Source organism: Plesiomonas sp. ZOR0011 (genome assembly GCF_000800945.1).
Classification (GTDB): domain Bacteria; phylum Pseudomonadota; class Gammaproteobacteria; order Enterobacterales; family CAMTGL01; genus Plesiomonas; species Plesiomonas shigelloides.
Genome location: NZ_JRKB01000061.1, coordinates 1 through 57,671, shown reverse-complemented (window position 1 = coordinate 57,671; position 57,671 = coordinate 1). Strand labels below are relative to the sequence as shown.

General features: G+C 51.0%; 54 protein-coding genes and 1 pseudogene. 31 read left to right on the top strand and 24 right to left on the bottom strand.

All coding sequences use genetic code 11. The features are described 5' to 3' along the window. Positions 1–98: 98 nt before the first annotated feature. On the bottom strand, positions 99–1,706 hold the full coding sequence (locus L975_RS10270) for a BCCT family transporter (RefSeq protein WP_218185591.1): 1,608 nt from the start codon (positions 1,704–1,706) through the stop codon (positions 99–101). 12 nt (positions 1,707–1,718) lie between these two features. Then, the gene (locus L975_RS10265; protein WP_047708508.1) at positions 1,719–2,240 is read right to left on the bottom strand and encodes a hypothetical protein; all 522 of its coding nucleotides are present in this window, start codon (positions 2,238–2,240) and stop codon (positions 1,719–1,721) included. A 132-nt stretch (positions 2,241–2,372) separates the two neighbouring features. On the opposite strand from L975_RS10265, the gene L975_RS10260 reads away from it, so the two are divergent. From L975_RS10260 to L975_RS10215, 10 genes and pseudogenes are all read left to right on the top strand, one after another. Then, entirely contained in the window at positions 2,373–2,861 is a 489-nt protein-coding gene (locus tag L975_RS10260) for a MarR family winged helix-turn-helix transcriptional regulator (protein WP_010863643.1), read from the top strand. A 124-nt stretch (positions 2,862–2,985) separates the two neighbouring features. Next, entirely contained in the window at positions 2,986–3,528 is a 543-nt protein-coding gene (locus L975_RS10255; RefSeq protein ID WP_047708507.1) for a YniB family protein, read from the top strand. 227 nt (positions 3,529–3,755) lie between these two features. Beyond that, on the top strand, positions 3,756–4,661 hold the full coding sequence (locus L975_RS10250; protein ID WP_010863645.1) for a DMT family transporter: 906 nt from the start codon (positions 3,756–3,758) through the stop codon (positions 4,659–4,661). Between the two features lie 464 nt (positions 4,662–5,125). Continuing rightward, positions 5,126–6,541 carry an ammonia-forming nitrite reductase cytochrome c552 subunit gene (nrfA, locus tag L975_RS10245; RefSeq protein ID WP_047708506.1) on the top strand — a complete coding sequence of 472 codons (1,416 nt, stop codon included), beginning with the start codon at positions 5,126–5,128 and terminating at the stop codon, positions 6,539–6,541. A gap of 53 nt (positions 6,542–6,594) precedes the next feature. Continuing rightward, on the top strand, positions 6,595–7,182 hold the full coding sequence (nrfB, locus tag L975_RS10240) for a cytochrome c nitrite reductase pentaheme subunit (protein WP_047708641.1): 588 nt from the start codon (positions 6,595–6,597) through the stop codon (positions 7,180–7,182). After that, positions 7,179–7,826, top strand: a pseudogene (locus L975_RS10235) (4Fe-4S dicluster domain-containing protein); the annotation flags it as partial. The gene nrfB and the pseudogene L975_RS10235, both read left to right, overlap by 4 nt. A gap of 89 nt (positions 7,827–7,915) precedes the next feature. Beyond that, positions 7,916–8,875 carry a cytochrome c nitrite reductase subunit NrfD gene (nrfD, locus tag L975_RS10230; protein ID WP_047708502.1) on the top strand — a complete coding sequence of 320 codons (960 nt, stop codon included), beginning with the start codon at positions 7,916–7,918 and terminating at the stop codon, positions 8,873–8,875. A gap of 107 nt (positions 8,876–8,982) precedes the next feature. Then, entirely contained in the window at positions 8,983–10,881 is a 1,899-nt protein-coding gene (locus L975_RS10225; protein ID WP_047708500.1) for a heme lyase CcmF/NrfE family subunit, read from the top strand. Continuing rightward, positions 10,869–11,402, top strand: a complete 534-nt coding sequence (locus L975_RS10220; protein ID WP_047708498.1) for a DsbE family thiol:disulfide interchange protein — start codon at positions 10,869–10,871, stop codon at positions 11,400–11,402. Before L975_RS10225 ends, L975_RS10220 begins: the two co-directional genes overlap by 13 nt. After that, positions 11,399–12,565, top strand: coding sequence for a cytochrome c-type biogenesis protein CcmH (locus tag L975_RS10215; protein ID WP_072033061.1), 1,167 nt, complete (start codon positions 11,399–11,401; stop codon positions 12,563–12,565). The genes L975_RS10220 and L975_RS10215 overlap by 4 nt, the downstream gene beginning before the upstream one ends. 127 nt (positions 12,566–12,692) lie before the next feature. Here the strand turns inward: L975_RS10215 and L975_RS18170 are convergent, their stop codons facing one another. Further along, positions 12,693–12,782, bottom strand: a complete 90-nt coding sequence (locus L975_RS18170) for a YnhF family membrane protein (protein ID WP_106910750.1) — start codon at positions 12,780–12,782, stop codon at positions 12,693–12,695. A gap of 378 nt (positions 12,783–13,160) precedes the next feature. On the opposite strand from L975_RS18170, the gene L975_RS10210 reads away from it, so the two are divergent. From L975_RS10210 to L975_RS10155, 12 genes are all read left to right on the top strand, one after another. Beyond that, on the top strand, positions 13,161–13,691 hold the full coding sequence (locus L975_RS10210) for a hypothetical protein (RefSeq protein ID WP_047708638.1): 531 nt from the start codon (positions 13,161–13,163) through the stop codon (positions 13,689–13,691). 386 nt (positions 13,692–14,077) lie between these two features. Then, positions 14,078–15,094 (top strand): HTH-type transcriptional repressor PurR, encoded by a 1,017-nt coding sequence (gene purR / locus L975_RS10205; protein WP_010863654.1) that lies wholly within the window; start codon positions 14,078–14,080, stop codon positions 15,092–15,094. A gap of 176 nt (positions 15,095–15,270) precedes the next feature. After that, a complete protein-coding gene (locus L975_RS10200; protein ID WP_010863655.1) occupies positions 15,271–15,504 on the top strand; it encodes a DinI-like family protein in 234 nt (77 codons plus the stop codon). A gap of 79 nt (positions 15,505–15,583) precedes the next feature. Then, positions 15,584–16,279, top strand: a complete 696-nt coding sequence (locus tag L975_RS10195) for a thermostable hemolysin (protein ID WP_052181400.1) — start codon at positions 15,584–15,586, stop codon at positions 16,277–16,279. Then, entirely contained in the window at positions 16,279–17,910 is a 1,632-nt protein-coding gene (locus tag L975_RS10190) for an AMP-binding protein (protein WP_230400803.1), read from the top strand. The genes L975_RS10195 and L975_RS10190 overlap by 1 nt, the downstream gene beginning before the upstream one ends. Further along, positions 17,907–18,587 (top strand): TenA family transcriptional regulator, encoded by a 681-nt coding sequence (locus L975_RS10185; RefSeq protein ID WP_047708495.1) that lies wholly within the window; start codon positions 17,907–17,909, stop codon positions 18,585–18,587. Before L975_RS10190 ends, L975_RS10185 begins: the two co-directional genes overlap by 4 nt. After that, on the top strand, positions 18,584–19,444 hold the full coding sequence (locus L975_RS10180) for an SDR family oxidoreductase (protein WP_072033060.1): 861 nt from the start codon (positions 18,584–18,586) through the stop codon (positions 19,442–19,444). Before L975_RS10185 ends, L975_RS10180 begins: the two co-directional genes overlap by 4 nt. A 1-nt stretch (position 19,445) precedes the next feature. Then, entirely contained in the window at positions 19,446–20,096 is a 651-nt protein-coding gene (locus tag L975_RS10175) for a tetratricopeptide repeat protein (protein WP_081995665.1), read from the top strand. Positions 20,097–20,140: 44 nt separating this feature from the next. Continuing rightward, positions 20,141–20,836: a response regulator gene (locus tag L975_RS10170; RefSeq protein ID WP_047708493.1), complete on the top strand. Its 696-nt coding sequence runs from the start codon at positions 20,141–20,143 to the stop codon at positions 20,834–20,836. A gap of 7 nt (positions 20,837–20,843) precedes the next feature. Then, positions 20,844–22,457, top strand: coding sequence for an ATP-binding protein (locus L975_RS10165; RefSeq protein ID WP_052181399.1), 1,614 nt, complete (start codon positions 20,844–20,846; stop codon positions 22,455–22,457). A gap of 181 nt (positions 22,458–22,638) precedes the next feature. Next, the gene (locus L975_RS10160) at positions 22,639–23,127 is read left to right on the top strand and encodes a hypothetical protein (protein ID WP_010863663.1); all 489 of its coding nucleotides are present in this window, start codon (positions 22,639–22,641) and stop codon (positions 23,125–23,127) included. Positions 23,128–23,448: 321 nt separating this feature from the next. After that, a complete protein-coding gene (locus L975_RS10155; RefSeq protein WP_010863664.1) occupies positions 23,449–24,642 on the top strand; it encodes an ABC transporter substrate-binding protein in 1,194 nt (397 codons plus the stop codon). A 125-nt stretch (positions 24,643–24,767) separates the two neighbouring features. Here the strand turns inward: L975_RS10155 and punR are convergent, their stop codons facing one another. Next, positions 24,768–25,679, bottom strand: coding sequence for a DNA-binding transcriptional activator PunR (gene punR / locus L975_RS10150; protein ID WP_010863665.1), 912 nt, complete (start codon positions 25,677–25,679; stop codon positions 24,768–24,770). Positions 25,680–25,806: 127 nt separating this feature from the next. Here punR and punC point away from each other — a divergent pair, with 127 nt between their 5' ends. Then, positions 25,807–26,994, top strand: a complete 1,188-nt coding sequence (punC, locus tag L975_RS10145; protein WP_010863666.1) for a purine nucleoside transporter PunC — start codon at positions 25,807–25,809, stop codon at positions 26,992–26,994. 219 nt (positions 26,995–27,213) lie between these two features. Here the strand turns inward: punC and L975_RS10140 are convergent, their stop codons facing one another. Further along, entirely contained in the window at positions 27,214–28,032 is an 819-nt protein-coding gene (locus tag L975_RS10140) for a DUF3658 domain-containing protein (protein WP_047708491.1), read from the bottom strand. A gap of 147 nt (positions 28,033–28,179) precedes the next feature. Next, a complete protein-coding gene (gene htpX, locus L975_RS10135) occupies positions 28,180–29,055 on the bottom strand; it encodes a protease HtpX (protein ID WP_010863668.1) in 876 nt (291 codons plus the stop codon). Positions 29,056–29,453: 398 nt separating this feature from the next. On the opposite strand from htpX, the gene L975_RS18345 reads away from it, so the two are divergent. Then, positions 29,454–29,621 (top strand): hypothetical protein, encoded by a 168-nt coding sequence (locus tag L975_RS18345; RefSeq protein ID WP_165807605.1) that lies wholly within the window; start codon positions 29,454–29,456, stop codon positions 29,619–29,621. Between the two features lie 145 nt (positions 29,622–29,766). Here the strand turns inward: L975_RS18345 and bioD are convergent, their stop codons facing one another. The 4 genes from bioD to bioB are packed head-to-tail and all read right to left on the bottom strand — an operon-like array spanning position 29,767 to position 33,637. Beyond that, a complete protein-coding gene (bioD, locus tag L975_RS10125) occupies positions 29,767–30,447 on the bottom strand; it encodes a dethiobiotin synthase (protein ID WP_047708490.1) in 681 nt (226 codons plus the stop codon). Next, on the bottom strand, positions 30,440–31,273 hold the full coding sequence (gene bioC / locus L975_RS10120) for a malonyl-ACP O-methyltransferase BioC (protein WP_052181398.1): 834 nt from the start codon (positions 31,271–31,273) through the stop codon (positions 30,440–30,442). The genes bioD and bioC overlap by 8 nt, the downstream gene beginning before the upstream one ends. After that, the gene (gene bioF, locus L975_RS10115) at positions 31,266–32,546 is read right to left on the bottom strand and encodes an 8-amino-7-oxononanoate synthase (RefSeq protein ID WP_081995664.1); all 1,281 of its coding nucleotides are present in this window, start codon (positions 32,544–32,546) and stop codon (positions 31,266–31,268) included. Before bioF ends, bioC begins: the two co-directional genes overlap by 8 nt. A 29-nt stretch (positions 32,547–32,575) precedes the next feature. Further along, the gene (gene bioB, locus L975_RS10110) at positions 32,576–33,637 is read right to left on the bottom strand and encodes a biotin synthase BioB (protein ID WP_047708488.1); all 1,062 of its coding nucleotides are present in this window, start codon (positions 33,635–33,637) and stop codon (positions 32,576–32,578) included. A gap of 107 nt (positions 33,638–33,744) precedes the next feature. On the opposite strand from bioB, the gene bioA reads away from it, so the two are divergent. The 4 genes from bioA (at position 33,745) to L975_RS17270 (ending at position 39,170) form a co-directional block, all read left to right on the top strand. After that, on the top strand, positions 33,745–35,064 hold the full coding sequence (bioA, locus tag L975_RS10105) for an adenosylmethionine--8-amino-7-oxononanoate transaminase (RefSeq protein ID WP_047708486.1): 1,320 nt from the start codon (positions 33,745–33,747) through the stop codon (positions 35,062–35,064). An 862-nt stretch (positions 35,065–35,926) separates the two neighbouring features. Further along, entirely contained in the window at positions 35,927–37,909 is a 1,983-nt protein-coding gene (locus L975_RS10100) for an SDR family oxidoreductase (protein WP_047708484.1), read from the top strand. 77 nt (positions 37,910–37,986) lie between these two features. Continuing rightward, complete coding sequence (locus L975_RS10095; RefSeq protein ID WP_047708482.1) at positions 37,987–38,487, top strand: DUF2505 domain-containing protein; 501 nt, start codon at positions 37,987–37,989, stop codon at positions 38,485–38,487. A gap of 2 nt (positions 38,488–38,489) precedes the next feature. Continuing rightward, the gene (locus L975_RS17270; RefSeq protein ID WP_052181397.1) at positions 38,490–39,170 is read left to right on the top strand and encodes a TetR/AcrR family transcriptional regulator; all 681 of its coding nucleotides are present in this window, start codon (positions 38,490–38,492) and stop codon (positions 39,168–39,170) included. On the opposite strand, the gene L975_RS10085 is transcribed toward L975_RS17270, so the two are convergent. The 5 genes from L975_RS10085 to L975_RS10065 all read right to left on the bottom strand — a co-directional run bounded on the left by L975_RS10085 (position 39,122) and on the right by L975_RS10065 (position 43,309). After that, the gene (locus tag L975_RS10085; RefSeq protein WP_064977764.1) at positions 39,122–40,069 is read right to left on the bottom strand and encodes an alpha/beta hydrolase; all 948 of its coding nucleotides are present in this window, start codon (positions 40,067–40,069) and stop codon (positions 39,122–39,124) included. The genes L975_RS17270 and L975_RS10085 overlap by 49 nt on opposite strands. Before the next feature lie 24 nt (positions 40,070–40,093). After that, a complete protein-coding gene (locus L975_RS10080) occupies positions 40,094–41,524 on the bottom strand; it encodes a wax ester/triacylglycerol synthase family O-acyltransferase (RefSeq protein ID WP_010863679.1) in 1,431 nt (476 codons plus the stop codon). 300 nt (positions 41,525–41,824) lie between these two features. Then, entirely contained in the window at positions 41,825–42,184 is a 360-nt protein-coding gene (locus L975_RS10075) for a phasin family protein (RefSeq protein ID WP_010863680.1), read from the bottom strand. Between the two features lie 52 nt (positions 42,185–42,236). Further along, positions 42,237–42,752: a phasin family protein gene (locus L975_RS10070; RefSeq protein ID WP_052181396.1), complete on the bottom strand. Its 516-nt coding sequence runs from the start codon at positions 42,750–42,752 to the stop codon at positions 42,237–42,239. A 275-nt stretch (positions 42,753–43,027) separates the two neighbouring features. Beyond that, entirely contained in the window at positions 43,028–43,309 is a 282-nt protein-coding gene (locus L975_RS10065) for a polyhydroxyalkanoic acid system family protein (protein WP_036769771.1), read from the bottom strand. Between the two features lie 195 nt (positions 43,310–43,504). On the opposite strand from L975_RS10065, the gene L975_RS10060 reads away from it, so the two are divergent. Beyond that, entirely contained in the window at positions 43,505–44,317 is an 813-nt protein-coding gene (locus L975_RS10060) for an SDR family oxidoreductase (protein ID WP_047708480.1), read from the top strand. Between the two features lie 89 nt (positions 44,318–44,406). Here L975_RS10060 and L975_RS10055 read toward each other — a convergent pair whose 3' ends face one another. The 5 genes from L975_RS10055 to L975_RS10035 form a co-directional block, all read right to left on the bottom strand. Continuing rightward, a complete protein-coding gene (locus tag L975_RS10055) occupies positions 44,407–44,829 on the bottom strand; it encodes a Myosin-1 (RefSeq protein WP_010863684.1) in 423 nt (140 codons plus the stop codon). A 516-nt stretch (positions 44,830–45,345) separates the two neighbouring features. Next, the gene (gene nrdG, locus L975_RS10050) at positions 45,346–45,813 is read right to left on the bottom strand and encodes an anaerobic ribonucleoside-triphosphate reductase-activating protein (protein WP_010863685.1); all 468 of its coding nucleotides are present in this window, start codon (positions 45,811–45,813) and stop codon (positions 45,346–45,348) included. Between the two features lie 220 nt (positions 45,814–46,033). Beyond that, positions 46,034–48,154 (bottom strand): anaerobic ribonucleoside-triphosphate reductase, encoded by a 2,121-nt coding sequence (gene nrdD, locus L975_RS10045; RefSeq protein ID WP_047708478.1) that lies wholly within the window; start codon positions 48,152–48,154, stop codon positions 46,034–46,036. A gap of 740 nt (positions 48,155–48,894) precedes the next feature. Further along, positions 48,895–50,568, bottom strand: a complete 1,674-nt coding sequence (locus L975_RS10040; protein ID WP_156121194.1) for a methyl-accepting chemotaxis protein — start codon at positions 50,566–50,568, stop codon at positions 48,895–48,897. Positions 50,569–50,727: 159 nt separating this feature from the next. Beyond that, entirely contained in the window at positions 50,728–51,354 is a 627-nt protein-coding gene (locus L975_RS10035) for a rhomboid family intramembrane serine protease (RefSeq protein WP_052181395.1), read from the bottom strand. 216 nt (positions 51,355–51,570) lie between these two features. On the opposite strand from L975_RS10035, the gene L975_RS17265 reads away from it, so the two are divergent. Together L975_RS17265 and tatA are read left to right on the top strand one after the other, a co-directional pair. Beyond that, a complete protein-coding gene (locus L975_RS17265) occupies positions 51,571–53,484 on the top strand; it encodes a methyl-accepting chemotaxis protein (RefSeq protein ID WP_177326635.1) in 1,914 nt (637 codons plus the stop codon). A 189-nt stretch (positions 53,485–53,673) separates the two neighbouring features. Then, a complete protein-coding gene (gene tatA, locus L975_RS10025; RefSeq protein ID WP_039044757.1) occupies positions 53,674–53,898 on the top strand; it encodes a twin-arginine translocase TatA/TatE family subunit in 225 nt (74 codons plus the stop codon). Between the two features lie 437 nt (positions 53,899–54,335). Here the strand turns inward: tatA and hypE are convergent, their stop codons facing one another. The 4 genes from hypE to hypB all read right to left on the bottom strand — a co-directional run. Next, positions 54,336–55,361, bottom strand: a complete 1,026-nt coding sequence (gene hypE, locus L975_RS10020; RefSeq protein ID WP_047708474.1) for a hydrogenase expression/formation protein HypE — start codon at positions 55,359–55,361, stop codon at positions 54,336–54,338. A gap of 45 nt (positions 55,362–55,406) precedes the next feature. Then, positions 55,407–56,519 carry a hydrogenase formation protein HypD gene (hypD, locus tag L975_RS10015; RefSeq protein WP_047708622.1) on the bottom strand — a complete coding sequence of 371 codons (1,113 nt, stop codon included), beginning with the start codon at positions 56,517–56,519 and terminating at the stop codon, positions 55,407–55,409. Between the two features lie 5 nt (positions 56,520–56,524). Further along, entirely contained in the window at positions 56,525–56,827 is a 303-nt protein-coding gene (gene hybG / locus L975_RS10010; RefSeq protein WP_047708473.1) for a hydrogenase maturation factor HybG, read from the bottom strand. Then, the coding region (hypB, locus tag L975_RS10005; RefSeq protein ID WP_081995674.1) for a hydrogenase nickel incorporation protein HypB at positions 56,818–57,671 on the bottom strand (854 nt) is incomplete at its 5' end. The genes hypB and hybG, both read right to left, overlap by 10 nt.

Below are 57,671 nucleotides of genomic sequence, written 5' to 3'. Positions count from 1 at the left end.
TGGCGCACCGCTTTGCTTTAGTTTGTTCGAGTCAGAGAACACAGCTAATTAAGTGTTCTCTCGTAAGGTTCTTTCTCTTTTAACGTGCTTGTACCCGTTCAATTCCCCGGACCAATACGCTCCATGAGGTTGAGATGTGGCGAGCAATCTTGCGCTTGCAAGCGTAGGCGATCGTGTTTGAGATGATGACGCTCTTCTCGTAAGCCCTTAAGTAACGCCGCACACATAAAGAGCATGATCACCGAGAACGGTAACGCCGCTAAAATAGACGCCGCTTGCAACGCTTCTAACCCACCAGACAGCAGTAAGATGGCCGCGACCAATCCCCCACCCATGCCCCAGATGGCGCGATGGATTTTAGGTGGCTCCTGATCGCCAACGGACAATAAGGTGGTCACCACCAAGGTGCCGCTATCTGACGATGTAATAAAGTAGGTGGCGATCAGCAATGTCATGGCCAGTTTAGCAACGGTGGCCAACGCTGGGATGTGCACGCCTAAATCAATGGTGCGATACAACGCCGAGGTAATATCCTGATTCGCCGCGCCAATCAAATCGCCGCCTTCAAAGAGCTGAATATGCAAGGCGGTGCTGCCAAATACACACATCCAAAACAGCCCCAATAATGTCGGAACCAGCAAGACGCCCAACACGAACTCCCGTACGGTACGGCCTTTGGAGATGCGCGCAATAAAGATCCCAACAAACGGAGCCCAAGCAATCCACCATCCCCAGTAGAAGGCGGTCCATGAACTTTGCCAGTTCGAAGCGCCATTGGCTTCGGCGTTTGTCCAGAAACTCAGGCGAATGATATTTTGCAGATAATCCCCGATTCCCTGCACAAACGAATTCATGATGTAGATTGTTGGGCCGGCAAACAAAAAGAAGATTAACATCAGCGCACTCAGGCCAAGGTTAAACTCACTCAGTAGTTTGACCCCTTTACCTACCCCTGATACCGCAGAAAGCGTTGCGATGGCCGATATCACACCAATCAAAATCAACTGATTTTGCAGTGAGACACTCATGCCGAAGACTTCGTTAAGACCGGTGTTCATCTGCGCTACGCCCAGTCCCAACGACGTGGCGACGCCAAATACGGTGCCAAATACGGCCAGCACATCAACCAGATGTCCCCAGAAGCCATAAATTTTGTCGCCCAACAGCGGATACAATACCGAGCGAATAGCCAACGGCAGTTTTTTGCGGTAACAGAAAAAGCTCAACGACAAACCAACGATGGAATAGATCGCCCACGGGTGTAATCCCCAATGGAACCACGTAATACGCATGGCGACCTTAGCCGCTTCCGGCGTACCACCTTCGGTGATAAATGGGTTACCTTGCAGATGAAATACCGGCTCGGCAATGCTCCAGAAGATCAGGCCAATCCCCATCCCTGCACTAAACAGCATGGCAAACCATGCCATGTAGCTGAACTCAGGCTTTTGGTCATCATCGCCGAGGCGTAAATCACCATAACGGCAAAACATCAAATACAGTGCAAAGCACAGAAACAGCGATACAACCAGAATGTAGTACCACTTAAAGCTGCTGATAATGTTATTTTTTGCGCCCTGAAACCACTGGGCGGATAAGTCCGGCGCAAACACGCCAAACAATAAGAAGACTGACAGCACGGTAAGTGCAGTAACAGCCATGGTTGGATTAAGTCCACGAAATAGACCGGATTTAGCTCTCAGCATCTCAGCCCTCCCTTAGACAAAAAACTCTTCACCAACATGCTCACCCGCGCCGCGGATAGCACGCCATGCCACCTGCCCGGCCGGATTCTCGCGATGATCCACCAGCGTCACCGATGGCTGGCCATTCACCGCATTACGCTGACCATAAAACACCACAACCGGAACACCGAGATTACTGAGCCCGCTGGTGAGCCAGAAGCGATGATTGTCGAAACTGCCACCAATAAAGTCTAACTGCGACAATCCAGTATCAAATCCGGCGACAAAATAGTTCATACTGTCGGTATCCGGAAAAATGTGAACCAGCAGATAGGCAAAGTTCAGTTCGTTGACCAACTCAGCCAGTTTGAAAATGCCGGCAGGTTCACAACTTTCATGCGGCAGCATCATTCCGCTTTGTACGGAAATATTGGTGTTATCGCAGGAAAGCTCAGGTTGATAACGGATATACGCTGACGTATCCGGCAGCTGGTAACGCATGCGTGCAATTTGCAGGTTTTCGGTGATCTCTTTGATAGTAAATGTCTGTTGCATGTGACCTCTCTACATGTACAAGGTGGCAAAACCCTACACATAAAATACTTTGAGGTCAAAGTTGTTTTTAATGAATGCAACAGAGAATCACTATAGAAACCAAGTACAATACTATGATCTGGAAAGAATAAATTGGAAAAACATGACGAGGTGATGGTTTCAATCCGGCAAATCATTCGCGCTATTGATTTGAAGTCAAAGCAATTAAATAAAGCCGTCGGACTGACAACGCCCCAGCTAATGCTGATGCAAGCCATTGACCGGCATGGGGATGTGTCGCTGAAAGTGCTGGCTGAACAAACCAATATCAGCCAAGCCACGGCGAGCACGATTTTAGACCGGTTAGAATCACGGCAATTGGTGATCCGAGTGCGCAGCCTGCTGGATAAGCGTCGCCAACATGCCGAATTAACCGAGGCCGGAAAATCCTTACTGCTCAAAGCACCTACAGCCCTGCAGGAGAATTTTGTGGCGCGCTTTCAGGCTCTGCCGGAGTGGGAACAAAACATGCTGCTCGCCAGTGTGCAGCGGATCTCTGCCTTGATGAACGCTGAACATCTCGATGTCGCACCAGTACTAGAAACCGGTACACTGACCAAAGAAGATGGGCACCCTAAATAAGCAAAGATAAACCTGTTTCAGGCTCAGATATTTTGGATATGCGTGGTCTCTGCTACGCTATATCAAGACGTAAAAATTTAGATGTACGAATACAGTTACACACTATCTCCGGGAGAATTTGCGCGTGAATTATAAGAATGCGGTCGTTCTGGCTGTCTGCAAGCGTTTGATTGGTTGGGTTTTGCTCATCACCGGTATGTTGAGCACATTGGTTTCAATCCTGAAATTTTTGAGTCTGCATATTGATAATGGCAGCATGGCCGCTGCTTTTTTGGCCGACCCGTACAAGCAGCTTTATATCTTTGTTTACGGCAAAACCGATTTTCTAAGCTTTTTCTGGAACAACTCGCCGGTACCGGATCTGGGCTCACTCACCAGCACGAATTCACTCTATTTCTTCGCTGTCTACATCATGATTTTTATCGGTAGCGCGGTGAAAAACTCTGGGGCTAAACTGTCTTCTCGTCTGTTCAAAACCGGCGAACAAATTGAAGATCAGTTGATGGAAGATCAGATCAAAGGTGTAACCTCACGCTCACGAGCAGAAATTCGCAGTACGTTGTCGATTCCGGATTACTCGATTTTTCGCCAACTGCTGTGGGAAATCATCCCATTCGTCATCACCAGTGGCTTGATGTTCGGCTTCTATAAGATGTTTGGTTTCTAGTTTCTACTAACAGTGCCTAGCTTCTACTAATACTCGCTGATTCAAATAGTTATCACTGTATAAAGATCTCCATACAAACAGGGCGTTATGCCCTGTTTTTTTATCTCTGCCGCATTCCAATATTTCCCAAAAATGACTCCCCCAATATTTTGTGATGCGAATCGCAAATGAGACGCAAAACGAGTACACTGACACCTCATTCCTTTTCGTGTGCTAATGATGGTTTTATGTACTACCTTCTGCCCCTGCTAACTGTGCTGATCTGGGCCGGCAACGCTATTGTCAATAAGATGGCCGCCACCGCCATTGACCCCGCCGCTATTGCTTTCTACCGCTGGCTCGTTGCCGGTTTGGTGCTCACGCCATTTATGGCAATGACGGTGTGGCGTAACCGCCGCAGTTACCGCCCTTACTTAGTAAAGTTTGCGATATTGGCACTGCTCGGTATGGCAATTAACCAAACTCTCGGTTACTACGCAGGCTTAACGGTCAGTGCCATGAACATTGGCATCATTACTTCCCTGATTCCGTTGATGACCGTGCTGATCAGTATCTTCCTGCTGGGCGAAACGCCAACTGCCGGCATCATCGTAGGTACTCTGCTCTCCTTAGGCGGGATTTTATATCTGGTCAGCGCCGGCGATATCGCCAGCTTGCTGCATCAGGGAATTGGTGATGGTGAATTGCTGCTGCTAGCCGGTTCATTTGCTTACGCGCTGTATGGCGTGCTACTGAAAAAGTGGCAACTGCCCTTTTCCACTTGGCAATCGGTCTACGTGCAGATTTTGTTCGGTATCGTCATGCTGCTACCTAACTTTCTGTCGGCGACCAATGCACCAATCAATTCGGCAACACTGCCACTGATTTTGTACGCGGGGATCCCGGCATCAGTACTGGCCCCCTACCTGTGGCTGCAATCAGTACGCTTTTTGGGTGCGAGTAAGACCGCTATTTTTATGAACTTCTTGCCGGTCTTTACGGCCATGATCGCGATGAGTCTGCTCGGAGAAAAGCTGGAGCATTACCATGTCGTGGGCGGATTAATTACCTTATGCGGCGTTATTTTGTCACAAACCTTGCGCAAACCGGTTGGTCGCTTACGTCCTTCACCGCGCGTCACGGATAGCAAATAAGTCAGGCGTATTTATCCATGATATTGCCTTAGCCGCCATTATTGCAGCTAAGAATGGCTGTTATATCTAACCGGAGCTTAGCTCCGGTTTTTTTATCCCTCGGACACCTGCTCGTAATTCTTTTCCCCCAAGCGACCAATCTATCTATATAGCCACATAGCCACATAGCCACGTAAAAATTAACCACGTGAAAAGCATGTTGCTGAATTGATGTCCGTCACAATTATGTCTGTTCTCTAACCTCATGAAAAAATTGTATTAATGTTAGCCGCATCTCAATCACGTAACCTGACAGTTCGGCCAATTGATCGAGAACAAACAAGACGTAAACAATTATTACAGTTACAAAACCGATCTCTATCATTCAACACTGAAGCATTAGGTCTGTTTTTTTGAGCCTATCAACAGCCCACCCAGAACAATGACGAGGTCCTGTTACGACGTTGGACTTACTTCAGGGAGTGATGATCGTGAAACTAAATACAACATCAATAACAACGGGCCTCGCCCTTTTTCTTACCGGAACTCTCCTTTGTAGCTCGGCCTTGGCACAAGTCGAAGCCCGCAATGACAAGTTTGCCGACGCACATCAGCCACAGTATCAAAGCTGGAGCCAAACCCAACAAAGCAGCGAACGCGCAGATGCGTTAGCAGAAGATCCCAATATGGTGATTTTGTGGGCCGGTTACCCTTTTGCCAAAGATTACAACAAACCACGTGGCCACTATTACGCATTAACCGATGTGCGTGACACACTGCGTACCGGTGCGCCAAAAACCGCAGAAGATGGCCCATTACCGATGGCATGCTGGAGCTGTAAAAGCCCTGATGTTGCTCGGATGATTGAAAGCGAAGGCGAAGATGCCTACTTCAAGGGAATGTGGGCCAAAGGCGGCCCTGAAATCGTTAATAGCATTGGCTGTGCCGATTGCCACGCGACAGACAGCCAAGAATTCAAAGACGGCAAACCGGCACTGCACCTTTCCCGCCCTTATGCTAGCCGCGCGATGGATGCCATCCACATGCCGTTTGCCAAGCAAGGTCGCTTCGATCAGCAAGCTCAAGTGTGCGGACAATGCCACGTAGAATATTATTTCTCCGGCGATAACAAAGCAGTCAAATTCCCTTGGGATAACGGCACATCAGCCGATGCCATGGCGGAATACTACGATGAGCTCGGTTTTAAAGATTGGGTTCATGGCTTATCAAAAACACCGATGCTAAAAGCCCAGCATCCTGAATATGAAACTTGGCAAGCCGGTATTCACGGTAAAAACAACGTCGGTTGTGTAGATTGCCACATGCCTAAAGTTCAAGGCCAAGACGGCAAACTGTATACCGATCATAAAGTGGGTAACCCATTTGACCGCTTCGATCAGACCTGCGCCAACTGCCACACCCAAAGCAAAGAGATGCTGCAAGGTGTAGTGAAAGAACGTAAAGAAGCTATCAATACTCTGAAACTGAAAGTCGAGCAGCAACTGGTGCATGCACACTTTGAAGCCAAAGCCGCTTGGGATGCCGGTGCCACCGAAGAGCAAATGCAGCCAATTTTGCAAGACATCCGTCAAGCACAGTGGCGCTGGGATTACGCCATAGCCTCACACGGCGTACACATGCATGCGCCTGATATTGCACTGAAAACTCTAGGCGATGCGCTGAACTTGGCGGCAGATGCGCGCACTAAACTGGCACGCTTACTGGCCACTAAAGGCATTACCGGTGAAATTCCGTTACCTGACATCAGCACCAAAGAGAAAGCACAAGCCGCGCTGGGCATGGATATGAAGCAATTCATCAGTGACAAACAGCAATTCCTGAAAACGACCGTTCCGGCTTGGGAAAAAGAGGCCAAAGACGCTGGCCGTCTGAGTCAATAAGTCAGGAATGATGGGCTCTGCTACGCAGAGCCCACAAGGATGAGGAGATCATGATGAAACTGCTAAAGCCCTGTCTATTAGTGCTTTCCCTGCTTACGGGCGTGCTGCTGTCCTACGTGCCCGTCTCTTTTGTGCAGGCGCAAGACGTTGCCATGCCAAACATAACCGCCACAACACCCGCACCAACACCCGCATTAGTGCAGCCCCAACGCGATCCGAACTATGCCTGTACGCAGTGCCATAAAAAAGAGAGTGAACAGATGCATGGTAAACATGCGTCTGTGGTTAATCCCAACAATCTAGGGCCGGTGACTTGCACCAACTGTCATGGCAATCCATCAGCTCGCCATCGCGAAGGCGTTAACGATGTGATGGTGTTTACCGATGAAAACATGCCACTGGATCAACGCAACGGTGTCTGCCTGAGCTGCCACGAGCCTGACAATCTGCGTAAAACCTTCTGGGCGCACGATGTGCATGTCACCAAAACGGCCTGCACTAACTGTCATCAGTTGCATACGGCAACCGAGCCGATGATGGGGATCAGCGATAAGGCCCGTATCGGGCTGTGTGTCGACTGCCACAGCCAGCAGCATGCAGAAAAAGCGGCGTCAGTATCTGGCGTTAAGGAGTCACCATGAGCTGCTCCCGCCGCCGTTTTTTAACCGGAGTCGGTACGGGTGCGGTGATCATGATGACTAGCCCGGCCTACACACTGACCACCACGGTCGCTGACGATGGGCGTCGGTTGGGGATGTTGCATGACGAAACGGCCTGTATCGGCTGCACCGCCTGTATGGACGCCTGTCGTGAAACCAACCATGTCCCCGAGGGCGTTTCGCGCTTACAGATTGTCCGCAAAGGTCCGATTGGGGAGTTTCCCGACGCGCGTTATCACTTTTACCGTCACTCATGTCAGCACTGTGATAACGCACCTTGCGTGTTGGTCTGCCCGACTGGCGCATCCCATGTAGATCTGAAAACTGGCATTGTTGATGTCAATGCCGATCTGTGTGTCGGCTGTCAGTACTGTATCGCAGCCTGTCCGTATCGCGTGCGCTTTATCAACCCGCAAACGAAAGTGGCCGACAAGTGTGATTTTTGTCGTCATACCAATCTGGCGCGAGGTCAGCTGCCCGCTTGTGTACAAAGCTGCCCAACGCACGCCCTCACCTTCGGTGATTTGGACGATCCGAAAAGCGCTATTAACCAAAAATTACAGCAACTACCGACTTACCGTTCGAAAGCGCATCTGGGTACTGAACCCAAGATGTACCGCGTTCCTGCGCCGGGTAGCGGCGAGGAGCTAAATATCGGACGTGATGGTATACCGGCCGGTTTTGTAAACGGCAAACACAACGGGGAGATTCAGTCATGACGCTACCTGTAGATCCGTTTCACTTTCCTTCACTGGTGTGGGACTGGCCAATTGCCATTTATCTGTTCTTGCTGGGGATCTCTGCAGGAAGCGTGACCTTCGCCGTCTTGCTCAAGCGTAAATCACTGGGTGAGCAAGCATCCACACATGGCATCATCAAAGCAGCAGCTCTGCTCGGGCCCGGCGCGGTAATTTTAGGCTTGCTGATCCTGATATTTCACCTGACACGTCCGTGGACGTTCTGGAAACTGATGTTCAACTATCAGTTCAACTCGGTGATGTCGATGGGGGTAATGCTGTTTCAGATTTATATGGGCGTGTTGTTCGTCTGGCTTGGCGGTGTTTTTGCGCGCGAACTGATCACCCTGCGCCAACATTGGCTCGGCGAGCGATTGAACATACTCGATACGCTTTTGCGTGCACTACCGCGTACCGAGAAAGTCACTGAACCATTACTCCTGTTACTGGCAGTTTTGCTCGGTGCTTACACTGGCTTTTTACTCTCGGCGCTGAAAAGTTACCCCATGCTGAATAATCCGGTTCTGCCAGTGCTCTTTCTGGTCTCCGGTTTAAGCTCGGGAATCGCCAGCTGCATTGTGCTCGCCACTAGCTTATTTAAAACCCCTGCAGATGATCATGGGATTCATTTCCTACACCGCTTTGAAACGCCACTTATCTTGACTGAAGCATTGCTCCTGCTCTGCTTTTTCACCGGTCTGTGGTTCGGTGACGGACAAAAAGTGATTGCCATGACCAGTGCCATCGGCGGCGGTTTTTGGTCTAACGTGTTCTGGTTCGGCGTAGTCGGTCTAGGCTTACTCACCCCACTCATATTGGGGCGATTACTTCCGGGGAAAGGGCTGACAAAACTGCTGCTGATCGGCTGCTGTAGCCTGACCGGTATTTTGCTTCTGCGCTACTTCATTTTGTACGCCGGACAAATGACTGTCGCCTAACAAACCGTAGCCGAACAAAATGCATCTGTTACCTCATTGGTGGATCTGTATTCGGGAGTGCGCAGCACTCCCGTCCTGCTTGAATATCTCTATTGCGGAGCCGCTAAATGCTGCCTGAATTGGCTCTCATCTGTTTGCTGTTAATCCCGATTTTAGCGCTCTGGAGTGGGCTATTACCTTGGCTACCCGCCCGAAGCGGCGCAGTACGCCTCGCCCCAGCACTGAGTCTGCTGCTGGTACTATTGACCGCTACTAGCCTTCTACTGCTGGCATACAGTTTTCTCAACGATGATTTTACGTTGCGCTATGTGGCACAACACAGCAATAGCCGCTTGCCTTGGCCGTTCAAGTTGGCGGCAGTCTGGGGTGGGCATGAAGGCTCATTGCTGTTCTTCTTATTTGCACTAACACTGTGGAATCTGCGATTGTGGTTTATTGCGCAGCCGGTGGTCACGAAAATGCGTGCGCAAAGCATTATGGGCTGGCTGATTATGCTGATTAGCCTGTTTTTGCTGGCTGAAAGCAACCCTTTCACGCGCGTGTTTCCGCCCCCTTTTGAAGGTCGCGATCTCAACCCGATGTTGCAAGATATCGCGCTCATTTTACACCCGCCGCTGCTCTATCTTGGTTATGTGGGATTTGCGGCCAGCTTCGCTCTGGGGATCACCGCGCTGTGGGAACAACGCTTAGATACACAGTTAGTTAAAGAATGGCGACCACTGACACGCACCGCGTGGGGCTGGCTCACCGCGGGGATCGCTTTAGGTGCGTGGTGGGCATACCACGAGCTCGGCTGGGGCGGCTGGTGGTTCTGGGACCCCGTAGAAAACGCCTCATTACTGCCGTGGCTACTCGGTACCGCTTTACTGCATGCACAACTGGCCTTTATGCGTAATGGAAGCTTGCGCCACACGTTGATCTTATTGGCGCTGGTGACTTTTCTCATGAGCCTGCTGGGAACCTTTATTGTACGTGCGGGAATTATGGGCTCAGTACACGCCTTCAGTGCAGAAAGTGGCCGCAATAATGCACTGCTGCTGATTCTAGGCCTGAGCACTCTCGCTGCACTGCTAATCTATGGCTGGCGTAGCCCATTTTTGTCCACCAGTGACCCCATCACGCCTCAGCTATCACATCCACACTCATCCGGACGTGAAAACGGGCTACGTATCGCTGTGCTTTTGCCCGTTATCGCTGCGGTAGTAGTGATGCTCGGTACCTTTTATCCGCTTTTTTATGCGTTAAGTGGTTCAGGTGCGCTCTCTGTCGGTGCACCTTACTTTAATTTGCTGTTTGTGCCGTTAGTATTTTTATGTTTGTTAGCCCTCATCGTTTTTCCGGCCATTCGCAACGCTTCCGGCTTACCGCCAATTCGGGCTTGGCTGTGGTTATTACTCGCTTTGCCGCTAGTGTTTTGGATCAACGGCACACCTCATTGGCACACGCTTACGGCGTTTATTGGCTCACTAATGGCGGTCTGGTTAATACTGACTACCCTACAAGCACTCTGGTTCGACAAATTAAAGCGCGGACATTTAGCGCATCTGGCCTTAGCCATTACCGTCTTAGGCGCCAGCCAATTGGCCGGATATAGCCATGAGCGCGGTGCGCTGCTGAGTATTGGGCAAAGCGTATCAGTCGGCCAATATGAGCTGCGTTTAGATGCCATTACGCCCGAGCTCGGCCCTAATTTCACTGCGGAACGCTACCATCTCACTGCACTGCAAAACGGCAAAGTATTAGGGAATCTCTATCCTGAACGGCGCCATTACAGCGTGCGTGCAATGCAAATGAATGAAACCGGTATTTTGCCGCTTGGCAGCGGGGATTTATATGCCGTGCCTGGGGAAAAGCGCGCACAGCAAATCGCCTTACGGGTGGCGCACAAACCGGGAAGTCGTTGGTTATGGCTGGGTGGAATATTGCTGACTATCGCAGGGCTACTCCCCCTGCGTCGTCGTAAAACAACCGACGAATGCAATGAGGAGGCCGTATGTCCGGAATAAAACGTTGGCTTCCTCTACTGGCCGGCGGTCTGTTTTTACTGTTACTGCTATGGGCGCTTTACCCTGCGAGTTCACCAGTGACCAAGCAGACCTCAATCGGCATTCTACCCCCGTTGACGTTAACCACACTCAACGGCGAATCGCTCACAACCGATACCCTGCTCGGACAACCTTTTTTGCTCAATGTCTGGGCCAGTTGGTGCACCAATTGCCGTAAAGAGCATGCACTGCTGCAAACACTCAGCGGTCAGCTCCCCATTATCGGATTAAACTACCGTGACACGCCTGACGCTGCAAAAGGATGGCTACACAGCGTAGGCGACCCCTATTCTCGTGTTATTGATGACCAACAAGGTCAAGCTGCGTTAGCGCTTGGCGTTATCGGCACGCCGGAAAGCTGGCTGATCGGCCCACATGGTGAGGTATTAGCACGCTATGTGGGACCACTCACATCTGATATCTGGCAAACACAATTTTTGCCGCACTTATCCGCAAACCGAACAAAGGAGACTGCGCAGTGAAGCCACGCCAGCTACTTCTTATCGTTCTCTTTGCTAACGCTTTCGTTAACAACAGCTTCAGTGTTAACAGTGCACTGGCAGCCCCAAGCAAATACGTGACAACGTCACCTAATCGGATAATTTCGGAAATACCGGCAACGTCAACATCGGTAGAAAAACCTCAATCATCAGAACTCTCTCACACTCCCAAAGAGCTCGAAATTCGCTTTGCCTCACCGGAGCAAGCTGAACGCGCCAATCAGTTGGCCGCCAGTTTGCGCTGCCCATCATGTCAAAATCAAAATTTGCTGGAATCCAATTCGGTGCTAGCACGCGATCTGCAGCTCGAAGTTTTTCGGCGCGTGGCAGCCGGTGACAGTGATGATGAGATCCGCCGTAGCCTTATTGCCCGCTATGGCGATTTCGTGACTTATCGTACGCCCCTGAAAACCAGCACCTTACTGTTATGGGGCACCCCACCGCTGTTGCTACTGATCGCCGCTATACGGCTCTTTTATCGCCGCAAGCGCAAATCGCTACCGGCATTGGCTACGCATTTGTCTCAACAAACGGCAAAGACACCCGCAACATCAAGCAGCGCATCATCACTTTCCGTGCTGTTAGTCATCGTGTTGGTCGCATCGGCTATGCTCGGTGTTGGCTCCGGCTATCAGCGATTGGGGCATTGGGACGCGTGGCGTAACTGGCAAGCCAATCCCGATCCGTTACAGCATCTTGATGGCGCAGCACTGCGCAGTGCTGCGGGAGTGCGATTACATGAGCGCATCAATCAAGACCCGCGCGATAAAGAGGCATGGGCCGAACTGGCGCAGTGGCTGCTGTATCAAAACCGCTTCGACGAATCGTTGTGGGCCTACGAGCGCTTAGCTCAACTTGAGGGAGAAACTAGTGCAGCAACCTTAGCGGCGCGGGCTACCGTGATGTATTACCGCGATGGACAGCAAATGAGCGCCGCCGTTAAGCGAGAGCTCGCACAGGCGCTGACGCAAGACCCTGGTGAAGTCACGGCACTAATGCTGTTCGCCTCAGATCACTTCCTCAACGGACGCTATCGAGAAGCCACAGCACTGTGGCAGCAACTGTTAGATGAAGGCCGCCCACGACTTAATCGCGAAGCAGTAACTCAAGCATTGCAGACGGCGCGCGCACTCGGTGGACGCTAATTATCGCTATGTGTCTGAGAGCTTAGCACTATCCGCATTTTTGCCATGCCAATCAGCCAAAAACAAAGAGGGAGCCTAGCTCCCTCTCTTTGTATAAACCGGTATCACGCATCACTGCAATAATGGCTTACGCCAAAATAGCGATCAGCCCATAGGTGATGATCATCGCCAATGAACCCACAGTGGTGATCAGCGCCCAGCGTAAATTGGTATCCATATCCCTACTCCTTCTTGCTCGTGTCGTCTTGCGACAGTGTTCTTGCAACTGTGCTCTTACCGCGTTGTTAGTTCTTATAGCTCTATTAGCTATTGCTCGCTGATAGAGCTGTCCGGCTGGCTATTTGTGCTTATACATCGTCCTGACAAAGCACGAACACCACCTCACTGAGTTGTAGTTTAGCGCCTTAATCACCTTGTGTCTTTTTTGTTAATGTGCGTTTCATCACCAATAAAGAATGATACAATCACGCAACCTTATGACCAGTTTATCATCGAGAATAAATCGCCATAAATGCCATAACTAAAGAGAATGGATAATCCGGTCTTAGAACCTATCCCTGTAGGCGCTTAACACTGAATAAGAATGGACAACGGTATGCGACGGATCATTTCACTGATTACCCTCACACTGGCTTCTGCCACCAGCTTCACCGCACAAGCAGCACTGGATCAGACGTGTTTGACTGAGAAATATGCAGCATTTGTCAAAGCATCAGACAGCTGGTACGCCTCACTGCTGGGTAAAGTTACCGAACAACATCCAGATCTGGCCGAGGCCGGCAAACAGTTTCTGGCCGAACGTACCCATTACTTTGAGCGCAACTTTACTGCAGTGCGTTGGTACTTGAATCATGAGCCGGGGAAATTGGCTTTAGATAAACCGGTCAACGAATGGCTCACTCTGGATACTGCCAGTGCTGATTTACTCAGCACACAAAGCAAGGAATTTGCCGCTCAAAATGAGCAAGTTTTTAATGATCGGGTATTGAAACCCAATCCACAGAATTATGCCTTACGCGCAGCCTTTGCCGACTTGCTCACTCATCCGGAAAATGTGAAGGCCAGTCTGGAAGCATACAATAACGCGATGGAAAAAATTGAAAGTCAGGTTTGTCGCAAAGAATAAAGAGAAAAGCGTGACGATTTCATTAACCGCGATAGCGAATAACGCTGAATAAAACCCTCCTGAACCGCTATAAACATGCATCGACATGCATGCAAATAGCGGTTTTTCGCATCACATAGGTAAAAATCACACAAATTTTCTCTTTTCCGCTTCCAGAATAGATCATTCTAAGAGAAAATGATCTTTTGGATGTTCGACATCGGGCAACGTTCTGTGCAGTGGTTGGCTAAATCAGCATTTATTGTTGCGCAAATCAGCAACGGTATGCGATAAAACAGCAAACGCTTTCGTTATCATAATTGATAATTACACCAACATCGAAGACAGACAACGGTTCACCTCTGCCCGTGTCTTGATGCTCGCTCAATCAGGAGTTTCTTTTATTCATGGCAACGATCAAAGATGTCGCCAAGCTTGCGGATGTTTCTACCACCACCGTATCGCACGTGATTAATAAAACACGTTTTGTGGCGGAAGAAACACGAAACCGTGTATGGGAAGCGGTAAAAGAACTGCATTATTCACCCAGTGCGGTTGCCCGAAGCCTAAAAGTTAATCATACCAAGTCTATCGGTATGATTGTGACTACCAGTGACACCCCCTATTTTGCCGAAATTGTGCAATCGGTGGAGGAGCACTGCTACCGTAAGGGCTATACCCTGTTCCTGTGTAACTCACAGAATAACGTGGAAAAACAGCGTGCTTATCTGGCGATGCTGGCACAAAAACGTGTCGATGGCTTGCTGGTAATGTGCTCTGAGTACAACTCTCAGCTGCTGGAGCTGCTGGAAAACTATCGCACTATCCCGATGGTGGTAATGGATTGGGGCCCAACTGACAGCGCTTATACTGATCGTATTCAGGATAACAGCTTCGATGGCGGCTATCTGGCAACCAAATACCTGATTGATCGCGGCCACCGTGATATCGGTGTGATCACTGGTCAGATGAACAAAACCACCACCAAAACGCGCTATGATGGCTTCTTAAAAGCCATGAACGATGCGGGTTTGAGTGTGCGTGATGAGTGGGTTGCAGAAGGTAACTTTGAACCAGAATCCGGCCATATTGCGATGAGCCATATTCTGCAAAATGCTCAGCATCCAACCGCAGTATTCTGTTTTAACGATACAATGGCCATGGGCGCAATTTGCGCTGCCGGTGAACAAGGTCTGCGTATTCCGCAGGATATCTCGATCATCGGTTATGACAACATTCGTGATGCGCGTTTCTTCTCGCCACCATTGACTACGATTCACCAGCCAAAAGCGCGTCTGGGCGCGATGGCGTTTGATATGCTGATTGACCGCATTATCAATAAGCGTGAAGGTGGACAAGTGATTGAACTGCATCCTGAGCTGGTCGCTCGCGGCTCGGTGATTGACGGTCCACACAAAGGCTAAATAAGCAGCCACATCAATGCTGCTTAATACGTAAACAGCAAGCTTATATGAGCTTGCTGTTTTATTATCTCTCGCCCCTCTCTCGCTTCCTTTTCCTAAAAAAATCCCCACGTCCCCCTCTGGACAGATAATTACAACAACTGTATATATATACATATATTACAGGAGGTATTCTCATGCGTGTTGAAGTCTCAATTGATCGGAATCTGTCTTTACCGGCACATTTTGAACAGCGGCTCCACTCCGTTCTCAGCGAGCAGTTGAACCGTTATTTTGATGAACCTAGCGTATTGATTAAACGCGGTGCTAACGGCCTTTCCGTTTCTCGCGCCACGAAAGAAGAACGGGAAAGAGTCGAAGAGATCTTACAAGAAGTTTGGGAAAGTGCCGATGAATGGCTCGAAGAATAAATAGCATAAATTTCTGAACACTTAATTTTGTCTTAAGTATCGTTTTTTATTCTTGCTCATAACACCACATGGAGGCGTTATGAGCATATCAGGTTATTTTCCTTATTCGCTGCAGATTGCACGCAGCCGCCAACAGCAAGAGCCGCTGAAACAGTTTATTCAAGCGGCCTATACCCGTGAATTCTCTGCCTCTATCCCCCACTTTTTGCCCTTGCTGCTCGGGTTGTATGACGAGCACGATTTGCTGATTGGCGCTTGTGGCGTCAATCCTGCTGCCAGCGGCCCGCTCTATCTGGAGCACTACCTAAACGCGCCCGTTGAAGAGATCATCTCCAAGCGATTGGCCGAATCCAGTGAGCAGTCTCAATCTACCACTGACTTGCCGCACATCACACGATCACAAATTGCTGAAATCGGTAATCTGGCGGTTAGTAGCCCAGGTGATGGTCGATTACTGTTTGCCGCAATATGCCGTTTTTTACTGGCCGATGGTTACCCATGGGTGACATTTACCGGTACCCAGAAGCTGCGTAACAGTTTGCATCGCTTGCATCTGAATCCGCTGGTGTTAGCGGAAGCGCATGCCGAACAAGTGGGCAGCGATGCTGGCGCATGGGGGAATTATTACCACTGCGCACCGCAAGTGATGGCGGGGAATATCCATGATGGGCTGGAAGTATTAACTCGCATTTCGCCGTCTGTGCGCCTGATGCCTTCGCCAACCATTTCCTCGCTGATCATGCCCGGCTTTCCTCTGGTATGGGGGGCATGCTAATGGAGATGCTCCTGTTCACTACCATCCGTCAGCATGCGCAGCACTCTCCTGAGCGCATTGCACTGCAAGATGCACAGCATTCGCTGACTTACGCCCAGCTCTGGCAACGCATTCAACTGCGCGCCGCCGAGCTGCAAGCACATCACGTCCGCCGTTTAGCGATAGCACTGGATAACGGTATCGAATGGGCGCTAACCGATCTCAGTGCCTTGTATGCGGGTATTACCGTCATCCCGGTACCGCACTTCTTCTCAGCCAGCCAACAAGAATGGCTGCTGCGCACCAGTCAAACCGACAGTCTGCTGACCTCAGCCAGCAGCGATTGGTCGAGTGCCGGCATTTTAACGCCCGCGATAGATTCAGAAGATTCAGATACAGCATCTTCCACATCAGTCGGCGTTAGCTCGCCACTCAATCTGTTACAGCGTCACTTGCCACAGGATCATGCACCGCATCACCAATGCGATGGGCGCTCCATAAAGGCGGAGCGCCCCTCTCAAGTGGATGCTAAAGAGTTTACCGCTAAGATCACCTTTACCTCTGGCACAACCGGACAGCCGAAAGGCGTGTGTTTAAGCAATCAACACCTGATGCGCACGACCCAAGCACTGGCTGACGCGGTCAGCGCGCTGGATATTCAACGTCACCTGACCGTATTGCCACTGACGACGTTGCTCGAAAATATCACCGGTTTGTATGTTCCGTTATTACTTGGCGCCACGAGCCTGCTGCCATCATTAGCAGAGATTGGTTTTCAAGGCTCCAGCCGGTTAGAACCGCAACAATTTTTGCGTTGCCTGCAAACATTTCGTCCGCACAGCATGGTGTTAGTGCCGGAATTACTTCGGTTGTTATTGTCCTTAGTTCCCGCAGCCGCCGATAGCCTGAGCGAGCTGCGATTTATCGCCGTGGGCGGCGGACGGGTTGCTGCTAGTTTGTTGCAACAAGCGCAACAGCTAAACCTGCCGGTATATCAGGGCTACGGCTTATCAGAATGCGGCTCGGTCGTTTCCCTCAATACGCCACAAGAAAACTGCCTTGGCTCAGCGGGTCGTCCACTGCCGCATTGTCGTGTACGTTTGGCGGATGACGGCGAAATTCTGGTCAGTGGCGCGGTGATGCAAGGCTATTTGCTCGCCGAGCAGACTCACACAGACTCATCGAATGCGACAGAAGCAGCAAACCCTGCTGACAACGCCCCTGTCCATGTACATGAAATCGCCACCGGTGATCTGGGCTATCTAGATGACAACGGCTTTTTGCACATCACCGGACGCAAAAAGAATGTCCAGATCAACGCGTTTGGCCGCAACTTCTCCCCAGAGTGGATTGAGTCCGAAGCGCAAATTTGCCCCGCCATTCGCGCGCTGGTGCTGTATGGCGATGCCCTTCCCAGCAATGTTGCTCTGATTGATGTGATGCCGGGGCAAGAGCACGCCCTTGCCGCCCAACTCAGCGCCCTGAATCAGGGGCTGCCCGATTATGCCCAGATTTCACACTGGATTGTCGCTGAGCCGCCGCTGTCAGCGAATCCAGATTGGTTTACTCGCAACGGTCGTCCACGCCGCGACGTTATCTTTCAACACTATCAGGATCAGATAGTTCGTCTGGCCACAGGAGATGCACAATGAGCTTCTATCAGCAATTACAACAAGCCACCGCCACTGAACGGGCTCACTTACTGCAAGCTCCGATTATTGCGGCCAGCCTTAACGGTGACATCACATTAGCCCAATATCATGCATTCCTGACGCAAGCCTTTCATCATGTTCGCCACACCGTGCCATTACTGATGGCCGCCGGTAGCAGACTGACCGGTGAACAAGAGTGGCTGCGCGATGCCATTGCCGAATATATCGAAGAAGAGTTAGGCCACCAGCGCTGGATTTTGGATGACATCCGCCACAGCCACGGTGAGGCCGAAAGCGCTGAGCACTCGCGTCCTTCACTGCCCATCGAGCTGATGGTCTCATTCTTATATGACCAGATCCAACGTCATAACCCATTGAGTTTATTTGGCATGGTGTTGGTTCTGGAAGGCACCAGTGTGTCGTTAGCCACCCACGTAGCCGCGCACATCCAACAGCACCTACAGCTGCCCGCTGAAGCCATGAGCTACCTGACTTCGCATGGCGCGCTGGATCAGTCGCACTTGGTCTTTTTTGCTGGTTTGATGGACAAAATCACCGATCCACAAGATCAGGCTGACATCATCCACGCCGCGCGCGTTGTGTATCAACTGTACGGTGCGATGTTGCATCAACTCACCACCACTCGCGCCCCCTTGCCCGAGGAGATGTTGTCATGAAATTGCACAACCTGCGCATTTTGCTCACTGGTGCCAGTGGTGGTATTGGCAGTGAGCTCGCCAGACAGTTGGCAGAACAACAAAACTCGCTGATCTTACTGGGGCGCGATCTGAGCGCGCTGGAAAAATTGCGTCGATCCCTGCCAAATCCTGAGCAGCACCAGTGCTTGAGCGTGGATCTGACCGATCAACGCCAGATCTTGGCCTTGGCTAGCGCGGATGAATTGCAAGCCGGTATCGATATCCTGATCAATAACGCAGGCACCAGTCACTTCGCGTGGCTTGAAGATCAGAGCCCACATCAGATTAACGCCCAACTTTCATTGAATCTGAGCGCCCCGATACTGCTGACTCGCACACTGCTGCCGCTGCTGCATCGTCCCGGTAAAATTCTCAATGTTGGATCGAGTTTTGGTGGGATCGGCTACCCCGGTTACAGCGTATACTGCGCCGCCAAATTTGGTCTGCACGGTTTTAGTCAGGCGCTAGCCCGTGAGCTACACGGCAGTGGGATTGATGTCTGTTATATCGCCCCACGCGCCACACGCACGGATCTCAATAGCCCTGCCGTCTATGCCATGAATGCCGAACTCGGTAATCACACTGACAGTGTGGAGTCTGTCGCTGCCGCCGTGATTAACGCTTTACAAGATTCAACGCGTAGCCGCTGGCTTGGCTGGCCAGAAAAGCTGTTTGTCCGCATCAATGCCCTGCTGCCACGCGTGGTGGATCGCGCCATTGCTGCTCGCCATGCGGTGATCGCCCGTTACGCACGCCAAACGTTAGCGCCCATTTTAACGCCAACTGAGCTGCAACAGGCCGCTCTGAAGCACGATCTGAAGCATAAGGAGTCTTGAGATGAAATCAGCCTTACCTCTGCTGGCAACCCTCCTCGCTACATTCGGCGGGATCAGTCACAGCGCTGCTAACACGGCAGCGAACACCACTGCCGACACGACATTACAAACCCTGCAAACCCGCTGGGCAGAATGCCAGTATCAAACATTGACCATGAACCGTGAAAAATGCCTGACAACGCTGACTGAGCAGGCCAAGGCCGATGTCAAAAAATACCCCGAGCGCACGGATTTACTAATCTGGAGTGCCATCATCGAAAGTTCGCTCGCCGGTGATCGCGGCGGTTTAGGTGCACTGGGTTTGGTCAAGGAAGCCAAAGCCTCTTTGGAAAAAGCGTTGAAACAAAACCCGAATGCTCTCGATGGCTCCGCCTATACCAGTCTCGGCTCACTCTATTACAAAGTGCCTGGCTGGCCAGTGGGTTTTGGCGATGATGAACAGGCCGAACGTTTGCTGAAAAAAGCACTGGCGATCAACCCGAACGGTATCGATCCCAACTATTTCTACGGTGATTTTCTGTTAGAACAAGGCAATAAAGCGCAAGCCAAAGTCTACCTACAAAAAGCACTGCAAGCCCCCAATCGCCCGGGACGTGAATTGGCCGACAAAGGACGGCGGTATGAAATCCAGCAAAAACTGGATAAACTCTGAACATAGAGCATGTTAAGGATAGCAACACGACAGGAGTCAGAACCATGCGGATCTTGCTAGTAGAAGATGACCCGATGCTGGGCGATGGCATTGCTGACGGCCTACGCCAGCACGGGTTTACCGTGGACTGGCTCACTTGTGGTTTACCGGTCGCCACCACATTGGCCGCAGAATCTTTTGCGGCCGTGATCTTAGATCTGACCCTGCCCGACATCGACGGCCTACAAGTGCTGCGCCGTCTACGTCGTGACGGCAGCACCGTTCCAGTGCTGATCCTGACCGCACGCGATGCTCTGGATGACAGAGTCACTGGCCTCGATGCCGGTGCGGATGATTACCTGCCCAAACCCTTTGCCATGAAAGAGCTGATCTCGCGCTTGCGCGCGCTGGTCAGGCGCAGCAAAGGCGTCATTCAACCCGAGTTGCGCCATGGCGCGATTTGCCTGTTCCCTGAAGCGCAGCAAGCAACCTTTAACGACCAACCTGTGACACTCACTCGGCAAGAATTTCGCCTGTTAGAAGAGCTGCTACTGCACTGTGGCCGCGTGATGACCAAAGAGCTCTTGGAGCAAAGCCTGTATGGCTGGAGTGACGGCGTAGAAAGCAATGCCATCGAGGTGCATATCCATCACTTGCGCAAAAAGTTCTATCCGGAATTGATCCGCAATATTCGTGGTGTCGGTTATATCGTTGAGGCTCTGCCGAGCCGACCAGCCACCAGCACTGTTTCGCCATCGTGAGCTGATGATGATGAAAAATCGTGCCCGTTCGATTCGCCGCTTTCTGCTGACCAGCGTCTTGCTGATCGTCAGCTCCGTGCTCAGCGTCAGTGCGCTGCTCGGCTATCGTGATGCTAATCATGAAACCGAAGAGCTGTTTGATGCGCGGCTAGCCCAATCAGCCCGGATTACCTTACGTTTACTGACCCAATACCTTGAGCTGCACCCCAATATCCCCGCGGGCGGTGAGATTTATCCTGACTGGCATCCGGCTACAACAGCCTCAACCTCAACCACAGCCATAGCCATAGCACCGCGCTCGTCCAGCAGCAATGTCAGCACCAGCAAGCCGGATGACGACGAGAGTGACGAAGCAACTCCCGAAGGCCATCAGTATGAGCGCAAACTCTACTTTCAGCTCTACGATCAACACGGCGATATTTTGCTGCGCTCACCCGGCGCTCCAGACTCACGACTGTCAGCACCCCAAGCCGGTTTTGCCACCACCGATAACAACGGGAAAGCTTGGCGCACCTTTACCCTTGCCGATGCGCAACAACAGCGCTGGTTGGTGGTGGGCGAACACAGCGATATTCGCCGTGAATTAGCCGATAAAATCGCACTACGCACTATTCAGCCCCTATTACTGACCTTGCCACTGCTGCTGATCATGCTGTGGCTAGCGATTTTACACGCTCTTTCGCCACTGACACGGTTGACCAATGCCATCAGTGAGCGTCATCCGGATAACTTGCGCCCATTACAGCCGCGTGAAACCACCGATGAGTTGCAGCCGCTGATCAATGAAATCAACCGCCTTATGGCAACCGTTGAAGAGACGCTGGCGCGGGAAAAACAGTTTACGAACGAAGCGGCGCATGAATTACGCACCCCACTCGCGGTATTGGCGCTGCACTGTGAAAATGCCCTGCAAGCAGACACGCCCGCCCAGCGAGAACTGGCCATGCACAAGATGCAACTGGCGTTACAGCGTAGCGAACGCATGATCCAGCAGCTGCTCACTCTCGCCAGACTGGAAAACCAAAATGCAGTTTCGCACCACGAGGCCGTCGCCTTATTACCTTTGCTGCGCACTTGCATCGCTCAGTTAGCGCCGCTGGCCCTGCAAAAAGAGCAAGACATTGATTTTGTCTGTATCCCTGCCAATGCCGCCCCCGTTATCTGTGGTCAACCCGTTTTGCTGGACATCCTGTTTTCCAACATTTTAGATAACGCCATGCGCTATACCGGAATCGGCGGCAAAATAGATATCGTGCTGGAGCAAAAAAATGGCTCGGTTAGCGTGACAATTCAGGACAACGGCCCCGGCCTTAGCGAGGAAGCGTTACGCCGCATTTGCGAACGTTTTTATCGCGCCAACGCAGATCTGGCGCAATCCTCTTCATCCGCGGAAATCACACGCATTGGCGGTGCTGGTCTGGGGATGGCCATTGTGCAAAATATCGCGCGTCACCATGGCGCAACCTTGCAAATTACCAACCGCCCCTCAGAGACCGCAGAGCGTGATGGGCTGAGTGTTTGTCTGTCATTTTCACGTTTAGCGCTGGCCAGCAGTGAGCCAGAAAATACCGCTAACGTACCTAACACTCGCTCATCTCCCCCTCAGCTAAAGGGAAACTAAAGGGAAATTTTGCCGCTTCGCAATTCGGCCTTAAGGTTAATCACCACAAGCAGCTGACAAATAGCGTAAACGCGATATATTTACTTACCTTAACCAACGATTTTTCATCGTTAAGCACAAAAACACATACCGGATTGTCTTATTCTACTTGCATGTCGTTAATCTGATTAAAGGTGTCACAATGAAACTCTATCAGGCGCAACTTGCAGACATTCATAAACTGGCTCCGTTGTATGTCATGTATCGGCAGGAACGGCATATCCATTCGGAAATCGAGACCATTGAAGACTTCCTTCATGAGCGTCTGGCCAGAAACGATATTGTTATCTTCTACACCGAAACCGGCCAAGGTGAAGTGACCGGCTTCGTTCAGCTAAACCCGATGTTCAGTGCTGTAGAGCTCAAACGCATCTGGTTGCTGTATGACTTGTACGCTAAAGAAGAGGTGCGCGCACAAGTGACCGAACACCTGCTGGCGCGGGCGCGTCAGTTAAGTGAGGAAACGCACTCTGGCCTGATCATGCTGCACAGCCATTCTGCGGAAGGTGCTCATAATCCAGCGCTAACCGATCATTTGCGTTATATCCGCAACACCGTGATGTATGCGCACGGCGCCAAAGCCGATGATGCTCAAGATACAACCTCCGGTAACGATAAGCCGGCGGAATAATCCTCACGCACCTTAGCGTGACCCCCCCTCGGCTGACTGCACCTCACTATGTAAGTAAAGAAGTGAGTAAAAAGGTCAGCCAAAGGCTGTACAAAATTACGCGGGTTATGCCCGCGTTTTCTTATTCTTCTCCCTTTCTTCTTATTGGCCTCACTGCAACTCTCACACTCTCTGACTATGCTTTTTCGGCTGTCTTCCGTAAATTCAGCGGTGTCGCACACGCCTGCTGCATTTCTTTGAGTTTTTGGTACACTACGCAGCCTTAATGCTCATTAAAATGACCGGCAAATTCCCTTTTTATCCTGATACGAGGAAAGTTCCGTGAAAAAAAGCTGGATATCAGGCACTTTGCTCGCATGTTCGCTGAGTTTATCTGCCGCTCACGCAGAAGACACCCGCAGCGCATGGCAGCAGACACTGGAAAATGCACAGGGAACCACCGTTTATCTCAACACTGTTGCGGGCAATGCCCAGCTCAGCAACTATCTTGATTGGGCTAAAGATGAGGTGAAAAAGCGTTATAACATCACGCTGGTTCACACCGAAACGCCTAACAATACCGAAATTATCAGCCGCATCATGGCGGACAAAATTGCCGGCAAAAAGCAGCCTGGCAGCTCCGATATTATCTGGTTACATGGCAAATACTTCAGCTCACTGCGCGCGGCCGATTTGCTGTCGGGTCCTTTTGTCGATCAATTACCGAATTGGCCGGTAGTCGATCAGAGTCTGCCGGTAAAAATTGACGCCACACTGCCGACCGATGGCTACGAAGCGCCGTGGGGTCTAAATCAGCTGACCTTTATCTACGACACGGCGCGTACCGCTACACCGCCAAAAAGCGTTAAAGAGATGCTGACTTACGCGATGCAGCATCCGGGTAAAATTACCTACCCGCTGCCGAGCGATATTTATGGTCGTAATTTCCTCAAAGCGGCACTGCTGCAACTCGCGCCGACCCCGGATGTGCTGTACCGCGATGTGAAAGAAAGTGACTTCAAATTGCAAACTGCGCCGCTGTGGCAGTTTTTAGATAACTTGCACCAGTATGCGTGGAAAAATGGCAAGGCTTTCCCAGCCAATCAAGCCGAGATGCTGGCATTGCTGAAGTCTGGCGAGATTGATATGGCCATCAGCCTAAACCCCAATAGTGTGCAATACGCCATTAATAAGGGGCTGATTGCGCCAACCAGTAAAGCTTATGCACTGGATCAAGGGGCCATTACTCGCGCACATTTTTTGGCTATCCCCTTTAATGCACCGTCTCCGGATGCAGCTAAAGTGGTGATTAACTTTTTGATGTCGCCAGAAGCGCAGGCGCGCAAGGAAGACCCTGCATTGTGGGGAGATCCTACCATCCTCAATATTTCTGCATTAGGGATGGAAAAAGCACGCTTTAGCGAACATAAGCCGCTGTTTAAAATTCTGCCCGAGCCGCACCCGTCTTGGGAAGATGCGCTAGAAGCCGAATGGCAACGCCGCTATGGCGCACAAGGCGCAACAGTTTCGCCTTAAGCGCAAGGCTTTGTATTACACGCAAGACTCGCGTTAAAAATAACGATGACCACAAGCCCGTGACCATAATCTGGTAGCGGGCTTTGTTTTTATTGCGCTTTTACCGTGCGGTTTACGATGCCCTATCACACCGAGCGAGACAACCACTCGCGATTTAGAGTATCGGTATCGCCCAGATAATCGAGCAACCACTGAATCGCAGGCGATGAGTCTTGCCGACGCCATGCCACACAGCAGCGGCTATCCGGCGTATGACTTTCCACTGTCCGCTCCACCAAACGCCCTGAGTCCAGCAGCGGCAGCGCCATATGCTCCGGCATCACCCCAACACCAAGGCCGGCGCAGAAACAATCGGTAGCGGCATACCAATCGGGAACCACCAATCGCCGCTGGTTATCCAGCAACCAGGTAGTTCGTTTCGGCAACAGACGTGAGGTGTCCTCCAAACAAATCGACGGGTAGCGACTCAGCAAGGCATCGGTCAGGGGTTGCGGCTCATTTACCACCGGATGGTCGGGGCTGACCACAAAGCGCCACGACATACTGCCCATATCCCGATAATCAAAACTCCCACCGACCGGAATGGCGCTGGTCGCCCCGATCCCCACATCGGCACGGCCATCCACCAGCGCATCCCACACGCCGTTGAACACTTCCATGCTGATCAGTAGCTCCATATCGGGAAACGCTCGATAAAAGTCAGCGACCAAATGTCGTACCCGATCAGCGCGCACAATATTATCCAGCGCGATGGATAACTGCCCTCGCCAACCATTTGCCACCAGCTGACAACGATGTCGAATCCCGCTCATGCGCTTGAGTGTTTCTCGCGCTTCCGAGACAAACGTTTGCCCTGCCGGAGTGAGCACCACATCGCGATGTCTTCTTTCAAAAATAACGACAGCAAGCCACTCTTCTAACTGCCTAACGGTGTAACTGATGGCCGAAGGAACACGGTGTAATTCCTGCGCCGCAGCGCTAAAACTGCCCGTTCTGGCTACAGATTCAACAACTTGCAGGGTATATTCTGACCACATAGATTTGCCATCAAATTTTTTGAATGGAATAGACAAATATTAGCGTTTTACAGCCGAAACGTCACTCAGTAGACTCCGCGACAGACTATCAGGTCCAAACCATAACAAACATACAAAAGGACAGATGATGAAATCTTCCCTAGGTTTTACCGCATATCTGGCCGGTCTGAGCATGTTGGGCTTTCTTGCCACCGACATGTACTTGCCGGCATTTGACGCCATGCAAACCTCGCTTGGCGCCAACGCCAGTGCGATCGGTGCTACGCTGAGTATCTTCTTAGCCGGTTTTGCCGTCGCGCAGCTGGTGTGGGGGCCGCTGTCAGACCGCTTAGGTCGTCGCCCAATCCTGCTGGCCGGTATTTTGCTGTTTACACTGGCTAGCTTTGGCTGCGTTTTCGTCACCTCCGCGACACAACTGCTGGTTCTGCGCTTTATTCAGGCCGTGGGCGTGTGTGCTGCTGCGGTGAGCTGGCAGGCGCTGGTGGTTGACCGTTTTGAAGGCAACGAAGCCAACCGTATGTTCGCGACTATCATGCCACTGGTGGCCTTGTCTCCGGCACTGGCGCCGTTAGTCGGTGTATGGTTGCTGGAGCACTTCTCATGGCGCGCCATCTTTGTGGTACTGGGTCTGACCGGTATTTTGTTGATGCTGTGCACCCTGCGTATTCAAGCTCGCGGCGCGCAACCGGCTAATGAGCAAGCGGTGGGTTATTTCCGCATGCTGACCTCACGCGTGTTCTCCGGTAACGTGCTGATCTTCGCGGCTTGCTCTGCGGCCTTCTTTGCGTGGTTGACCGGCTCACCGTTTATTCTGGGTGAATTAGGCTACGGTCCACGTGATATTGGCTTGAGCTACATTCCACAGACCATCGCGTTCTTGGCTGGTGGTTATGGCTGCCGCACCCTGTTAGCGCGGACAACTGGCGAGAAAATGCTGCCGTGGTTACTGGCGCTGTTCGTGCTGAGCGTGGTGGGTATGTTCGTGATCCCGTTCACCGGCCATGTCACCTTAGTGCTGCTGATGATCCCATTCTGCTTGCTGGCAGTGGCCAACGGTGCGATTTACCCGATTGTAGTGGCGAATGCGCTGGGTGCTTGGAAAGAGCACACCGGTAAAGCCGCCGCGCTGCAAAACGCGCTGCAGCTGGGCCTGAGCTTCTTGGGCAGTATGTTGGTTTCTTGGCGTGCTGATGATGCCCTGCAAGCCACCACGCAAACCATGCTGCTGATGGCCGGTCTGGTGATTGTCGGTTACTTTGTCCAGAGCGTTCGTGCTCGTCAGGCGGCACTAGAGCCACATCAGGCTCAATCTTAATTGTTAGGTTTCGCTGTCAGCGAGCCAGCCTGATTAAGAACACAACCAAAAAGCAGGGAATTATCCCTGCTTTTTTTCGATCTCAAAACCGAAACTAAAATCCGAAGCTAAAAACCGAAACAGATTCGCCCCTAGTTAAACTCCTAAACGTTACCCTGTCACTGATTTCTAGTTCGCCGCTAATTATTCAATCTCGATGTTCTTTTAATTTATGCTGTGTTATGCCGCCGGGATCGCCTGTTCTTGTGGTAAACAGACATCCACCTCCGGCCAATAGTGCTCGGTGTGCCTCGCTAACAAAGTACCCTGCTCAATGAGGTGGGCCAAACGCATCAGCAAAAACTCATGCCCAGGAGAATCACTCAAACATGCCGATGCTCTGGCCACCAGCATCAACGCTTTATTCCATCCCTCGTCTGCAGCATTGAGCAAAACCGCATCATAAAAACTCTCTGGCGCGCTGATAATTCTCCCCTCACTGCGATAGCGAAGTGGCTCATTATCCGCTTCCAATTGTTGCCACAATCGAGTCGCGGCCTGAATATCCGCCGCGGTCACCGGCTCAGCATGCAGCTCACACTCAGCAAGATGCGCAGCCGCTAGATATTGCGCCGTATAAGGCAACGTCGCGCCGCTACTTGTTCGGCCACGAGCGGCATAGCGCACAACGTGGAATAACCCTGCCTGCTGTGGCGGCACATGGCGCAACAGCTGACAACGCATCAACTCATCTTGCAGTGAATCCGAGCACCATAACCAGACCGGTGACTCATGTGCCAACCATTGCGGCAGCATGTCCAGTGGACGCTGCATATTATTCAGCACCAGACTCAGTTCATACGGGGTGAACGGAAACGCGGGTTTGCCACGCATCAACTCACGCCAATAGTGTCGACGATCCAGTGACAGCCGACCATGGCACAGGGCATCGCCGAACAAGACCACTTTGTCTTGATGACGCCCCTGACGTCGTAACATATCCCGCAATACTGACGCGCAGTGGTGCTCAGAAATGATATGCATGTTTTCTGTAACCATCTGGCGATCCGCCCTCTCATTCCAAACCGTAAGTAACCCTTTGACTGGTTATACGACAGGATAGTTGTATGTAAAAACAATGGAATGAGAGATTAGTTAAAAAAAAGACTGCCAGAGGCAGTCTTTTATTCTAAATTGATAGCTTAATCACAAATACTGGCCGGCACGCAGCGCTTCAATACGCTTGTCTAGTGAAGGATGGCTCATAAACAGCTCGCTAAAGCTCTTCTTACCGCCATTGATACCGAAGGCCATCATGGAGCCCTGCATTTGCGGCTCATAGCTGGTTTTCAGACGCTCCAGCGCCGCCACCATCTTGTCACGGCCCACTAATTTGGCAGAGCCCGCATCAGCATGGAATTCGCGGTAACGGGAGAACCACATCGCGATAATGCTCGCCAAAATACCGAACACCAACTCCAGCACCATGCTAACCGCAAAGTAGATCATCGGGTTACCGTTGCTGCTCTCTTCCTCATCGCTGTTAGACAGGAAGCCTGCAGCGACTTGGGCGATGATACGAGAGATAAAGATCACAAAGGTGTTCAGCACGCCCTGAATCAGGGTCATGGTCACCATGTCACCGTTCGCCACGTGGCTCACTTCGTGTGCCAGCACCGCTTCCGCTTCATCACGGGTCATGTTCTGCAACAAGCCGGAGCTTACCGCTACCAGCGAGTTATTACGGCTTGGACCTGTGGCAAACGCGTTAATGTCCATCGATGGATAAATCGCCACCTGTGGCATGGCAATACCAGATTGCTGCGCCTGATGACGGATAGTTTCGACCAACCAACGCTCCACTTCGTTGGACGGCTGCTCAATCACCTCTCCCCCGACGGAACGCAGAGCCATCCACTTGGAGAGCATCAGAGAGACCAGTGAACCACCGAAGCCGAACAAGCCGGCCATAATCGCCAGACCGGCAACACTGCTGGACTGAATACCGGTCAGACTCAACACCAAACCAAAGACCAGCATCACTGCCAGGTTGGTTAATAAAAACAATGCAATACGCATCATAACTGCTACTTCCTTAGACTCTCAGTTAGGGGGAGTTGATGGGATAATATGGGATGAATGTCATCTTTCAAGGGGTGATGACATATTTTTTTGCATTTTACCGATCTATATCAATGCAAAAGTGCGCACAACTAGACGTGCATCACGTTATCTTCAAATGAAATGAGCTATGTCACGCTCTACGACTATAGTCTTATTGCCGAAGCACGCTCGGTGCACGATAGTTATGGATACCGATACTATTCATGCCAGCGTGAGCATCACTCATCTTGCTGGCATGCTTGAACCGTTTGCACTCGCCTCTCTTCGTGCGCTTCTTGATGAGAACTTACTCGTAAAAGATAGCCGCAAAAGATAGCCGATACACAGTGTATGGAATACTGAATAAGGAGCAGATTATGGCAGACAAAGAGAACTATCTGGTTGCGATCGATATTTTGCGCTGCCATCTGGGGAAAAGTTACGAAGAAGCCTGCGAAGTCCTTGGACTAGACGCGGGTGTTGGACACCGCCTTCGAGAACAATCCACCGGATCTGACAACGGATACACCGCCTCTGCCGAGTGATCACCCACAAGAGTGATACTCACCTCCCCCAGAGATTAGCTTCACAATAAAAAACACCGCTCACAAGAGCGGTGTTTTTTTATGTCACTCAATCAGCATCAGAGCCTGTTTATTCTGCTCTGCATGTATAACTACTTAACCCAGCTTAACCCAGCAATGGTGTTAAATCGATATACTTACCCAATTGTTGTTTTTCTGGGCGAGAAATATACGGAATTTCACCCAGCTGTGGAGCCGGCATCCGGCAACGCAATGTCTGGATAATCTCGGCATAATGCATCAAGCATGGGTTGACGCGATTTGCCACCCATCCCACCAGCTCCAGACCATCATTTGCGATACTCTGCGCAGTTAAAATGGCATGATTCAAACAACCTAACTTGATACCAACCACCATGATGACCGGCATGCGTTCAGCAATAACCCACTCATTTAAACTTTGCGTGTCAGATACGGGGACTTGCCAACCGCCACACCCTTCCACCAATACGCAATCGGCTTGTTGCTCTAACGCTCGCAGACCTTGGCTCAGGTGGTCAAACTCAATATTGATACCATCAATTTTGGCCGCAATGTGCGGTGAGGCCGGTTCACGCAATGCAATCGGGTTAACCTGCGCATAGCTCAGTTCAACATTTGCGGATTGCTGCAATACCAACGCATCCGAATTGCGCAGCCCTTCGGCAGTTTCAGTACAGCCTGATGCAATTGGCTTGTAGCCTGCTACTTTACGTCCCATTCCAGCAGCAGCCTGCATTAACGCACGGCTTGCCACTGTCTTTCCTACTTCAGTGTCAGTGCCGGTAATAAAAAAACGTTCACTCATTAACAATCACTCCACAACAGACCTCATAGCTGGCTGGAAGCATGGTCTGATGTTCAAATCTATCGCGATAGCGTTGTTCCAGTTCAGCCAGTTGTTGCTTACCGCCAAGCCCGGGATTCCGTTCACCGTGCCGGTGGTTGGCGCCGATAGCCTTCAGGTCTCGCATTAAAGCAACAACACTGGGATACATCACTTTTTTGTGGGAGAAGTTTAGGTGATAGTGCCGAATGCCTGCTTGCGCCAGCGCAATATTTACTTCGTTTTTACACAAAAAGTGATTTATGTGCTTTTGCTGATCCAATCCCTTCCAAGCGGCTTGTAATTCATGCAACGTGCCTTGCAATAGCGTACTGAATAAAATCAACCCACCCAGTTTGGTCACCCTTTGACACTCTCGCAGCACCGTTGCCAAATCATCACTCCACTGCATCGCCAAACTGGAAAAGCAGTAGTCGACACTGGCATCCGCTAACGGTAATGCCTCCATATCGGCACAAATATAGCTCGATGCCCGTCCTTCACTACGGGCAAAATCCAGCATGCCCTCGGCCAAATCTAGCGCGATCACGTGCAATCCGCGTTCGCGCCATAACTGGCAGAAATAGCCAGTGCCACTGCCGATATCCAGTAAAATCGGCTCGTTTAATTTAGTCAGCACAGGAAGCGATGCCATCTGCATCAACTCATGCCCGACTTCACGCTGCAAAGCCGCAGCACTGTCATAACTTCCTGCGGCACGACTAAAGCGGCTAGCAATTTGCTCCTTGTGCGCTGAAGGCGTTGACAGAAGATCCGGAGTCAATGTCATCGTTAATGGCTTATTCACGGCATGTCTCTTTGTGCAAGTTACAAGTTGCAGCATCATGCAGCGCTGCTAATAGCTGTCCGACATCATCGTGACTGTGCGCGGCGGTCAAGGTGATACGCAGGCGGGCAGTACCTGGCGGTACCGTTGGCGGACGGATGGCCGGCGCCCAAATACCGCGCTGTTGCAGATAACGCGCCAGCTGCAAAGCCTGTTTATTATCACCAATCACTAACGGCTGGATCGGCGTAGTGGAGGCTAACAAGTGATACGGTAAATCAGCGCACCCGTCACGAAACTGAGCAATCAGCGCCTTGAGATGCGCACGTTCATCTTCTGCCTGTTGTAAAACCTGCAACGCCGCTGACAACGCACATGCCTGTGCGGGCGGCATCGCCGTGCTATAAATCAAATGCCGCGAATATTGCACCAGATAATCCGCTACAACCTGCGAGCACAATACCGCCGCCCCGCTCACGCCCCATGCTTTGCCAAACGTCACCACCTGCAAATGCGGACGCACACCTGCCGCCATGCAACTGCCTTGCCCTTGTGGCCCCACGATACCAGTTCCGTGGGCATCATCCACCAGCAACCAAGCACCATGACGCTCAGCCAGCGCATGAATGTCACGCAGCGGCGCCTGATCGCCATCCATACTGAACACGCCTTCAGTCACCACCAGACAGCGCGCATCCGGTGGCGTTCCTTGCAGTAATCCCGATAAGGAATCAAGATCATTGTGACGAAAACGGCGTAGCGTGGCCGGCGATAACATGGCGGCTTCCAGCAACGAGGCATGCGTCAGTTTATCGGCGAGGATCAGATCACCTGCAGCGCACAAGGCGTGAATTACCGCCTGATTGGCGCTAAAACCACTGACAAACAGCAGCGCTCGTTCGTATCCCAGCCACTCGGCTAATTCTTGTTCTAGATTGGCATGCGCCTCGGTATAGCCAGACACGTGCCCAGACGCACCACTGCCGACGCCATAGCGTTTGGCCCCCTCTTGCCATGCCGCCACAATCTGCGGATGCTGGCTCAAGCCAAGATAATCATTAGCGGCGAAATTGAGCAGTTTCTGAGTCGCCGAAACCTCATTCTGGCTCACCGCCACCTGACTGCGACTACCGCTGTGATTAACCACACGCTCGCGCCACAGCCCTTGCGTGCGTCGCTCATCCAGCGCAGCTTGCAGTGAACTTTCCCACGGGGACGGTATCGAGCATGGTGCGCTGTGCTCCCCGTGATGCGGCTCACACGGCTCTTGAGCTAAGTGATGTTGTTCTTGCATTAACTGTTTGTCCTGCCTGTTCCGCTTGATTACAGCGCCGCGTTGTAAAACAGCGCATTCTCTTGCTGCATGTCCTGCTGCATGCTTTGTTGCAATAAGGCTTCGGCGAGATCATCGGCTTGCGCGGCAGTGCCTTGCGCTGTTTGCACAGTTTGAGTATTGATCCCCAAGCGCAGGAAAAGCTGTCGGTCTTTGTCTTCCGCAGGATTTGGCGTAGTCAGTAATTTGCAGCCGTAGAACACCGAGTTAGCTCCGGCCATAAAGCACAGCGCCTGCATTTGCTCGTTCATTTTTTCACGGCCAGCGGATAGGCGCACATGTGAGCGCGGCATCATGATGCGCGCTACGGCGATGGTGCGAATAAACTCAAACGGATCAAGATCATCGACCTCTGCAAGCGGGGTTCCCGCCACTTTCACCAACATGTTGATTGGCACACTTTCTGGATGGCGCGGTAAGTTTGCCAGTTGCACCAGCAAACCAATGCGATCAGCGGCCTGCTCCCCCATGCCGACAATACCGCCAGAGCAAACTTTCATACCGGCCGCACGCACATGCTCTAACGTATGCAAGCGATCATCGTAGGTTCGCGTGGTGATGATTTCTTGGTAAAATTCCGGGGAGGTATCCAGATTGTGGTTGTAGTAATCTAACCCAGCCTCGGCCAACGTCTTCGCCTGACCAGATGTCAACATTCCAAGCGTCATGCAAGTTTCCATCCCTAGCGATTTGACACCTTCTACCATTTTGACCAGATACGGCATATCCCGCTCTTTCGGGTTTTTCCATGCCGCTCCCATACAAAAACGGGTCGAACCTGCGGCCTTGGCTTGCCGGGCGGTTTCTAGCACTTTTTCAACTTCCATCAAACGCTCGGCTTCTACGCCTGTCTGATAACGCGCGCTTTGCGGACAGTACTTACAATCCTCCGGGCACGCGCCAGTCTTGATAGAAAGCAACGTACTGACCTGAACTTGATTCGGTTCAAAATAGCGGCGGTGTACCTGTTGCGCCTGAAACAGCAAATCCATAAACGGCAGCGCAAACAGGTCGGCAACCTCTTGCGCTCGCCAATCGTGACGTACTGACATCGTATGCTCCATGCATGAAATTCAGTAAAAATAATTTTGGCTAGTGTAGTGAGCGGCGATAGACTGTCAATTTGATAAGTTATTATTAGTTTACAGAAGATTAAACAATGAGCTTTAACGCAAGCGCTATTTCTGATGCTGACATGCAGTTTGATCGCCAACATATCTGGCATCCTTACACCTCAATGCGCGATCCGCTGCCTTGTTACCCCGTCACGCAAGCCCACGGCAATCGCCTAACATTGGGCAATGGGCAAATCTTGGTTGATGGTATGTCCTCATGGTGGGCGGCCATTCACGGCTATAACCATCCACAACTGAATCAGGCTGTACGCACGCAGTTAGAATCCATGTCACACGTAATGTTTGGTGGGATCACCCACCAACCCGCGATCGATCTGTGCCGACAACTGGTTGCCATGACGCCCGACGCGCTGGAGTGTGTATTTCTGGCTGATTCGGGTTCAGTTGCCGTAGAAGTAGCGATGAAGATGGCGTTGCAGTACTGGCAAGCCAAGCAGGCCACCAGCGCAGAGTCGGCTTTCAATCGCCACCGTTTTTTAACCATCGCACATGGCTATCATGGCGACACCTTCGGCGCGATGTCAGTTTGCGATCCACAAAACTCGATGCACAGTTTGTATAGCGGCATTTTGCCGCAGCATCTGTTTGCCCCAGCGCCACAGTGCCGTTTCGCTGACACATGGCAAGCGCAGGATATTGCGCCCTTCGCCACCTTGCTCAAACAACACCATGAAGAAATTGCCGCCGTTATTTTAGAGCCAATCGTACAAGGCGCTGGCGGGATGCGGATGTACCACCCGCAATACTTGCGTGAAGTACGTAAGCTATGTGATGAATTTGGTATCTTGCTGATTGCCGACGAAATTGCGACCGGATTTGGTCGCACCGGGCGGCTTTTTGCCTGTGAACATGCCGAGGTCACACCCGATATTTTGTGCTTAGGCAAAGCCTTGACCGGTGGCTATATGACACTCTCCGCCACCCTCACCACGCGCCACATTGCCGATACCATCAGCAGTGGTAGCGCCGGTTGTTTCATGCACGGGCCAACCTTTATGGCTAACCCGCTCGCCTGCGCCGTTGCATCGGCAAGTCTGGCGTTACTGACCAGCGGCAACTGGCAAGCGGATGTGCAGCGTATCGAAGCGGTGCTCAAGGCCGATTTGCAGCCGTTAAGCACACATTCTGCGGTTGCGGATGTGCGAGTGCTCGGCGCGATCGGTGTGGTGGAGATGCGCCAACCGGTGAACATGGCACGGTTACAGGCCGAGTTTGTGCGCCTCGGGGTGTGGATCCGTCCGTTTGGGCGCTTAATCTATGTGATGCCGCCCTATATGTCGCCGACAGAAGATGTGCACCGTTTAACTGCGGCTATACATGCGGTGATTGAGCAAAGCCTCTGAGACCATCAACCGCAAGCCCTTTTTCTACAGCAGCGAATACGGCACATGTCTAAATACCTGTCGTATTCGCTGTTGGCGGCTTTTAAGCGCTTGAAATTTCTGCCTTAAAACTTAACGTTTAAAATAAAAGGGTTGATATCGAGGCGTTTGAGGTTTAACCGTGAGTACTTCGGTTGCTTGGGTATTGATGTTTAGATATTGGGGGGCTTGTAGCACGCACTATATAACATTGCATATTTACCCTCGTTTATGCTCGCCTCGCATTAAAAATAACGCTCACACAACTGACTGAAATGCATGTTTATTTCACTTTCACTACCAATAACACCAGCACATATTCTTTTTAATTATAACACTCTCAGCGATTAATTTTAAATCGCACATTTATAGAATGTAATGCGCGCATTTCCCCTCGTGTTCATTTATCAGATCTTAAGTCTTTCACTTTCGTTTTACGCATATGCACGCAAGGCATATTCATACAGAATAATTCGCTTTAAAAAAGCCGTTTTAGCAAAAACAACAGGTCATACCAGCTTGCTGGCGTGTATTTATTCTAAAAACAACAATTACAAGATAACTATTTCAGACTCATCACTTTATGTTGCTGTTTAAAATATCTTTTTCGCATTTCTTGACGGCTATCAATTGCCTTTATTCTAGAATGCGATGTAACATCAAAATAACATCAGCATTCCTGAATATTATTTTTGGTGGCTGACTGTTATGCCGGTAAAGAGGTATTCAGGCATTCTGAATCTTCCCACACAACCTGCTCAGACAGGTCATAACAGCCCGGTCATGCTGAGTAATTAATGGAAGGACTTCCATTCAAATAGCCTGGTATTCTAAGGAGAGAAGCATGGGTTACTTTATTACCGGCGCTACAGGTTTTATCGGCCGCTTTTTGCTGGAAAAACTTGCTCACCGTAACGGTAATTTATATTGTCTGGTGCGTTCGGAAGCGGCAGCAGAAAAATTACAGCAAACCGCCGCTAATCTGAATATCGCCCCTGAACGCATCCACGCGGTTTATGGCGATATCACCGAGCCACTCTTGGGTTTGAGCGCCGAGCAGGTGCAAGTGCTGCAAGGAAAAATCACCCATTTCTTCCATCTCGCTGCGCTGTACGATCTGGATGCCAAAACCGAAGTTCAGATTGACGCCAATGTGGCCGGCACTCGTAACGCAATTGCCTGCGCCGAGAAACTCAAAGCCGGTTGCTTCCACCATACCAGTTCGATTGCTGCGGCCGGCCTGTATCGTGGTTGCTTTGATGAAACCATGTTTGATCAAGCCGAACATCTAGACTCACCCTATTTCCTGACCAAACATCTGGCCGAACGAGCTGTGCGCGAAGAGTGCCGTATTCCATGGCGAATTTATCGCCCAGGGATTGTGGTTGGCCACTCCAAAACCGGTGAAGCAGACCGCGTTAACGGGCCCTATTTCTTCTTCAAGTTCTTGCAGCGGATCCGCAATGCCCTGCCCAGCTGGATGCCGTTACTCGGCATCGAAGGCGGACGCATCAATATTGTGCCGGTCGATTTCGTGGTCAATGCCATGGATCATCTGGCGCACCTGCCGGACTTAGACGGCCAATGTTTCCACCTGACCGACAGCCGCCCGTTCCGCACCGGTGAAGTGCTGAATATTTTCTCCGAAGCCGGACACGGCCCGAAAATGGTGCTGCGTTTTAACTCGCGCCTGTTCAATCTGATCCCCGGCCATCTGATGGGGATGCTGTGTAACTATCCACCCGTACAGCGCATTAGCCATTTACTGCTGGCGGAGTACGGCATTCCGGCCTCGGCGCTATCGTTGATTAACTACCCAACCCGCTTCGATAACCGCCGCACACAAAAGCTGCTGGAGCCAGCGGGGATCCGCTGTCCTTCTCTCGACAGCTACGCACCGCAAATCTGGGATTATTGGGAGCGTAACCTCGACCCCGATCTGTTTATCGACCAAATTCTGCACGAACAGCTGCACAACAAAGTAGTGCTGCTCACCGGCGGTAGCTCAGGGATTGGTTTGGCGACTGCCATTCGGTTAGCACCAACCGGAGCCCATTTGTTGCTGGTAGCACGTAAAGCCGAACAGTTAGAGGAAGCTCGTGCCGCCGTAGAGCAAGCGGGTGGCCGCGCGACTTGCTATATCTGCGATTTGTCCGATTCTGCCGCCTGTGATGCGCTGATCCAGCGTATTCACGAAGAGCATCATAAAGTGGATGTGCTGATTAACAACGCGGGACGCTCGATTCGTCGCTCAGTGGCGGACTCTTATGATCGTTTCCACGATTTTGAGCGCACCATGGCGATTAACTACTTTGGCGCGTTACGTTTGATTCTCGGTTGCCTGCCGAAAATGGATGAGCAGCGCAATGGCCACATTATCAACATTTCCTCGATTGGCGTACTGACCAACTCGCCGCGCTTTAGTGCTTATGTGGCATCGAAAGCGGCGCTGGAGTCGTTCTGCCGCTGCGCAGCATCCGAGTATTCCGATCGTGGAGTGCGTTTTACCACCATTAACATGCCACTAGTGAAAACGCCGATGATCGCGCCAACACGGATTTACGACACCGTGCCGACCCTCACCCCAGAAGATGCGGCCAACATGGTGGTCGATGCCATCGTACACAAGCCAAAACGCATCGCGACCAAACTGGGCATTTTTGGCGCGGTCATCCACTCGCTGTCGCCGCGGATGGCGGAAGTGATCATGAACATCGCATTTCGCATGTTCCCAGACTCTGCCGATAAAGGCGGCGAATTGCCCGATAAAAATCAGCAACAAGAGATGATCGCCTTTGCGGCCATGCTACGTGGTATTCATTTCTGATGGCCGGGAAACCGGCCTTCAAAGGACCTGAACAGACTGAGTAAAACAACAATCAGTAAAATAATAAGGAACAGAACATGAAACTGAACGAAACCCATGTTTATGCCTGCTCACCAGAACAGCTACTGCCATACTTTACTGATCCCGAGCGTGTCGTCGCCAAATATCAAGGGCTGAAAGCAGACAAAGTACGCGTCATGGATCACGAAGTTGACGGTGACAGTGTCACTATCGCCACCAGCCGTGACATGAAAAACAACGCCCCAGCAATGCTGCGTAGCGTACTGGGGGACAGCAATCGCCTACAGCAATATGAACAATGGCAACTGCAGGAAAACCACTACCAGTGCCGCATTAAAGTAGAGTTAGTGGGAATTCCAGTTTCCATCGAAGGCACCTTGCTGATCACGCCAACCGCTGAAGGCTGTCAGAACCAAATTGCGCTGGATATCAGCTGTGGGATCCCATTTATTGGCAGCAAAGTCACCGACTATATCGTGCGTGATTGCCGCGCCTTGATGCAATCTGAATATCGCTATCTGCAACAGCTGATCAGTGCTGATATCACCACGGCCTGATTATGGGGACTCGTGAGCGCATTTTGGATCACAGCCTGCTGCTGTTCAACCAGCGCGGTGTTGCGTGGGTGACCACCCTCGATATCGCTACGGAAATGAACATCAGCCCCGGTAATCTCTATTACCATTACCACGGCAAAGAAGAGCTGGTGTTGCCACTGTTAGCTGAATTTCAGTTGGCCATTGATCGGCTCAATCGCAACATCAGTAGCGATGTGCAAACGCTGGATGACTGTCTCCCCTTGCTTTACACGTTGCTTGGGGTGTGCCGTCATTACCGCTTTATCTTGCGGGATCAAAACTTTTTCCTGCAAGAAGGTGCTGGCGTATCGGCTCACTTACCGCGCAAATGGCGACGCGTTCTGCGCAGTTTGCAGGAGTTCAGTCATCATTTGATTGCACGATTTGGCCCGTATTTACACGAGGATGAGCAGCAATTATTGGCGGATAATCTGGTGCTGATGGGGCTAAGTTGGTTGTGTTTTGAGCCGCATCTGACTCATCACACCGTCACCGACATGAGCAAAGACGCCCCGCCAGAAGCCAGCAGCCCAGCACAGAGCGAATGGTTAGCGGAAGATGAAGAGATACTGATTCAAACCGGGATCAGACGGCTGACCGCCGTGCTGACCCCTTATCTTTCTTTGTCGGCCGCTCGCGCATGCTCGGCAGACGCTCGTTGAAGGTGTGCGGCAGCAAATGCCGCGCACCGATTCATCGCCTCTTGAGACTCAGGTAGCAACTGAAATAGCGGGAACACATGCGGCATTCCCGGCCAAACGGTTAAATCCACCACCCCACGCTGTTCACGCACACGCGCCGCTACACGCACTGAGTCATCCATCAATATTTCCAGTGAGCCGACATGAATCATCATCGGTGCTAACTGATGCAAATCAGCATACACCGGCGAAATCAGCGGCTCACAAGGCAATTTTCCCTGCAAATAGCTATTTCGCATCAGCAATAACGAGCCTAAGTCGAAAAATGGGTCTTCGTTACGCATGAAAAACGCTGAGGGGCTATTAAGCGCCATATCAGTTGCGGGAGAGAACAAGATCCCACATGCCGGTTGCGCCATATTGTGCTCACGAATTTGCAGCAAGGTAGTCAGCACCAAATTCCCGCCCGCGGAATCCCCAGCCAGAATAATTTGGGATGGCAAAATACCCTGCTCAAGCAAGCCGCGGTAAACCTGAAAACAGTCTTCAACTGCCGCCGGATAAGGAAATTCAGGGGATAAGCGGTAATCCACCATGATGCCGCGCGCGTGGCAGACTTCCGCCAGTTTACCGAGTAACGAGAAGTGCAATGCCGAGGCTTTCAGACAAAAACCGCCACCGTGGAAAAACAGCAACACGGTTTGCCCGACCGGCTGACCGGTGGTGATCCAGTCACAAGGCACCCCGTTAATGGTATCAGGGATCGCCTCTAACGAGGCTGGACTAGACACATAATGGCTCATGTTATCTAGCCCACTGATCACCGCCCGCAGCTCGGCCACGTTATCGCAGCGTTGCAGGCGGGCACGCATTGCCTGTGCCAGCAGTTTATTCAGCGCTTTCGAACTCCAGCTTGGCATGTTCACTCCTTGGTGAGCGGTTTATCACTCGACAGGAAACTCCACCGCCTTTTGCCGGACCACTTTGGCCACTTCACTTAAGGTCGCCTGCTCCAGCGCCGCCAGCGATTCTTTCAGGTACTGCCCAATCACATCAAAGCCCGGCAGCGAACGTCGGCAACACACGAAACCAAAATTGAGGTGACCGGCATAGCTGAGCAAGGTGATGTTCAGGGTTTGCCCCGGTAACAGCAGTGACAACGGATAGACATCCTCCACTTTGGCACCGCAGAAATAGAGGGTTTCCTTCACCCCTGGCACGTTAGAGATCAGCATGTTGGTCGCAGGCGGCAAGTAGTGATTGAGCCCTAACCGGCCTGACAGCAACGAGAGCGCATTGACCAAAATCGCATACTGATAATAAGCGTCTGGGTGCAGCTCTAAGGCCTGATACTTGATGCCTTCGGTCGAGTTACGCACGGAGTGCAAACGGCGCAGCGGCGGATCATCACTGCGCCCCATCTCGACCAATCCAAGGGTCATTTTATTAGTGACACCCGTTTCATTACCGGCACCATGTCGCAAATTGAGCGGCATCAATGCCACCAGCGGTTTTTGCTCTTTCCAGTTATGCGCCTGCAGATAACGATGCAGCGCCATATCGCACACCGTCAGCACCACATCATTCATGGTAACGCCGGTGAGTTTGGCGATTTGGTTAAAGCGATGCTGCGGTAAACTAACCAACGTCACCCGCCGAGCTCGCTCTGGGCTAAGGTTAAACGGCGTATGCGGCGCGGTAAACGGCATTTTCAGCCCCAATCCACTGCCGGCATTGGCGCGTAAAAATCCGGAGCACAGCTTAAGCAGACCCAGTGATGCTTTGGATTGCTTCAGCCATAAATCAGGGTTAAGCAGGCTTTGCAGCAGCGCCTGTTTATGTTGCTGACGTTCGGTGACATCCGGTTGTTCGGTGGTCGCCCAGAACGGAACAAATTCAGTTTGTGTCGGGTCTGTTTGACAGCTACGCATAAACAATTTGGACGCACGAACACCGTCGGCCAACGAATGATGCAGCTTGAACAGTACCGCCACTTTGCCATCTTTCAGGCCATCAATAATCCAGACTTCCCATAAGGGACGACTGCGATCCAGCACGTAGCTATGAATACGGGATACCAGCTCCAACAGCTGATAATGATCGCCGGGCTCAGGTAAGCTGGAGCGCCGGATATGGTAGGACAGATCCACATATTTCGCGGCCTGCCAACGGGGTAAGTGTGTCAGCCCCAGATCTAAAACCCGGTCAAACGGGCTTTGCACCGGCCCACCACGTAGCATTGATTGGTGAAGATGAGCCGCATAATCCGATTGTTCAGCCGGAGGGCTGACAATCATCAGACCTGAAATGTGCAAGGGCGTAGTATTGTTTTCAAACACGACAAAACCCAAGTCGAGTAATGAGAGTGTCGCCATGAAAAAGCCTCCTTTACTGCCTGTACTGCGCGTACTGCTGTAGTCCTGTAGATGACTGGGTTTTCGCCCTGTAGGCTCGTACCTGAGCCGTTACCCTTTCACGTCTTGTACTTTGATACTTCTCTTAGTGCTAATCTTAGTGCTTTTGTTGGTGCTTAGTGTGCTGATGAACAGCATGTGTGGCGTGACATTAACCTTGAATAACCTTGAATAAATGGGTATTTAACCCACTAAAACCACGTTCAGGTTAAACCGCTGTCACGCCACCAATCATGCGTCGGTCAGGCAGGAACATCGGCATTATTTACGCGCCGCCGCCAGTTTCTCTACACGCTCGGTCAATGCCGCCAGTTTGTCATCCAAAGATGTTAACTGGGCAGGATCAACCCCGCTCAGACGGGTAAACAGATTCTGTACCCGCTGTTCGACCGCCACACTGCTGGCGAGCGTGTCATCCACTTGCTGGCGTGTTTTCTGCTCAACATCACGCCCTAAATCGACCAACTTCTCAAACATGCTTTCGGCTTTACCGTCCAGAGACTGCGCCTCCTGTAAGCTCATGCTGTAAACGCCCAGCCCAGCTAACCAGATATTACGGGCCAACAGGTCATCCTCAGCATCAGACTCAGCCGGAGCATTGTGTGCAACATAGTGTTCCATGATAACCTCCTGTGCAGAACCTGCGCCGGGCAGGCCGGTACACGCTCAGACCTTATTTCACCGGAGTTTCTGGTACTTTACCAACTACGCGCTTGGCTGCCGCCGTTTTGGCATCAGCATGCTCTTCTTTCACCGTCTCTTTCACCGCCTCTTTGGCTGGATCTTTCTCCGCTTTCACGTCAGCGGTTTCCTGCGCAGCCTGCTGAGCTTCCAGCGCGGCGATCACTTCAGTCAGACGATCCAGTTTCTCCTCCATACCTTGCAGTACAGACACTTCCAGTCCGGTAAAACGCTGCACTTGATAATGCAGTTGCTGCTGCATCGCACTGCGAGTTTGCTCTGCGGTTTTCTCCACACGCTCTTTGGTCTGCGCTTCAACTTCGCGGCCGCGGAAAACCAGCTCGTCAAACATGCAACGCCCTTTCTCAGACAGCGACGTGACTTCTTGCATGCTCTTCGCATAGGCACCTAAACCTGCCAGCCAGATTTTACGGGCAACCGCTTCCTGCTCATTGGCATTGCCTGCTTCGTCTTTGGCAAAACCGATATTTAAAATACGCTTTAACATACACGCCTCCTAATGACTGCCTTTATTCCCGTTGTACTGGTCAGAGCTCTTGCTCTGATTTAAGCGTACGCAAGTCAATTAGAAGAAACATTCTAAACAGGCCGAAAAAGCATGATCTGCATCAAAATATGTCGCATTCATCGGCAGATGAAAAATATTGGCGAATTACAGTAAAAAACGTGAAATCAAGAGCCGTTTTAACCATTTCGCCAATATTGATAGCGCTGAGCTTAGCGTTAATGAGCTTATCGTTAATGAGCCTAGCATTAACCAACCTAGCGCGAATTAAAACAGGCCTCTAATTGCTGCTCTATCCCACGTTGAATGCTGTCAGCAAACGGTAAATAAAACAGCCCCAAGCGAATATTGATCACAACCGAATCATCGGACAACTTGAGGTAACCCGATGCGCCCGGATGACGAAATATCAGATCCTGCTCACGCCATTGCCAGCTAATCTGATATTTACCAGCAATTTCTTCGGCCACGGTCTGGCTGATATTTCTGGCTTTTTCCATCCCCAGGCTATGTGTTCTTTTTATGTATATAGCACTCATTTTATTCCTTCATGAGTTATATCAGATTAATTATGGTGGACTTTATATAAACAAGGTAATCGTTTTTTGACTAAGATTGATATTAACACTATAAAAGTTTAACTGAAGACGCGAGACTGAGAATACACGTCAGGATCAATATTTTAATATTGGTGTCGGCTGAATCGAGACATCCTTTTTCAAAAGGAGAAAGGTATGGATATTCGCAATAAGGTGGTGTTAATCACAGGGGCAGCGCGCGGCTTAGGGTTACTGTTTGCCCGTAAAGCAGCCGCCCACGGTGCCAAACTGGTGCTGTGGGATATCAATGAGGCCGCCCTTAACGCGACCGCCGATGATTTTGCAGCTGAAAGCCACACTGTACTGCATCATGTGGTGGATGTGAGTAATCTCAATGCGATACAAGCATCGGCGCAAGATGTGATTAACCAATTTGGTGGCGTTGATATTCTGTTCAACAATGCGGGGATCATTGTCGGTAAACCGTTCTGGGAGCACTCGCACCGCGAAATTAACCAAACCTTGGCGATCAACACCAATGCCTTGATGCATATCTGCCGTGAGTTTCTACCCGGCATGCTCGAAAAAGGCGAAGGCCGGATCGTCAATATTGCCTCAGCGGCAGGAATGGTTTCCAATCCGAAAATGTCTGTGTATTGCGGCAGTAAGTGGGCGGTGATTGGTTGGTCAGACTCGGTGCGACTGGAGCTGGAAATGGCCGGCTACCGCAATATCAAAGTCACGACCGTAACCCCGAGCTATATCGATACCGGAATGTTTGCCGGTGTGAAAGCGCCACTGCTCACACCGATTCAAAAGCCAGAGGCGGTGGTCGAGAAAGTGTGGGCCGGCATGTTGCGCGGTGATGCGTTTGTCCGCACGCCGGGTATTGTTAACCTGTTGCCGGTGATCAAAGGTCTGTTGCCACGGGCAGCATTTGACCTTATCTGTGGGCATGGCATGGGGATTTACCGCAGCATGGATAAATTCTCCGGCCATAAAACCTGATAATAGCCCGCCAAAGCAAGCCAGCTACTCACAGGGGATAACGTCTCTCCTGTGAGTCACTGTGCTCATTATATTCTTCCGATTCGCCCTTACTCTTCCAGCTCAACGCTGCTGACGGGGAGCCAACCACTTTCGCCCAACTGATTTTCCGCCCAGTACCAGCCATCACATTCAGCCAAAATAAACAGGCGCTCGCAGCAAGTGGTGGTCAGTTCACGGGCAAAATAATCGACCGTGGTTGACGATATGCCCTCACTTTCCGGCTGTGGGTACAGGAAACTGTCGTGGATCCACCCTTCTTCACCGGTTTCAACGGCACGCACGCGCCACCACTGAATCGACTGTGGATCTGGATACAGACAGAACACGGCTTCATCGGCGGTTAAGCGCAGCGGTTGTGGGTCACGCAGCAAATGCGGCACCGTTACGCGCGCGGATAAACGTTGTCCGGTCAGTGACATATCGGTACCGGTGTATGACGGTGTGACTCTGTTTGGTGTGGCCAAGTCCATCTTTCTCTCCTCCATCATGTCTGCCGAGAGCGCACAAATCCGCGCGCCTAAAAGTCGGCGAAGAGCCTATCCCAGTCGATATCACTCGCACCAGCCAGCTTCATCAGCAACCTGATTAGCTACCTTCGCGAACACCCCGTTCGTGAGAGTTTCGACCATTCGGTAAACGCTAAAATGGCAAGTAAAATCGCCCTAATGGGATAGCCTCTAAGACTAATCATCACTGGGATTATCGCTAGCCACTGTACATAAAGCATCCAGCGGCTAAGCATTCCGGCAAGAAAAAGACAAAATTGGAACTGGTATCAAAAGGTGAGTCGTCGGAGGGTGCAACAGAGAAAGTCGAGGGCACAGAGTACGGTAAGAACAGAGGCTAGTTAAAATTCGTCCAACCTCTGTTTTAGTCATGAAGACGAGCACGCTTAGAACGGGCGGCAAGCTATAAGCGCCGCACATCCCTTATCGATAAGCGTGATCGATGTTTGCTCTATCACGCTAATGTCGGCTTTAGGCAGATTACAGTTTGAAGCGGTGAATAATCTGGTTGGCACTGCCACGCCAGACCAAACCTGGGTCAGCTTGCTCTTGCACGAACTTACCATCAACCAAAGCATCAATATACGGGATCACCGCTTGCTGCTCGGGAGTTAACTCTGCCAGCGTGTAACCAGTCCACAGCCAGATATCTTTCCCCGGACACTCTGCTTTCACTCGCTTAACCAGCGCCAAGATTGCCGAGACGTTGGCCGGATGCAATGGGTCACCACCCGACAGCGACAGTCCACGGCGACGAATACGCGGATCGTTCAGATCGGCGATGATCTGATCTTCCATCGCCTGCGTAAACGGATGGCCAGAATCCGTGCGCCAAGTTGATTGGTTGTAGCAACCGCGACACTGGTGCTCACAGCCAGACACAAACAGCGTGCAGCGGGTTCCTGGGCCGTTAACCACGTCCACGGGATAATATTGATGGTAGTTCACGTTACTCTTTTAACCTTTGCCGATTGAATTTGCCGTTGATGCCTAGCGCTAGGCGCTGTTGGCGGCCTTCCGATGGCAAAAATAACACCGGGATACCCTGCCCAACGGGCAATGCATCACCGGTGTTGATATTGAATTGACCACTACGACAATTTTTTACTGCTTTTTCCGCTATCGCCGTTTTTGGCGATAGAAGGAGTGTGTCGCGGCAGTCTGTCGATTACAGGTGCTTAACCCGACGCTTCACTTCTTCTTGCTTGCCGTGGTTGAACGGACGCGCATCAGGGCTGCCCAAATAACCACACACGCGGCGAGTTACAGACACTTTGGTCGGCTCATGGTTGCCACAGCGCGGGCAGGTAAAACCCTTACTGGTACATTCAAACTCACCGGTGAAACCGCACTCGTAGCACTCATCGATTGGCGTGTTGGTACCGTAATACGGCACGCGGCTATAACTGTAATCCCACACATCTTCCAATGCTTCAACGTTGTGCTGCATATTCGGATATTCGCCATAGCAAATAAAACCGCCATTGGCGATGGCCGGATACGGCATTTCAAAATCCAGCTTGTCGTACGGGTTCACCTGCTTTTCGACATCCAAGTGGAAGCTGTTGGTGTAGTAACCTTTGTCGGTCACGCCATCCACCACACCGAAATCTTTGGTGTCAATTTTGCAGAAACGGCTGCACAGGTTCTCACTCGGGGTGCTGTACAGGCTAAAGCCGTAGCCCGTTTCTTTTTTCCATGCATCAGTGGCATCACGCAGACGCTGTACGATAGCGATGGCTTTGGCGCGCAGCGCTTCGGAGTCGTACACGTGGGTTTCGGTGCCATACAGCGCATTAATAGTTTCATGCAGACCGATATAACCCAAAGACACTGAAGCTCGACCGTTTTTGAAGATCTCGCTAACGCTGTCATCGGCCTTCAGGCGTACGCCACATGCCCCTTCCATATACAGGATTGGTGCAACACGGGCTTTAACCCCTTCCAGACGGCTGATGCGAGTCTGCAGCGCTTTTCTCGCCAGATCCAGACGATCATCCAACAGACGGAAGAACGCCTCTTCGTCATTACCCGCTTCCAACGCAATGCGCGGCAGGTTCAGACTAACCACACCCAAGTTGTTACGACCATCATGGATCAGCTCGCCATCTTCTTCGTAAGTACCGAGGAAGCTACGGCAACCCATTGGGGTCTTAAACGAACCGGTGACTTTCACAACTTGATCGTAGTTCAGGATATCTGGGTACATGCGCTTCGTTGCACACTCCAGCGCCAGCTGCTTGATATCGTAGTTTGGATCGCCTTTTTTGTGGTTCAGGCCATCTTTTACCGCAAACACCAGTTTCGGGAACACCGCGGTCTTGCATTTTTTGCCCAGACCGGCAATCCGGTTTTTCAGGATTGACTGCTGGATCAAGCGGGATTCCCAAGAGGTACCCAGACCAAAACCGAAAGTCACAAACGGCGTTTGACCGTTCGCGGTGTGCAGTGTGTTGACTTCATATTCCAGAGATTGGAAGGCGTCATAACACTCTTTTTCGGTACGCGCTGAAGCAAAGGCTTCTGGATCAGTAATGCCCCACTCAACCGCAACAGCATGATGCTTGTCATAGCTGGCTTTGACATACGGTGCCAGAATTTCATCGATACGGTTGATGGTAGTACCACCATAGATATGGCTCGCTACCTGCGCGATGATCTGCGCGGTTACCGCCGTGGCGGTAGAAATCGATTTTGGCGTATCAATCTCGGCGTTACCCATCTTGAAGCCGTGGGTCAACATGCCTTTGAGATCGATCAGCATACAGTTGAACATTGGGAAAAACGGGGAGTAATCCAGATCGTGGTAATGCAGCTCACCACGCTCGTGCGCCTGCGCCACATCACGCGGCAACAAATGTTGCAGAGCGTAATGTTTTGCAACAATCCCCGCCAGCAAATCACGCTGAGTCGGGATCACCTTGCTGTCTTTGTTGGCGTTTTCGTTCAGCAGCGCGGCGTTGCTCTGCTCAATCAGGCCACGAATTTCGTTGTTCAGACGGCTGGATTTCTCACGCGCGATATCGCGATCATGGCGATACTCAATGTATGCACGAGCCACCGCTTTATGTGGACCGGACATCAGTTGGTTTTCAACCACATTCTGGATAGTCCGAATGTCAACCTCGGTCATACCTTGCAGGGAATCTTCTACAGCTTGTGCAACGGCTTCAGCATAAGCGGGTTCCATAGCCTCCACAGTGCGAGCAGCACTGAGAACAGCATTCTTAATCAAATTTCCGTCGAACGGTACACGGCACCCGTCACGCTTAATCACAACCGGCTTCACTGAGATTCCTCCGCTAGGCGCTATCACTAACCAAACCACTAAATATTGATTGTATGATAGCACGACATACAAGATGTGGTGTATTAGGCGAGATCAGCCACAAGATTGTATTGATCTAGATCAAGTTTTTTCAGCGACCGATTCTTTCACATTCAAATTATCGATCCCTGTCTGAAAGTTCTTTCGGCGCCCTTATCAGATTCAAATTCTCTTGTTAACTGCTTTCTTAAGAAAAAAACACTGACTACTTTTTCGCCAGCGCGAAGGCAAAACAGGCATAAAAAAACCCGCCAATAAGGCGGGTTGACTGATGAGAAAATTAACGTTGTGTGGACTTACTTAGCCGCATCACTGTGCTCTTCGTGCGGATGACGTTTTTCCCGTTTTTCAGCTCTGCGTTCTTGTAGAGTTTTCTGCGGCTTTTTCTTCTGTTCGTGACTCATAATAACTCTCCAATGTTGTGGTACGTCTTCTATTTACGCCCTCTTCACTGAGGAAAGCAACTTGCGGCACGCTAGGCTGCTGGCAAATTGCCATTACAGCTAATGGAAACACGACTTAGAAGAATAATTTATCAAAATGTAAAAAACTTTACTGTCGCGGTTATGCATCTTTGCAGAAGATACCACCATTCCCCCCTAGGCGACCTTACTCAAGATACTCACCATCATGCATAAAAAAGCCGCCCAATCAGGCGGCATTACACGTTCACGGTTTAGCGAGGAATAACCGATAACACACTAGACTCGAAAACTAGAAAGGGTTCGATCCAAATTGGTACTTTCTCGTTCTAACGCTTCGCAAGCATGTGTCATCGCCACAATCTGTTCTCGCATTGAGTACGAGTGCGCCACAGCTTGTTGTAGACGATTATCGATATTATGGCTCAGGTTATTTTGCTCATCTGACGCGGCTTCAACCTGATGGCTCATATCACGAATTAATGCGATGGCTTGTTCCATCTGCGTTAGGCTATCAGCGGCACCAGACATCTGCGCAGTTGCTTGACTGCTGTACTCTTGGCACTCCTCCATCGATTGCACCGATAAATGGCTGCTTTCTTGTAAGCCCTCGATCATTGTGCGGATCTCATCGGTACTGTGCTGAACACGATTTGCGAGTGTGCGCACCTCATCAGCAACCACCGCAAAACCACGCCCTTGTTCACCGGCGCGCGCCGCTTCAATCGCCGCATTCAGCGCCAACAAATTGGTTTGCGCAGCAATGTTACTGATCACATCCGCTACCGTGGTAATACCTGCCACAGTATGACTAAGTTCGGAAATCGAGGTGTCAGTACGATTCAGGCGCTGAGTTAAGCCATCCAGTGCCACACCGGTCTCTTTGAGTGCGTGCTGCGTTGCATCGGTTTTATCAATCAGTACACGCGTCGCATCAGCGGTTTCCGTGGCGCAGCGGTGCACCTGATTACTGGCCACAGTTTGCCCTTCCATTGCTGACGCTATCTGGTCATGCTCCGTTTGCTGCAACTCAGCACCTTGATGAATCTCAGCCGATAACGTAAATAGCTGGCCCCTCACCTCTGCTACTGCAGCGGCAATACGATGAGAGTCAGTGATAGTCTGATGAATTTTGGTCACAAAACGGTTGAATGCATGACCAAGACGAGAGATTTCATCACTGCCTTTAACCTGTAGCCGCTGGCTTAAATCACCTTCGCCATCAGAAATATTTTCCAGCGCATGAGTCAGTTCAAACAGAGGGCGTAAACCAATCCGACTAATCCAATAACTAATCGCAAAAGAAAGAATCAGTGCAATGGTGCATCCAAAGAGAATTCGTGATTGCGCTTGCTCGGCAAGCAGTAAATTTTTCTCTGATAAATTGTTTTCGAGTAACTCTACTTGGTCTTTAAGTAAGTTAAGACTTTTCCGCAATGCTCTAAAATCGTCCTCCATCGCGGCAAAATGTTGTTGGTAATACAAGCTTGCTGAATCAGGGTGTGCAAATAATTTCTCATAATGCGTAAACCAGATATCAAAAAGCTTCAATGTTTCATCAAGAACAGGTTGCTGTGATTGAGGAACTAACCCGTCTTGAATTAACACGGCAAATTTATTCAAGCGCCCTCTTGCTTTACCACCATTGTCTTTGAACTCATTTTCTTGATAGCTAATGTTTTTTTCATTAACACCGCCGACAACCAGTGCTTGCCCTGCCGCAATGACTTGGTACAGATCGCGATATGCACCTTCAATATTGTCTTTTACGGGTAATACATCCTGACGCAATGCCAGTGTCGTAGTGTGCTGTTCAGTAAAGCTGTGATAGATGATGCCAGACAAAACGACAAAGATGCTTATGGCGACCAGCATTGGCAGCATAAACTTAATTTTGAATGAAATATTATCTAAGACTTGCATAGCATTGTTATATCTATAATAGAGTGACAAATGGTCACTCTATTATAGGGGGTTACACACTAAGCAATATCGAGAATCCTCGCACTTTTAGAAACATGGTTTAACAGTTCGAGTCAAAAGTGACATACTTTTTCTTATCCATGCATCATTAAAATGTAAATTCCGTATAAGTTCTCCACTGCATGTTAATTAACGTGATTTATTTTTATGAATATTCTCACTCTCACGCTTTTTATGCCTGCGCGCACAAAAGTAGGCATACAAACCACCCACCAGTGCGCCGGATAGATGCCCTTCGACGCTGACATGCCATTGCCCTGACAGTTGGCCGGGGATCAGTCCTTGCCACATCACGGCGTACAGCACCAATACCACGGCCCCAATAGCCAAGGCTTTAAAGCTGCGATGCATTAAGGCATACACCAACAGATAGGCCCACAAACCGTAAATCACACCGCTCAAGCCGATATGGTAAGCCGGACGACCAATACACCAGAGCAACAGGCCACCACCAAACCAGACCACCAGCAGCAACAAAATGTATTCACGGCTGCCGTAACGGCTGGCCAGCCATGAAAGCAGTGTAAACGGTAGCAGATTCGCCCACAGATGAGCCCAAGAGCCATGCAGAAGCGGTGCGAGCAGCAGTGGCATGAATAACGGCTCACTGCGCGGTAGCAGGCCATAGCGGGTTAATGCGCCTACGCCTAAGTAGTTAAACATAAACAGCACGATACAAAGCACATCAATAATCAGGATCAGCCCGATTACCGGTGGTATTTTTTTCAACCAAGACTGTTCTTTGATCTCCTGCATCAGCGTTACCTCTCACAGTTAATTATTCAGCGAATTAGATTCGGTAACCTGCAGATTTTATTGAACATCATGCAAAAATATCATCAGTGCATATCGTTAGATCACAGGTTATTGTCATATAAAATTTATCGGTTTTATAAATTTGGAATCGCGTCGACATAAGGTAGATGTAAAAAAGTATGAATTTTCCCGCTACCCTTAATCGAGATGTACTCCATGCTTTTCAGTATAAAAAATATTCCCTTTCGGATCTCCGTTATCCTACCGGCAGCATTAGTCGGGCTACTTACCGTCAGTATGATTGTCGGTTTTTTTAGTTACCAGTCCCACCAGCAAACTATCTTGACCGAGCAGATTGTTCAGGATGAAAAAACCAACCAGCAATCTATCGATCTGAACATTAAAATTTGGCAAGCCCGTCTGGCGCTGTTGAACTCGATTGCCAAACTGCGCGATCTGAATGCCGCTAAAAATGCTGAAAATGCGTTAGATGCCATGCTGAAATCTGCTGACCAATATCAACCGGTCACCGATGCCGGCTACAAACTGAAAAGCGTGCTGAGCGATTACAACAAAGCGGCGCGCAGCATGGTGCAATATCACTATACGATTGATGATCAGGTGCGTTACGGCGTCACCGGCTCTGGGGCCAAATTCGATGATTATCTGGTGTATGTCTCTTCTGCGCAGTTTGGCCATGAGTATCGTAATATTTTGATTGATGCGATGACCGATATCGCCAAAACGCGGATCTATTTCAACTCTTTCCAAACAGGTCTGCGTGTTGGTGAATTGGATAAATCCATCAACTTCCTGACCTCTGCCCTGAAAAAACTGACGCCATACAGCCGCTACGATAAACGAACCGAAGAGATCGTGACGCTGGCAACCCGTTATGAAACCGCCCTGAAAAATATCCGTAATGGCATTGATGCTTATATGCAAGCGGACAAGGATACCGACAGCCTAGGCGCGGAGATCAACCAGAATCTGGTTGCGATGTCGCAGTTTATTGGTGAGCGCGGCTACATGGTCGCCGAGAAGAATCTGGAGCAGCAGCAGAGCATGTCACTGCTCCGTCTGGTGCTGGTGACGCTGTTCAGTGTGGTCGGTGTTGCGCTGGCGTGGTTGGTCAGCAGTCAGCTGACGCAACAGCTGCAACAGCTACTAGCAACGGCGCACAAAATCTCTAGCAAGAATCTGGCAGAGCCGCACATTGATAAAAGCCGCAATGAACTGGGCATGTTAGCGCGGGAAATCGAGCAGATGCGTTTGAATCTGCACCATATCATCACCGATATCGCTACCAGCACTTCGCAGCTCAGTAGCGCCGCCGAAGAAGTGAGCGCGGTATCTTTGCAATCCAACTCTGGGATGCAAAATCAGCAAGATCAACTGGGACAACTGGCCACCGCCATGAACCAGATGCAATCGACGGCCAATGATATGTCGCGCAATGCCGAAGAAGCGGCGAATGCAGTCAAAAATGCCGCCTCAGAAGCGGAATCAGGCCGCAATATCATCAAAGCGACCATCGAAACTATCGAGCAAGTGTCTGTGGATGTGCAACAAGCGGGTCAAGTCGTGCATGAGCTGGAGCAAGAAAGCTCGCGCATCGGTGTGGTGATTGACGTGATCCGCGGAATTGCCGATCAGACTAACTTGCTGGCGCTGAATGCGGCTATCGAAGCGGCGCGTGCCGGTGAACAAGGTCGTGGCTTTGCGGTGGTTGCTGATGAGGTGCGTACTCTCGCCCATCGCACCCAAGAGTCCACCACCGAGATCAATGCGATCATTGAAAATCTGCAGCAAAAGGCCAACGCCGCGGAAAGCGCAATGGTCACCAGCTCAACGCGGATGAATGAAGGCGTGATGCAGGTGCAGAACTCTGGCAATATCATTAATCGGATGAGCGAAAATATTCTGCTCATTAATGACATGAACACCCAAATTGCCAGCGCCACGGAAGAGCAAAATGCCGTATCTGAAGGGCTGAATATTAATATCAGCAATATTAATGACGTCAGTTTTGAGATAGTGGAAGGCTCGAACCAAACCGCTAAAGCCTGTGAAGATTTAAGTGCGTTGGCCAATAATCTGCAGAAACTGACCCTGCAATTTAGAATTTAATGCTACCCGCTTAAAATCTAAATTAGGTGGTCGTTATTTTATTGCGCGAGTCAATGCACGATAAAAATTAACGACCACCTTTCTCATACCATTAAAGATATGAAACAATTGGCAGTCTAAAAAGGGTTTGCGGTAACGATTCATTCGTGGCTATTATCGGGACGGTTTATTTAACCGGAGATAATAATCATGGGATTAAGCGGAATCGGAATTCAGGAGCTCTTACTGATCGGCCTGATTGTCGTATTGGTGTTCGGTACCAAAAACCTGCGTAATGTGGGTCGTGATCTGGGCGGTGCGGTACGCGATTTCAAACGTGCACTGAGTGGTCAGAACGAGAACAGCGCACATATGGAGATGCCAGGGTTAAACGAGCAAAAACCTGCCTCACCGGATAATAAATCTTCCTCTTGAACGTTATGTTCTATCCATCATTGTCGGTATCACGGTGATGGCAATTGCCACCATTTGATAATGAGCCGCAATCACTGCAGCGCCAGTATTATTGATAACTATTATTAATAACTACTGACGCTATTTACTTTAGCGTTATATCTAGTTGATTCTCTTCGCCCTATCCATTTCCGCTTTATTTTTTCGCTGTTATCCTTCCTCTGTTTTATTTGTCTTACGGCTCCCTATCCCTTTTGATATCTATCTTGAAATTTCTTTTGTTTGTTTTTTAGGGATTTCACTTTGCGTTACCGAGTAAACAAGTCATGAACGAATTGCGTACATGAAAAAGCCGCCGTTTTATCACAAACAGCGGCTTATCCCTTTATCTCTATTTTTTATCTCTGCTTTCGCTTTGCTTTAGTTTTGCTTTAGTGTTTTCTTTAACTATTAGGACGTTAGCAAATGCGCGGTAATGGCTCGCTGTGCGGTAAATCGAGCAGACGCGCTGCGCCAAACGCACCCATTACTTTCACTTGCCGATTTTCGGTGACTGAGCCAATACAGGTGGCATGACGACCCAACGGATGGGCACGCAAGCACTCCAACACGGCTTCTTCAGCCTCTTCGGCCACAATCAGCACCAGTTTCCCTTCATTGGCAAAATTGAGCGGGTCAAGCCCCAACAGCTCGCAGACACCACGCACCACCGGTTGCACCGGTAATACCGATTCAGCAATCATCATGCCGCAACCGCTAGCCTGCGCAAACTCGTGCAACACCGCCGTCACGCCGCCACGGGTTGCATCACGCAAGGTGCGAACCCCCGCGATCGGATGCAGCTCGGCAATCATGCCATTGAGCGGCGCACAATCACTTTGCAGATCGGCATCTAGCCCCATTTGCTCACGCAAATTCAAGATAGTGGCTCCGTGGTCGCCCAAAGTACCGCTCACAATAATTCTATCGCCAACGCGAATTTGGTCACAGCCCCACTGCACCGCGGGAGGGATCACGCCAATACCCGCGGTATTGATGAAAATCTTATCAGCGGCACCGCGATGCACCACTTTGGTATCGCCAGTAACTATTTGTACGCCCGCTTCTGCGGCAGCAACGGCCATCGAGCGAACCACGCGATCTAAATCTGCCAGTGGCAGCCCCTCTTCGAGAATAAAGCCACAAGAGAGGTATTTCGGGATAGCGCCGCCGACGGCGACATCGTTCACCGTACCGCAGACTGCCAGTTTACCAATATCTCCCCCAGGGAAGAAAATCGGGTCGACCACGAAACTGTCAGTGCTGAACGCTAACCGATCGCCAGTTGCGGCCAGTTCAGCGAGCGGGATCCGCGCCTGATCTTCTTGGCGCGTGAGCATCGGGTTGGCAAAAGCCTGCATAAACAGATCGCGGATCAGGGTTTGCATCGCTTCGCCACCACTGCCGTGAGCCAGTGTTACCACGTCTTGGCGCTGTGTACTCATGGTTATCTCGATTTGTTGTTTATCGCTTAAAAAAGGTTCTGATTATCATGCCTGACGGCGGTATTGGTAGTAGGCGGCGCACGCCCCTTCCGAAGACACCATCAGCGCACCAAATGCGTTTTGTGGATTACAACCGGTGCCAAACAGTGGGCAATCTGCCGGTTTGCATCGGCCTGTCAACACATCACCACAACGGGCGCGTGGGTCATCAGCGGCCGCGCCAACCTGTGGCTGGAAGATCCGCTCGGCATCAAAATCGGCATAAGCGTCACTTAACATCACGCCAGAGTGCTCAATTTCCCCCAGACCCCGCCACTCACTGCTTGGGCGCAGGATAAACACGTCATCCATCGCGCCAAGCGCCAGATTGTTGCCTGCGTCTGGCACGATGCGTCGATATTGGTTATCGACCCGCGCCACGCCTTCAGCCACTTGCTCCACCAACATTAAGATCGATTGCAAGATATCTAACGGTTCAAAACCGGTGATCACCAACGGTTTAGCGAACTCATCGCAAATAAAACGGTACGGCTCGGCACCGATCACCATGCTGACATGGCCCGGCGCGAGGAAGCCATCAATGCGCACATCTGGTTGTTGCAGCAAAGTTCGCAACGTTGGGATGATGGTGATGTGCTGGCAGAAGATGCTGAAGTTACTCAATCCCTCTCGACGCGCTTGCAGCACCGTCAGCGCAGTACTTGGCATAGTGGTTTCAAAGCCGAGAGCAAAAAAGACCACGTGCTTATGGGGATTATCGCGTGCGATAGCCAATGCATCGAGTGGCGAATACACGATACGGATATCCGCGCCACGGGTTTTGGCGTCGCGCAGTGCGCCGCGCCGCCCAGGGACGCGCATGGCATCGCCGAAGGTACAGAAAATCACGTTATCGCGCTCGGCGATATCGATACAGGCATCAATACGCGCCATCGGCAGTACGCACACTGGACAGCCCGGTCCGTGCACAAACTCGATGCTGTCGGGCAGGATCTGATCCAAACCGAACTTGAAGATGGCATGTGTATGGCCGCCGCACACTTCCATCAGTTGCAGCGGCTTTTGTGCATTGTAAGGCAGCGTTTGCATTACGCTCTGAATGCGCGCCAGCAAACTGGTCGCCAGCGCCGGATCGCGAAATTCATCGACAAACTTCATCGCATTCATGACGCAATCTCCGCGGTCTGCGCCGCTTGGCCATTCAGCGCACCAAAGTCATCCACTTCGTGACCAAGCGCCTGCATGCTGTGCAGCGCATCGAGGGTCGCCTGCGCCTCTTGCTCATCGAGCAAACTCATGGCAAACCCCACATGCACCAATACCCACTGACCAATCAGATCAGCCGGAGCGCCGGTACATACCAGCGCAGCATTCACTTCACGTTTGACGCCGCACACATCCACCACGGCGGTCACGCTAGCTTCATCACGAATAGCGACAATTTGCCCCGGAATGCCTAGGCACATACCTGCTCCTCCAGCCAGCCCAGCCATTCGTCCATGCCGTCACCGCTACGCGCGGAAACTTGAATCACGCGGATATCCGGATTGACGCGGCGCGCATTGGCAATACAAGCATCCACATCAAAGGTCAGATAAGGCAGCAGATCGGTTTTATTCAGCAGCATCAGGGACGCCGCAGCAAACATATCAGGGTATTTCAGCGGCTTGTCTTCCCCTTCGGTCACCGACAAAATCGCCACTTTATGGCGCTCGCCAAGATCAAAGCTGGACGGACACACCAGATTACCGACGTTCTCGATAAACAAAATGCTGCCAGACTCGGGCGCTAAACGCTCGGAGGCATCACGCACCATTTGCGCATCCAGATGACAGCCTTTGCCGGTATTGACCTGAATCGCGCACACACCGGTGGCGCGGATACGCTCAGCGTCATTACTGGTCTGCTGGTCACCTTCAATCACGGCGCACGGACGCTGCCCTTGCAAGCGGCGCAAGGTTTCCGTCAGCAATGTGGTTTTACCGGAGCCTGGGCTAGACACCAGATTCAGCGCCAGAATTTGCTGCGCGGCGAAATCTTCGCGATTGTGAGCTGCGATATGGTTATTTTTGCCCAGAATATCTAATTCGATTTGCAGCATGCGGCGCTGGCTCATCCCCGGAGCATGGGCGCCGGCAAGACCGTGGCCATAATGCATGTCATCCTGCTCACCTTGCGGCTGCAGTGCCGGCTCTTCTGCTTCAACAGGTGCGGCATGGTGATGGTGCGCGTGCTGATGGTCATGATGGTCATGATGGTCATGATGGTCATGATGGTCATGATGGTCATGATGGTCATGATGGTCATGAT

What these genes read in the sequence shown, in the direction of transcription:
- nrfB (WP_047708641.1), top strand. Translation starts at nt 6,595, where the DNA reads ATGAAACTGCTAAAGCCCTGTCTATTAGTGCTTTCCCTGCTTACGGGC.
- nrfD (WP_047708502.1), top strand. Translation starts at nt 7,916, where the DNA reads ATGACGCTACCTGTAGATCCGTTTCACTTTCCTTCACTGGTGTGGGAC.
- L975_RS10075 (WP_010863680.1), bottom strand. Translation starts at nt 42,184, where the DNA reads ATGGAACACTATGTTGCACACAATGCTCCGGCTGAGTCTGATGCTGAG.
- L975_RS10220 (WP_047708498.1), top strand. Translation starts at nt 10,869, where the DNA reads ATGTCCGGAATAAAACGTTGGCTTCCTCTACTGGCCGGCGGTCTGTTT.
- L975_RS17270 (WP_052181397.1), top strand. Translation starts at nt 38,490, where the DNA reads ATGGGGACTCGTGAGCGCATTTTGGATCACAGCCTGCTGCTGTTCAAC.
- htpX (WP_010863668.1), bottom strand. Translation starts at nt 29,055, where the DNA reads ATGATGCGTATTGCATTGTTTTTATTAACCAACCTGGCAGTGATGCTG.
- purR (WP_010863654.1), top strand. Translation starts at nt 14,078, where the DNA reads ATGGCAACGATCAAAGATGTCGCCAAGCTTGCGGATGTTTCTACCACC.
- bioB (WP_047708488.1), bottom strand. Translation starts at nt 33,637, where the DNA reads ATGTCAGTACGTCACGATTGGCGAGCGCAAGAGGTTGCCGACCTGTTT.
- L975_RS10060 (WP_047708480.1), top strand. Translation starts at nt 43,505, where the DNA reads ATGGATATTCGCAATAAGGTGGTGTTAATCACAGGGGCAGCGCGCGGC.
- L975_RS10200 (WP_010863655.1), top strand. Translation starts at nt 15,271, where the DNA reads ATGCGTGTTGAAGTCTCAATTGATCGGAATCTGTCTTTACCGGCACAT.
- hypD (WP_047708622.1), bottom strand. Translation starts at nt 56,519, where the DNA reads ATGAAGTTTGTCGATGAATTTCGCGATCCGGCGCTGGCGACCAGTTTG.
- punC (WP_010863666.1), top strand. Translation starts at nt 25,807, where the DNA reads ATGAAATCTTCCCTAGGTTTTACCGCATATCTGGCCGGTCTGAGCATG.
- L975_RS10080 (WP_010863679.1), bottom strand. Translation starts at nt 41,524, where the DNA reads ATGGCGACACTCTCATTACTCGACTTGGGTTTTGTCGTGTTTGAAAAC.
- punR (WP_010863665.1), bottom strand. Translation starts at nt 25,679, where the DNA reads ATGTGGTCAGAATATACCCTGCAAGTTGTTGAATCTGTAGCCAGAACG.
- L975_RS10180 (WP_072033060.1), top strand. Translation starts at nt 18,584, where the DNA reads ATGAAATTGCACAACCTGCGCATTTTGCTCACTGGTGCCAGTGGTGGT.
- L975_RS10190 (WP_230400803.1), top strand. Translation starts at nt 16,279, where the DNA reads ATGGAGATGCTCCTGTTCACTACCATCCGTCAGCATGCGCAGCACTCT.
- L975_RS10065 (WP_036769771.1), bottom strand. Translation starts at nt 43,309, where the DNA reads ATGAGTGCTATATACATAAAAAGAACACATAGCCTGGGGATGGAAAAA.
- L975_RS10225 (WP_047708500.1), top strand. Translation starts at nt 8,983, where the DNA reads ATGCTGCCTGAATTGGCTCTCATCTGTTTGCTGTTAATCCCGATTTTA.
- L975_RS10095 (WP_047708482.1), top strand. Translation starts at nt 37,987, where the DNA reads ATGAAACTGAACGAAACCCATGTTTATGCCTGCTCACCAGAACAGCTA.
- L975_RS10185 (WP_047708495.1), top strand. Translation starts at nt 17,907, where the DNA reads ATGAGCTTCTATCAGCAATTACAACAAGCCACCGCCACTGAACGGGCT.
- L975_RS10085 (WP_064977764.1), bottom strand. Translation starts at nt 40,069, where the DNA reads ATGCCAAGCTGGAGTTCGAAAGCGCTGAATAAACTGCTGGCACAGGCA.
- L975_RS10165 (WP_052181399.1), top strand. Translation starts at nt 20,844, where the DNA reads ATGATGAAAAATCGTGCCCGTTCGATTCGCCGCTTTCTGCTGACCAGC.
- L975_RS10250 (WP_010863645.1), top strand. Translation starts at nt 3,756, where the DNA reads ATGTACTACCTTCTGCCCCTGCTAACTGTGCTGATCTGGGCCGGCAAC.
- L975_RS10195 (WP_052181400.1), top strand. Translation starts at nt 15,584, where the DNA reads ATGAGCATATCAGGTTATTTTCCTTATTCGCTGCAGATTGCACGCAGC.
- hypE (WP_047708474.1), bottom strand. Translation starts at nt 55,361, where the DNA reads ATGAGTACACAGCGCCAAGACGTGGTAACACTGGCTCACGGCAGTGGT.
- L975_RS10055 (WP_010863684.1), bottom strand. Translation starts at nt 44,829, where the DNA reads ATGGACTTGGCCACACCAAACAGAGTCACACCGTCATACACCGGTACC.
- L975_RS10035 (WP_052181395.1), bottom strand. Translation starts at nt 51,354, where the DNA reads ATGCAGGAGATCAAAGAACAGTCTTGGTTGAAAAAAATACCACCGGTA.
- tatA (WP_039044757.1), top strand. Translation starts at nt 53,674, where the DNA reads ATGGGATTAAGCGGAATCGGAATTCAGGAGCTCTTACTGATCGGCCTG.
- L975_RS10140 (WP_047708491.1), bottom strand. Translation starts at nt 28,032, where the DNA reads ATGGTTACAGAAAACATGCATATCATTTCTGAGCACCACTGCGCGTCA.
- L975_RS10160 (WP_010863663.1), top strand. Translation starts at nt 22,639, where the DNA reads ATGAAACTCTATCAGGCGCAACTTGCAGACATTCATAAACTGGCTCCG.
- bioD (WP_047708490.1), bottom strand. Translation starts at nt 30,447, where the DNA reads ATGAGTGAACGTTTTTTTATTACCGGCACTGACACTGAAGTAGGAAAG.
- L975_RS10270 (WP_218185591.1), bottom strand. Translation starts at nt 1,706, where the DNA reads ATGCTGAGAGCTAAATCCGGTCTATTTCGTGGACTTAATCCAACCATG.
- L975_RS10210 (WP_047708638.1), top strand. Translation starts at nt 13,161, where the DNA reads ATGCGACGGATCATTTCACTGATTACCCTCACACTGGCTTCTGCCACC.
- L975_RS10070 (WP_052181396.1), bottom strand. Translation starts at nt 42,752, where the DNA reads ATGTTAAAGCGTATTTTAAATATCGGTTTTGCCAAAGACGAAGCAGGC.
- nrfA (WP_047708506.1), top strand. Translation starts at nt 5,126, where the DNA reads ATGATCGTGAAACTAAATACAACATCAATAACAACGGGCCTCGCCCTT.
- L975_RS10100 (WP_047708484.1), top strand. Translation starts at nt 35,927, where the DNA reads ATGGGTTACTTTATTACCGGCGCTACAGGTTTTATCGGCCGCTTTTTG.
- L975_RS10265 (WP_047708508.1), bottom strand. Translation starts at nt 2,240, where the DNA reads ATGCAACAGACATTTACTATCAAAGAGATCACCGAAAACCTGCAAATT.
- L975_RS10175 (WP_081995665.1), top strand. Translation starts at nt 19,446, where the DNA reads ATGAAATCAGCCTTACCTCTGCTGGCAACCCTCCTCGCTACATTCGGC.
- bioF (WP_081995664.1), bottom strand. Translation starts at nt 32,546, where the DNA reads ATGCAAGAACAACATCACTTAGCTCAAGAGCCGTGTGAGCCGCATCAC.
- L975_RS18170 (WP_106910750.1), bottom strand. Translation starts at nt 12,782, where the DNA reads ATGGATACCAATTTACGCTGGGCGCTGATCACCACTGTGGGTTCATTG.
- L975_RS10170 (WP_047708493.1), top strand. Translation starts at nt 20,141, where the DNA reads ATGCGGATCTTGCTAGTAGAAGATGACCCGATGCTGGGCGATGGCATT.
- L975_RS18345 (WP_165807605.1), top strand. Translation starts at nt 29,454, where the DNA reads ATGGCAGACAAAGAGAACTATCTGGTTGCGATCGATATTTTGCGCTGC.
- bioA (WP_047708486.1), top strand. Translation starts at nt 33,745, where the DNA reads ATGAGCTTTAACGCAAGCGCTATTTCTGATGCTGACATGCAGTTTGAT.
- hybG (WP_047708473.1), bottom strand. Translation starts at nt 56,827, where the DNA reads ATGTGCCTAGGCATTCCGGGGCAAATTGTCGCTATTCGTGATGAAGCT.
- L975_RS17265 (WP_177326635.1), top strand. Translation starts at nt 51,571, where the DNA reads ATGCTTTTCAGTATAAAAAATATTCCCTTTCGGATCTCCGTTATCCTA.